55 protein-coding genes and 1 pseudogene (2 of these 56 only partly in view) are annotated in these 57,450 nt (G+C 60.5%); 22 read left to right on the forward strand and 34 right to left on the reverse strand.

The features are described 5' to 3' along the window. The 5 genes from NSND_RS08180 to NSND_RS08200 all read right to left on the reverse strand — a co-directional run. Positions 1–1,382, reverse strand: partial view of a DEAD/DEAH box helicase gene (locus NSND_RS08180; protein ID WP_080878529.1) — the beginning only. 3,055 nt of this gene lie to the left of the window's left edge; only the first 1,382 of its 4,437 coding nucleotides appear in the window; its start codon is at positions 1,380–1,382; the stop codon falls past the left edge of the window. Between the two features lie 217 nt (positions 1,383–1,599). After that, the gene (locus NSND_RS08185; RefSeq protein ID WP_080878530.1) at positions 1,600–1,800 is read right to left on the reverse strand and encodes a hypothetical protein; all 201 of its coding nucleotides are present in this window, start codon (positions 1,798–1,800) and stop codon (positions 1,600–1,602) included. A gap of 49 nt (positions 1,801–1,849) precedes the next feature. Continuing rightward, positions 1,850–2,269, reverse strand: a complete 420-nt coding sequence (locus tag NSND_RS08190; RefSeq protein ID WP_159450699.1) for a response regulator — start codon at positions 2,267–2,269, stop codon at positions 1,850–1,852. 166 nt (positions 2,270–2,435) lie between these two features. Beyond that, entirely contained in the window at positions 2,436–3,080 is a 645-nt protein-coding gene (locus NSND_RS08195) for a response regulator (protein ID WP_080878533.1), read from the reverse strand. Next, positions 3,077–4,219 carry a sensor histidine kinase gene (locus NSND_RS08200; protein WP_080878535.1) on the reverse strand — a complete coding sequence of 381 codons (1,143 nt, stop codon included), beginning with the start codon at positions 4,217–4,219 and terminating at the stop codon, positions 3,077–3,079. The genes NSND_RS08195 and NSND_RS08200 overlap by 4 nt, the downstream gene beginning before the upstream one ends. A 101-nt stretch (positions 4,220–4,320) precedes the next feature. On the opposite strand from NSND_RS08200, the gene NSND_RS08205 reads away from it, so the two are divergent. Next, on the forward strand, positions 4,321–5,139 hold the full coding sequence (locus tag NSND_RS08205) for a Rossmann-fold NAD(P)-binding domain-containing protein (RefSeq protein WP_080878537.1): 819 nt from the start codon (positions 4,321–4,323) through the stop codon (positions 5,137–5,139). Positions 5,140–5,158: 19 nt separating this feature from the next. Here NSND_RS08205 and NSND_RS08210 read toward each other — a convergent pair whose 3' ends face one another. After that, positions 5,159–6,652: a CPBP family intramembrane glutamic endopeptidase gene (locus NSND_RS08210; RefSeq protein ID WP_080878538.1), complete on the reverse strand. Its 1,494-nt coding sequence runs from the start codon at positions 6,650–6,652 to the stop codon at positions 5,159–5,161. 209 nt (positions 6,653–6,861) lie between these two features. On the opposite strand from NSND_RS08210, the gene NSND_RS08215 reads away from it, so the two are divergent. Genes NSND_RS08215 through NSND_RS08225 form a run of 3 tightly spaced genes read left to right on the forward strand, consistent with a single transcriptional unit; the run spans position 6,862 to position 9,883 of the window. After that, the gene (locus NSND_RS08215) at positions 6,862–8,079 is read left to right on the forward strand and encodes a pyridoxal-phosphate-dependent aminotransferase family protein (protein WP_080878539.1); all 1,218 of its coding nucleotides are present in this window, start codon (positions 6,862–6,864) and stop codon (positions 8,077–8,079) included. Then, the gene (locus NSND_RS08220) at positions 8,076–8,678 is read left to right on the forward strand and encodes a Tll0287-like domain-containing protein (RefSeq protein WP_080878541.1); all 603 of its coding nucleotides are present in this window, start codon (positions 8,076–8,078) and stop codon (positions 8,676–8,678) included. The genes NSND_RS08215 and NSND_RS08220 overlap by 4 nt, the downstream gene beginning before the upstream one ends. Then, positions 8,675–9,883, forward strand: a complete 1,209-nt coding sequence (locus NSND_RS08225) for a metal-dependent hydrolase family protein (RefSeq protein ID WP_080878542.1) — start codon at positions 8,675–8,677, stop codon at positions 9,881–9,883. The genes NSND_RS08220 and NSND_RS08225 overlap by 4 nt, the downstream gene beginning before the upstream one ends. A gap of 460 nt (positions 9,884–10,343) precedes the next feature. Here NSND_RS08225 and NSND_RS22095 read toward each other — a convergent pair. Continuing rightward, positions 10,344–10,547, reverse strand: a pseudogene (locus tag NSND_RS22095) (DnaJ domain-containing protein); the annotation flags it as partial. A 108-nt stretch (positions 10,548–10,655) separates the two neighbouring features. Between NSND_RS22095 and NSND_RS08235 the strand changes: the two are divergent. The 5 genes from NSND_RS08235 (at position 10,656) to NSND_RS08255 (ending at position 14,731) form a co-directional block, all read left to right on the forward strand. Then, on the forward strand, positions 10,656–11,936 hold the full coding sequence (locus tag NSND_RS08235; RefSeq protein ID WP_080878546.1) for an MFS transporter: 1,281 nt from the start codon (positions 10,656–10,658) through the stop codon (positions 11,934–11,936). A gap of 28 nt (positions 11,937–11,964) precedes the next feature. Further along, on the forward strand, positions 11,965–12,669 hold the full coding sequence (gene pxpB / locus NSND_RS08240; protein WP_080880841.1) for a 5-oxoprolinase subunit PxpB: 705 nt from the start codon (positions 11,965–11,967) through the stop codon (positions 12,667–12,669). After that, the gene (locus tag NSND_RS08245) at positions 12,666–13,442 is read left to right on the forward strand and encodes a 5-oxoprolinase subunit PxpA (RefSeq protein WP_080878547.1); all 777 of its coding nucleotides are present in this window, start codon (positions 12,666–12,668) and stop codon (positions 13,440–13,442) included. Before pxpB ends, NSND_RS08245 begins: the two co-directional genes overlap by 4 nt. Beyond that, positions 13,432–14,397, forward strand: a complete 966-nt coding sequence (locus NSND_RS08250; RefSeq protein ID WP_235000202.1) for a 5-oxoprolinase subunit C family protein — start codon at positions 13,432–13,434, stop codon at positions 14,395–14,397. Before NSND_RS08245 ends, NSND_RS08250 begins: the two co-directional genes overlap by 11 nt. Positions 14,398–14,530: 133 nt before the next feature. Next, entirely contained in the window at positions 14,531–14,731 is a 201-nt protein-coding gene (locus NSND_RS08255; RefSeq protein WP_013247735.1) for a hypothetical protein, read from the forward strand. A gap of 111 nt (positions 14,732–14,842) precedes the next feature. Here NSND_RS08255 and NSND_RS08260 read toward each other — a convergent pair whose 3' ends face one another. The 6 genes from NSND_RS08260 to NSND_RS08285 form a co-directional block, all read right to left on the reverse strand. Further along, positions 14,843–17,512, reverse strand: a complete 2,670-nt coding sequence (locus tag NSND_RS08260; RefSeq protein ID WP_080878551.1) for a CBS domain-containing protein — start codon at positions 17,510–17,512, stop codon at positions 14,843–14,845. 222 nt (positions 17,513–17,734) lie between these two features. Then, a complete protein-coding gene (locus NSND_RS08265; protein ID WP_080878553.1) occupies positions 17,735–18,052 on the reverse strand; it encodes a hypothetical protein in 318 nt (105 codons plus the stop codon). 140 nt (positions 18,053–18,192) lie between these two features. Beyond that, positions 18,193–18,891, reverse strand: a complete 699-nt coding sequence (locus tag NSND_RS08270) for a TIGR04283 family arsenosugar biosynthesis glycosyltransferase (RefSeq protein WP_159450701.1) — start codon at positions 18,889–18,891, stop codon at positions 18,193–18,195. Further along, on the reverse strand, positions 18,888–19,523 hold the full coding sequence (locus NSND_RS08275) for a ferritin-like domain-containing protein (RefSeq protein ID WP_080878558.1): 636 nt from the start codon (positions 19,521–19,523) through the stop codon (positions 18,888–18,890). The genes NSND_RS08270 and NSND_RS08275 overlap by 4 nt, the downstream gene beginning before the upstream one ends. A gap of 11 nt (positions 19,524–19,534) precedes the next feature. After that, a complete protein-coding gene (locus tag NSND_RS08280; RefSeq protein WP_080878560.1) occupies positions 19,535–20,308 on the reverse strand; it encodes a DUF547 domain-containing protein in 774 nt (257 codons plus the stop codon). Positions 20,309–20,324: 16 nt separating this feature from the next. Continuing rightward, on the reverse strand, positions 20,325–21,323 hold the full coding sequence (locus tag NSND_RS08285) for a radical SAM protein (RefSeq protein WP_159450702.1): 999 nt from the start codon (positions 21,321–21,323) through the stop codon (positions 20,325–20,327). Positions 21,324–21,523: 200 nt separating this feature from the next. Here NSND_RS08285 and NSND_RS08290 point away from each other — a divergent pair, with 200 nt between their 5' ends. After that, positions 21,524–21,937, forward strand: coding sequence for a hypothetical protein (locus NSND_RS08290; protein WP_080878565.1), 414 nt, complete (start codon positions 21,524–21,526; stop codon positions 21,935–21,937). A gap of 107 nt (positions 21,938–22,044) precedes the next feature. Here NSND_RS08290 and NSND_RS08295 read toward each other — a convergent pair whose 3' ends face one another. Genes NSND_RS08295 through NSND_RS08305 form a run of 3 tightly spaced genes read right to left on the reverse strand, consistent with a single transcriptional unit; the run spans position 22,045 to position 25,148 of the window. Further along, positions 22,045–22,782 carry a DUF3047 domain-containing protein gene (locus NSND_RS08295; protein WP_235000203.1) on the reverse strand — a complete coding sequence of 246 codons (738 nt, stop codon included), beginning with the start codon at positions 22,780–22,782 and terminating at the stop codon, positions 22,045–22,047. A gap of 8 nt (positions 22,783–22,790) precedes the next feature. Then, entirely contained in the window at positions 22,791–24,344 is a 1,554-nt protein-coding gene (locus tag NSND_RS08300) for a mercuric reductase (protein ID WP_080878568.1), read from the reverse strand. 57 nt (positions 24,345–24,401) lie between these two features. Further along, positions 24,402–25,148, reverse strand: a complete 747-nt coding sequence (locus tag NSND_RS08305) for a TVP38/TMEM64 family protein (RefSeq protein WP_235000204.1) — start codon at positions 25,146–25,148, stop codon at positions 24,402–24,404. A 513-nt stretch (positions 25,149–25,661) separates the two neighbouring features. Between NSND_RS08305 and NSND_RS21235 the strand changes: the two genes are divergently transcribed. The 4 genes from NSND_RS21235 (at position 25,662) to NSND_RS08320 (ending at position 28,818) form a co-directional block, all read left to right on the forward strand. After that, positions 25,662–25,811 carry a hypothetical protein gene (locus tag NSND_RS21235; RefSeq protein WP_159450703.1) on the forward strand — a complete coding sequence of 50 codons (150 nt, stop codon included), beginning with the start codon at positions 25,662–25,664 and terminating at the stop codon, positions 25,809–25,811. Positions 25,812–26,060: 249 nt separating this feature from the next. After that, entirely contained in the window at positions 26,061–26,705 is a 645-nt protein-coding gene (locus NSND_RS08310) for a sulfite oxidase-like oxidoreductase (protein WP_080878571.1), read from the forward strand. Then, complete coding sequence (locus NSND_RS08315) at positions 26,702–27,823, forward strand: dipeptide epimerase (RefSeq protein WP_080878573.1); 1,122 nt, start codon at positions 26,702–26,704, stop codon at positions 27,821–27,823. Before NSND_RS08310 ends, NSND_RS08315 begins: the two co-directional genes overlap by 4 nt. 191 nt (positions 27,824–28,014) lie before the next feature. Further along, positions 28,015–28,818, forward strand: a complete 804-nt coding sequence (locus NSND_RS08320) for a hypothetical protein (protein WP_080878574.1) — start codon at positions 28,015–28,017, stop codon at positions 28,816–28,818. A gap of 74 nt (positions 28,819–28,892) precedes the next feature. On the opposite strand, the gene NSND_RS08325 is transcribed toward NSND_RS08320, so the two are convergent. After that, positions 28,893–29,114 (reverse strand): DUF3565 domain-containing protein, encoded by a 222-nt coding sequence (locus tag NSND_RS08325; RefSeq protein WP_041186406.1) that lies wholly within the window; start codon positions 29,112–29,114, stop codon positions 28,893–28,895. A gap of 141 nt (positions 29,115–29,255) precedes the next feature. On the opposite strand from NSND_RS08325, the gene NSND_RS08330 reads away from it, so the two are divergent. After that, complete coding sequence (locus NSND_RS08330; protein WP_080878576.1) at positions 29,256–30,155, forward strand: NAD(P)-dependent oxidoreductase; 900 nt, start codon at positions 29,256–29,258, stop codon at positions 30,153–30,155. A gap of 109 nt (positions 30,156–30,264) precedes the next feature. Here the strand turns inward: NSND_RS08330 and NSND_RS08335 are convergent, their stop codons facing one another. From NSND_RS08335 to NSND_RS08370, 8 genes are all read right to left on the reverse strand, one after another. Next, on the reverse strand, positions 30,265–30,729 hold the full coding sequence (locus tag NSND_RS08335; RefSeq protein WP_080878577.1) for a hypothetical protein: 465 nt from the start codon (positions 30,727–30,729) through the stop codon (positions 30,265–30,267). After that, on the reverse strand, positions 30,726–31,277 hold the full coding sequence (locus tag NSND_RS08340) for a GlcG/HbpS family heme-binding protein (RefSeq protein WP_080878579.1): 552 nt from the start codon (positions 31,275–31,277) through the stop codon (positions 30,726–30,728). Before NSND_RS08340 ends, NSND_RS08335 begins: the two co-directional genes overlap by 4 nt. A gap of 143 nt (positions 31,278–31,420) precedes the next feature. Next, on the reverse strand, positions 31,421–32,407 hold the full coding sequence (locus NSND_RS08345; protein WP_143833471.1) for a phytanoyl-CoA dioxygenase family protein: 987 nt from the start codon (positions 32,405–32,407) through the stop codon (positions 31,421–31,423). Between the two features lie 425 nt (positions 32,408–32,832). Then, positions 32,833–33,339, reverse strand: a complete 507-nt coding sequence (locus tag NSND_RS08350; protein ID WP_080878582.1) for a hypothetical protein — start codon at positions 33,337–33,339, stop codon at positions 32,833–32,835. 142 nt (positions 33,340–33,481) lie between these two features. Further along, on the reverse strand, positions 33,482–35,467 hold the full coding sequence (locus NSND_RS08355) for an amylo-alpha-1,6-glucosidase (protein WP_080878583.1): 1,986 nt from the start codon (positions 35,465–35,467) through the stop codon (positions 33,482–33,484). 14 nt (positions 35,468–35,481) lie between these two features. Further along, positions 35,482–38,157 carry an MGH1-like glycoside hydrolase domain-containing protein gene (locus NSND_RS08360; protein ID WP_080878584.1) on the reverse strand — a complete coding sequence of 892 codons (2,676 nt, stop codon included), beginning with the start codon at positions 38,155–38,157 and terminating at the stop codon, positions 35,482–35,484. 322 nt (positions 38,158–38,479) lie between these two features. Beyond that, positions 38,480–38,665 (reverse strand): hypothetical protein, encoded by a 186-nt coding sequence (locus tag NSND_RS08365; protein WP_013247715.1) that lies wholly within the window; start codon positions 38,663–38,665, stop codon positions 38,480–38,482. 157 nt (positions 38,666–38,822) lie between these two features. Then, positions 38,823–39,863, reverse strand: a complete 1,041-nt coding sequence (locus tag NSND_RS08370) for a right-handed parallel beta-helix repeat-containing protein (RefSeq protein WP_159450704.1) — start codon at positions 39,861–39,863, stop codon at positions 38,823–38,825. An 84-nt stretch (positions 39,864–39,947) separates the two neighbouring features. Between NSND_RS08370 and coaE the strand changes: the two genes are divergently transcribed. The 3 genes from coaE to thiI all read left to right on the forward strand — a co-directional run bounded on the left by coaE (position 39,948) and on the right by thiI (position 43,033). After that, entirely contained in the window at positions 39,948–40,550 is a 603-nt protein-coding gene (gene coaE / locus NSND_RS08375) for a dephospho-CoA kinase (protein WP_080878586.1), read from the forward strand. Positions 40,551–40,787: 237 nt separating this feature from the next. Further along, complete coding sequence (trxB, locus tag NSND_RS08380) at positions 40,788–41,702, forward strand: thioredoxin-disulfide reductase (RefSeq protein WP_080878587.1); 915 nt, start codon at positions 40,788–40,790, stop codon at positions 41,700–41,702. 152 nt (positions 41,703–41,854) lie between these two features. Next, positions 41,855–43,033, forward strand: a complete 1,179-nt coding sequence (thiI, locus tag NSND_RS08385) for a tRNA uracil 4-sulfurtransferase ThiI (RefSeq protein WP_080878588.1) — start codon at positions 41,855–41,857, stop codon at positions 43,031–43,033. On the opposite strand, the gene NSND_RS08390 is transcribed toward thiI, so the two are convergent. Together NSND_RS08390 and NSND_RS08395 are read right to left on the reverse strand one after the other, a co-directional pair. Continuing rightward, on the reverse strand, positions 43,017–43,598 hold the full coding sequence (locus NSND_RS08390; protein WP_159450705.1) for an SRPBCC family protein: 582 nt from the start codon (positions 43,596–43,598) through the stop codon (positions 43,017–43,019). The two genes, thiI and NSND_RS08390, sit on opposite strands and share 17 nt — an antisense overlap. Positions 43,599–43,891: 293 nt before the next feature. Beyond that, the gene (locus tag NSND_RS08395; RefSeq protein WP_159450706.1) at positions 43,892–44,653 is read right to left on the reverse strand and encodes a response regulator; all 762 of its coding nucleotides are present in this window, start codon (positions 44,651–44,653) and stop codon (positions 43,892–43,894) included. A 319-nt stretch (positions 44,654–44,972) separates the two neighbouring features. Here NSND_RS08395 and NSND_RS21240 point away from each other — a divergent pair, with 319 nt between their 5' ends. From NSND_RS21240 to NSND_RS08415, 4 genes are all read left to right on the forward strand, one after another. Further along, the gene (locus tag NSND_RS21240) at positions 44,973–45,347 is read left to right on the forward strand and encodes a hypothetical protein (RefSeq protein ID WP_080878591.1); all 375 of its coding nucleotides are present in this window, start codon (positions 44,973–44,975) and stop codon (positions 45,345–45,347) included. Then, on the forward strand, positions 45,332–46,378 hold the full coding sequence (gene queG / locus NSND_RS08405) for a tRNA epoxyqueuosine(34) reductase QueG (protein WP_235000205.1): 1,047 nt from the start codon (positions 45,332–45,334) through the stop codon (positions 46,376–46,378). Before NSND_RS21240 ends, queG begins: the two co-directional genes overlap by 16 nt. A gap of 93 nt (positions 46,379–46,471) precedes the next feature. After that, positions 46,472–47,857 (forward strand): sigma-54-dependent transcriptional regulator, encoded by a 1,386-nt coding sequence (locus NSND_RS08410; protein ID WP_080878593.1) that lies wholly within the window; start codon positions 46,472–46,474, stop codon positions 47,855–47,857. After that, positions 47,857–49,797, forward strand: a complete 1,941-nt coding sequence (locus NSND_RS08415) for a sensor histidine kinase (RefSeq protein WP_080878594.1) — start codon at positions 47,857–47,859, stop codon at positions 49,795–49,797. The genes NSND_RS08410 and NSND_RS08415 overlap by 1 nt, the downstream gene beginning before the upstream one ends. A 372-nt stretch (positions 49,798–50,169) precedes the next feature. Here NSND_RS08415 and NSND_RS08425 read toward each other — a convergent pair whose 3' ends face one another. The 7 genes from NSND_RS08425 to NSND_RS08460 all read right to left on the reverse strand — a co-directional run. Then, complete coding sequence (locus NSND_RS08425) at positions 50,170–51,036, reverse strand: M48 family metalloprotease (protein ID WP_080878596.1); 867 nt, start codon at positions 51,034–51,036, stop codon at positions 50,170–50,172. Then, entirely contained in the window at positions 51,026–51,538 is a 513-nt protein-coding gene (locus tag NSND_RS08430; RefSeq protein WP_159450707.1) for an SH3 domain-containing protein, read from the reverse strand. Before NSND_RS08430 ends, NSND_RS08425 begins: the two co-directional genes overlap by 11 nt. Positions 51,539–51,564: 26 nt before the next feature. Next, positions 51,565–53,703, reverse strand: coding sequence for a CHASE2 domain-containing protein (locus tag NSND_RS08435; RefSeq protein WP_080878598.1), 2,139 nt, complete (start codon positions 53,701–53,703; stop codon positions 51,565–51,567). Between the two features lie 279 nt (positions 53,704–53,982). Continuing rightward, entirely contained in the window at positions 53,983–55,596 is a 1,614-nt protein-coding gene (locus NSND_RS08445) for an SUMF1/EgtB/PvdO family nonheme iron enzyme (RefSeq protein ID WP_080878600.1), read from the reverse strand. Then, a complete protein-coding gene (locus NSND_RS08450) occupies positions 55,593–56,372 on the reverse strand; it encodes a Tll0287-like domain-containing protein (RefSeq protein ID WP_159450708.1) in 780 nt (259 codons plus the stop codon). Before NSND_RS08450 ends, NSND_RS08445 begins: the two co-directional genes overlap by 4 nt. Before the next feature lie 142 nt (positions 56,373–56,514). Then, positions 56,515–57,024, reverse strand: a complete 510-nt coding sequence (locus NSND_RS08455; protein ID WP_143833473.1) for a hypothetical protein — start codon at positions 57,022–57,024, stop codon at positions 56,515–56,517. A 40-nt stretch (positions 57,025–57,064) separates the two neighbouring features. Beyond that, positions 57,065–57,450: the 3' portion of a hypothetical protein gene (locus tag NSND_RS08460; protein WP_080878603.1), read on the reverse strand. It continues 10 nt past the right edge of the window; only the last 386 of its 396 coding nucleotides appear in the window; its start codon lies off the right edge, out of view — the gene reads right to left on this strand; the stop codon is at positions 57,065–57,067.

Here is a 57,450-nt window from a genome sequence, read left to right on the forward strand (position 1 = left end):
GGCATGGCGCGCCGGCACAGATCGTAGAGCTCCGCCTCATCCCACGACTGTGTCGCCGCGGCGGCCACGATCTGCTGCGCTAACACATCCAGCGGCGCAGGCGGCACCTCGATGCGGTCCAGCACTCCGGCCCTGATCGCCCGGATCAAGGCGGCACATTCGATCAATTCGTCACGCGTGGTGGCAAAGAGACGGCCCTTGGGAATGGCATGAATCCAATGGCCCGCCCTACCGATCCGCTGGAGTCCGGTGGCGATCGAGCGGGGGGACCCGATCTGGCACACGAGATCGACGGTTCCGACATCGATGCCGAGTTCCAACGATGCCGTGGCCACCACCACACGCACCGCGCCCGTTTTCAATCGATCTTCGGCCGACAGGCGGATCGTTCGCGACAGACTGCCGTGATGCGCCGCCACCACCTCGTCCCCAAGATGCCGCAACCGCTCTTCCAAATAATGCGAGACCCGCTCAGCCAGCCGCCGCGTATTCACAAAGACCAGGGTGGAGCGATGCGCCTCGACCAGCGCGGCGACACGATCATAGATATCGCTCCAGATCGCATTCGTCGCGACGGCCCCGAGTTCATCCTTCGGCACTTCAACGGCCAGATCCATATCGCGGCGATGGCCCACGTCGATGATCGTGCACGGCGCAGAGCTGATGGCTAATGGCTTACGACTGACGGCTTCGCATGACGTGTGACCATTGACGATTGACGGGTTTCTATTTCCCACCAAAAACTTCGCAATGGTTTCGATGGGTCGCTGCGTCGCCGACAGGCCGATGCGTTGTACCTCGACGCCGGTGAGCGATGCCACCCGCTCCAGCGACAGGGCCAGATGCGCCCCTCGTTTATTGGGCGCCACGGCATGAATTTCATCCACGATGACCGTGCGCACGGTCATCAACATCGCCCGGCTTTTTTCCGCCGTCAGCAGGATGAAGAGGGATTCGGGAGTCGTGATCAGAATATGCGGCGGACGCCGAAGCATCTGTTGCCGCTCGGTCATGGGCGTGTCGCCGGTACGCACGACCACCCGCAGTTCCGGTAGCAACATGCCGGAAGCCAACGCGGCCTGCCCGATCTCGCTGAGCGGCTGTTGCAGATTTTTCTGCACATCGTTGCTCAGCGCTTTCAGCGGCGAGACATAGAGCACCTGCGTCTCATCCCGCAGCTCACAGCGTACCGCCTGCTGAAAGAGAGTATCGATGCAGGAGAGAAAGGCCGCGAGGGTCTTCCCCGATCCCGTCGGCGCTGAGATCAGCACGTCACGACCGGATTGAATTGCAGGCCAGGCCTGCATCTGGACATTCGTCGCAGAGGCGAATCGGGTCGTGAACCACTCGGCAACGATGGGATGAAACGGCAGGGCAGACATCAGAGAATCATCGTAGCACAACAGGAAACGACAACACATCGCGCAGGCCGCCACGGATGCGGATTAAGGAAATGGAAGGCGAGGCAGCGGAGATCCCGACAATGGGGATGTTCAGAACAGAGAAACCGGGACGATCAGGACTGGTGGGATACGACGCGACCGATAATGCTCACTAGACGCTTCGGAGGGAATGTTTCGAGCGATGACTTTGCCCCCATTACCCCCCGTAGGTCTTCAAAATATCGTAGGAGAGCCGGCACTCACTGCAGTAGTCCCTTGAAAACCGCACCTGAGAGGGCGGCACGACATGTCGCGCCAGGTAACTGGGAAAATCGACCCAGCTGTTGGTCCCCCAGGTCGAGGCCCCCTCATCACGAACCCGGCGGCACAACTCACACATCGGTACGACTCGAACCATCGTCGGTCTCCTTTTGCGCGAATCCATCGCATGGCCGGACAGCAAGCGGTCAGGTGTCTTTCGTGCGAGCCACCCGCGTGTGAAGACCATCCGGACAGCAGACCCGTTCACCTTGCAGCACCCGGCCGAGATAATGCCCGAGATCGACCGTGAGATGCTTGACGAGATATCCCCTAGCGCCTGCCTCGAACGCGGCCGTGACGTAGACAGGGTCTTCATGCGAAGAGAAAAACACGACTTTGCTGTTCGGCATCGTCTCATACAGCTGCCGGGCAACCCCAAGTCCTTCGAGAAACGAGAGGGAGAAATCCAGAATGACCAACTCCGGTGCGATATTTCTTGCAATCAATACAATGGCTTCTGCCTCAGTTTCAGAAGACACAACCTCGAATTGAGGTTCCAGCAGAATCTCCAGAAAGGCCAGCATAGCCCGCGATGAATCGCCGATGAGGACACGTGGACGTGACATCTTCCTTCTCATATTCCTACGAGTCACTGCTTAGTGAAGGGAGGCGTATACTAGGCAAGTGAAGGAAAAACCACACGCGTAATAACGCTGGTCGTCTCAGCTAAAAAATACCTGGATTCTGACTAGTAACTCAAGAGAGGAAGGGGAGACACCGGTAGGAAGCCAACTATGCCTGGCTGGTTAAGCCCTGGGCTAAGGCATATTTGACGAGTTCGACGGTAGTGTGAAGGTTGAGCTGTTCCATGATCTGGCCTTTATGGAACTCAACGGTGCGCGGGGAGATTTTGAGCGTGCCGGCTATATCCTTCACCGTATGGCCTTCGGCCAGCAATTGCAGCACTTCGCGCTGACGGGTGGTGAGTTCAGGACCGGACGGCGCCCCGCCGTCGATCCCGCGCAACATACTTTCCACCACATCCTTAGTCACCAGAGGGGTCACATAAAAGTTCCCGCTCCGCACAGCCCGGATCGCCTGCCCCAGTTCTTCGCCCACGCAGCGTTTGAGCAGGTAGGCGGAGGCGCCGGCCTCGAAGGCCGCCCGCACATAGGCCGGATCGGCATGCATCGTGATAAAGACTACTTTGACCTGAGGAAACTTGACCTTCAGGACACGGGCCGCATCGATCCCGTTCAGCACCGGCATCGAGATGTCGAGAATCACGATATCCGGCTTCAACTCCGGAATAGCCTCCAGTAGGGCACGCCCGTCCCCGACAGTCCCGACCAGTTCACACTGGTCATCCAGCAGCCGCCGAAACCCTTCCAACACCAGGGTGTGATCATCCGCCAGCAGCACGCGCGGCAGGGTCATGTCGCCACCCGCACCAACGGCACATACATCGACACCGTCGTTCCCCGTCCCGGATTAGATTCCACCTCGCAGGATCCCTGCACCGCCAGCAAACGTTCTCGCATGTTCAACAACCCCAAGCCGCCTTCCGCCCGATCGATCGCCCGCTGATCGAACCCTCTGCCGTCGTCACGCACCACCACGACCAACCCCTCGTCTTCGACCGTCACCTCCACCTCCACCCGGGGGGCCTTGGCATGTCGCGCGATATTCGACAGGCTTTCCTGGATCACCCGGTACACGGCGGTCGATGTGGTTTTGTCGAGTTGGTGATCGAGCGGTTGGTGCACAAACAGCGCCTTCACCCCTGTGCGGCTCGAAAAGTCATCCAGCAACCGCTGCAAGGCCGCTTTCAACCCCAGATCGTCCAGGATGGAGGGATGGAATCGATACGCCATAAACCGCACATCGTCCGACAACTCCTCCAGCCCCTTCAGAGCGTTGCGGATACCATCCTGAGCTTCTGCCGGAGCGGATCCGATCTGCCGGTCGACTGCCTGCAAATCCAACATCAGCAAGGCGAGCCGTTGATTGACGTCATCATGTAAATCCTGCGCGATCCGCCGGCGCTCCTCTTCCTGCGCCGTCAGAATCCGACCGGTCAACGTATGCAGCTGTTCTTCGCTTCGCTCCAAGGCCAGACGGCTCGCGGCCAGGTCCGCTGTGCGCGCCTCCACGCCTTGCTCAAGCCGCTCGTTGACTTCCTTCAGCAATAACTCCGTGCGCCGTCGCTGATAGATAAACATGACCGGAGTCCAGATGCCGAACAGACTGAACAGGTGATTGCCCCACTCAAACCATGCCGGAAGGCCCGGCACACGGGGGCTGAACGGAGCGGCCATGATGGTCAACAGCGAGCAAGTGATGGCTGTGCCGATCGGCAGCCATCGGTACTGACTGGCCGCAGACAGAAAGACGACGGCGCTGTACAGCACCGCGTTCGCCACTCCGAGCGGCAACTGGAGATCCAGAATGAAAAAGAGACACGCCAGCAGGCCCGCCGCCCCAACCATGAGACGTTGTCGCCGATGCGACGGGTCATCGGCCGATTGCCTGCTCGATTCCCTCGTCTCCTCCTGCCTGGCGCTGAAGGGTCCCATAGGGGCAGGATCTTAGCATGCGTCGCTCGCCGGAGACCAGAACCAGAATAAGCCGGAGTCGACCGCAGCAAACCGATCAGCCGTTCAGGTATGATGCGCCGATGACCACGCCGCGCTCTCTCGTCATTCTGGGATCCGGGTATACCGGCCGCTGGATTTACAAGTTGGCCGTGCAACAATCCTTGCCCATCCTGGCCAGCAGCCGTCACCCCGATCGCCATTTGAGTGATGTCGAGCCGGCAAGACGCATTCGATTCGACCTGGCGGAGCCGAGCACCTGGTCCGCACTTCCTCCTGACGCAGACTTAATCTGGACATTTCCCGCCACACCGCTCGAACAGGTCCAGGCATTTGCCCGACACTCTTGTCGCCCTCCCGGAAGGCTGGTGGTGCTGGGCAGCACCTCTGCGTATGACCGGGAAGGCGGCCCCATGGATGACCTTCCTCCTTGGATCGACGAAGCCCATCCCATCAATACCAGCCTTCCCCGCGTGCAGGGCGAGGAATACCTGCGTACGCATCACGGAGCGATGATTCTACGCGTCGCCGGCATCTACGGCCCGAATCGAAACCCCGTGGAATGGATCCGGCAAGGACGCGTCGGTCCGACGAACAAGTTCGTCAACCTCATCCATGTCGAGGATCTGGCGCACCTCTGTCTCCTGACGCTGCAACGAGCACAGGCCGGAGACACCTATAATGTGAGCGATGGACACCCGCGCCGCTGGGCGGACATTTGCGCGGAAGTCTCCGGCAGGTGGGGAGTGGTGAGTGCTCGACAGGCGGATCGCAGCGAATCAGGCAAACGCATCCGGAATCACAAGATCCTGACACACGTGGGTTATACGCTCCGGCACCCGGAATTCTATGACGCGCTCCAGTCGATCGAAGCGGACAGCCGGCCCCCGATCAGGCTGTGAGGCTTAGGACCACCGGTACTCAGGCCCGTAACAAGGCCATCACACTCAGACAAACCAGCAGATTGTTAATGGCATGCCCGATCATCCCCGGCCAGAGACTGCCGGTCCGTTCATAGGCCCAGGCCCAAATCACCCCGCTCCAGAAGACGCTGAGGAATCCGATCAACCCATACCCATGGGCGAGCGCAAACAACGCCGCGCTCAGCATGGCGGCCACCCCCCACTGAAACCGGCGACGGAATACACCGAACAACAAGCCGCGGAAGGCCAGTTCTTCAAAGACGGGCGCAAAGAACACGTATTCCATCAGGCTGACCATGAGGGTCGGTGACGATCCCCACACGAGATCCGCATCGAACCACTCGGTCCAGTGACTGATCAAATTCAACGGTTCCGCAATCCTGCCCAGCACCCATTCGCCCACGAGGCCAGCCGCTACCACCGCCAACACCGCCAGCCCCAATTGTCCCAAGTGTCGCGGTTCGATGCGTAGCCCGAAGCCTCGCCAGAACGTCTGCCGCTGAGGCCGAAGCAGATGGTAGTAGGCCAAGGCCAGCAGGGGCAGATTCGACAACGGCACCGCGACGACCCGCAACGATGGATAATCGCCGGCGACATAGAGAAACGCCACGGTCAACAACGCACCGACGGCACCACCGCGCAGCAACACCCCCGCGCCCAATCGACCGGCCCAGAGGGGCGGAAGCTCCGCGGAGCCCACGCGAAACATCGCCGTGCCTTGCCCCCGCCGGACCCACAACACCAGCACGAACAGCCCCACGATCATGAGCGTCAATTCGAGCAGGGCAAACGCCCTGGAGCGCCACAACAATGCTTCCACCCGCTGCTGCAACGAGGTCTCAATCGTCACCAGCAAGGGCCGGTCTCCTGCTCGTTCGGCAATTCGAGTGGCCAGGCGGCTGTAGAACCAGCCCGACACGGACTGCTCCGCCAGATAAGCCTGCAGCTCGAAGCCCGAGGCGGGAGGCACGCGAGGATCCACGTACCCGGCCTGCAGGAGCCTGGCAAAGGTCGGGTACGGTTCGCCCTGCCGAACCCATCGAGCCATTTTCTGCTGCACAGCCGGAAGGTACCCCGACTCGGCCTCCAGGATCGCCAGGTGCAAATCGACAGAGGGGTCGGATGATTCCTCAGCCAGTTCGCGATACCATTCAATCGCCTGCTCACGATCGTTCGCGTCACTGCCCATCGTAGCTTCATAGAGAAACTGTTCCCAGACCGGCAGGGTCTTGAGCCCGTCTTCCTGATCCATCAAGCGCCCGACCATATGACTGAGCGCTCGCTCGGCATCCGGCACCCGATCCACACGCGGCACATCGAACGATAACCAGGCGACCACCGCAATTGACGCACTGAGAACGACCGCCGACAACCAGGTGATGGCACGGGAAAAGCCGGGATCGTAAGCATGCGGGGGAGGAGGCGCCCCGACGCAGGGCAACGGAGCCGCGGGCGTCTGCGATGTCGGTCCGGTTGATTCGTCTGCGTCCACAGGTCCTCCGGGGCGTGATCGGCGCCGGAGTATACCACCGGCTTTCAAGAGGTGAAACTGGCGCAACGCAGTGTAGATCGCAGGCGGGAGCCGCGGACAATCCCATGGCTGAATCCCCTTCGGTTTCGTTATACTACGCCCCTCTGAGGAACAGACCGTGAACTACACGGTGATACCCCCGAGACCAACAACGACAACCGGCACCGACGATGACTACGGATTCCCAGTATCAGGACTTTGTTCCGCCGCATCGGCTGCTCATGGGCCCGGGCCCGAGCATGGTCCATCCCCGGGTGTTGCAGGCCCTGTCACAGCCGTTGCTCGGACACCTCGACCCGGTCTTTCTCACTCTGATGAACGACATTCAAGCCTTGCTCCGCGCCACCTTCCATACCCAAAACGAGTTTACGATTGCCTTGTCCGGAACCGGATCGGCAGGCATGGAAGCAGTGATCGCCAATCTCATCGAACCCGGCGATCGTGCGATTGTGGGAGTCAACGGCGTGTTCGGCACCAGGCTGGCGACCATGATCGAACGAAGCGGCGGCCTCCCGATCCGCATCGAAGCGCCCTGGGGAGCGACGATTCCCATCGAGGCGCTGGAACAGGAACTGGCGCGGTCTGCTCCGGTCAAAGCCCTGGTCCTGGTCCATGCGGAAACGTCAACCGGCGCCCTCCAACCCCTTGAGGACGTGGGGGCGCTGTGCCGCGCGCACGATGCATTATTGATCGTCGACGCCGTCACCTCCCTGGGAGGCATCCCGGTCGAGGTCGATACCTGGGGAATCGACGCCTGCTACAGCGGCACGCAGAAGTGCTTGAGCTGTCCCCCAGGCCTGGCCCCGCTCACCGTCAGCCCGCGAGGCATGGGCGTCATCCGGCAGCGACGTGCTCCCTGCCACAGCTGGTACCTTGATCTGTCGCTCATCGCCGACTATTGGAACGACCACAGCCGTGCCTATCACCACACCGCCCCGATCTCGATGCTCTACGGGCTTCGGGAAGCCCTGCGGCTGGTGCACGAAGAGGGACTCCCGGCGCGTGCCGCGCGACATCAGGTAAACAGTGATGCATTGATGTCCGGGCTCCGAACTCTGGGCCTGAGTCCCCTGCCTCCGCCGGGCCATCGACTCCCGATGCTCAACTGTGTCACGCTACCCGACGGAATCGACGAAGCGATGATGAGGACGCAACTGCTGCAACAGTACGGCATCGAAATCGGCGGCGGACTGGGACCGTTACGGGGGCGGGTCTGGCGCATCGGCCTCATGGGCGAATCGTGCCGACAGGCGCACGTGCTGACGCTGCTCAACGCCCTGGAAGAAATCTTCGCAGGCCAGGGACGGCTGACGCAGCCGGGCCGCGCCGTCCAGGCAGCGACAGAAACCTATACCCATTCACTAGGATCGGCGAGGAGGGGTGCATGAGTCGAAACGGGTTATGGATCGTGGCGGCAGGAGTGGCCGGTTTCGTGGCAGCCATCACCTACTGGGTCATTGCCCTCGCGGTCGCAGAATCACACAAGACGGAGATGGTCCCCCCCGAGCGTGTGACCAGCTTCATTCATGCGGTCATCGACGCGAATCGTGCCAACTACACACAGAACGTCGTGGACAAGCTCCATAACCAGGGCGTCGTCGAGGCGCTCGAACATTGGAAAGAAGAGAAGGGCCTCCCGCTCCCGGCCCAATTCCTCCTCGAATCCGGGCGCCTGGTGGCGCAAAAGGATATGAAACTCAGTTTCCGTCTGGCCAGCCTCACCCCGATATATGTGTGGAACGGACCGAACAGCGAGTTCGAACGACGCGGGCTTGAGGTCGTGATGAAGGCACCCGAGAAACCCTTCACCGGATTCTACCAACAGGCGGGCGTCCGCTACTTCCAAGGCATCTACGCAGACCGGGCGGTGTCCGAAAGCTGTGTCACCTGCCACAATGCCCACGCGAACAGCCCCCGGCGGGACTACAAACTCAACGACATCATGGGCGGCGTCATCGTCACCATTCCGATCAGTGAGGCGCCATGACCATCGCCATCCGTCAAATCCGCATTCTGGACGGCCTCGGTCACCGGATTGAGCGAGGCACCCTCCTCATCGAGGGCACCCGCATCCAGGCCGTCGGGCCCGAACGGGATGTTCGGCTCCCCAAGGGCGCGCAACGAATCGACGGCCGCGGCCTGACCGTCCTTCCCGGCCTGATCGATTGCCACGTTCACTTTTGTTTGGGAGCGGAGGCGGATGTCGTGGCTGCGGTGGAGGGAGAATCTTCGTCCGTCACCCTGCTCAAAGCCGCCGAGCTGGCGCGCCGCACTCTCCACGCCGGGTTCACCACTGTCCGGGATGTGGGATTCAGGGACCATGCGGTGTTCGCCCTGAAACAGGCCATCGAGTCCGGACTGACGCCGGGGCCACGTATTCTTGCCGCCGGTCTCGCGATCTGCATGCCCGGCGGACATGCGCGCTTCATCGGCCGCGAAGCCGACGGAGTCGAGGCCGTCCGCGCAGCCGTCTTGGATCAACTCAATGCCGGCGCCGAAGTCATCAAAGTCATTGCCTCCGGCGGCGTGCTCACCCCCGGCACCTCTCCGGACGACGCGCAGATGACCGTGGCAGAACTGTCCGCTGCCGTCGAAGTGGCCGTCGCCCACGGGCGACATGTGGCCGCCCATGCCCACGGCGCATCCGGGATGAAGAACGCCCTCCGCGCGGGCGTCCACTCCATCGAACATGCCACCCTCATGGACGACGACGCGGCGGAGATGATGACCCAGCGCCACGTCTATATGGTACCTACGCTGTCGGCCCTCGCCACCACAGCGGCCTGCCCGACCGGCTGCGGCATTCCTGACAGCGCCCGCTCCAAGGCGAGGAACATGGTGAAACAGCACGAGAGAAGTTTCCGCGCCGCCCTCCGCCGGGGTGTTCCGATTGCCATGGGCACGGATGCCGGAACGCCGTTCAACTATCATGGGGACAATGCTCAGGAATTGGAACGGATGGTCGCACTGGGCATGACACCGATGGAAGCGATCATGACCAGCACCTCCGCCGCCGCGCGGTTACTGGGCCTGATTCAAGACATCGGATCCATCGCGGCGGGAAAACAGGCGGACCTGCTGGTCGTGGAAGGCAATCCTCTCAGAAATATCGGAGTACTGCTGAAACGAGAGCGGATTGCGGGAGTGATGCAACGCGGTCGGTTCGTCGCGGGTCCGCTCTCAGGAGCGTGAAACGTGACACAAAAGACGTGGGTCGTTACCGTCTTTCATACAGTAATTCCAAGGCCGTCGCGAAGCCGTTGATCCGGCCCTTGCGGAACATTTCCTCTAACCGGCCGCGAAGCGCACGAATCCCGCCCTCGTCTCCCTTCGCGACCACCGCCTGCGACACCATCATCTGCACCGCGACCTCAAGCAAGCGCTGTTTCCGTTGCTCCATGTCGGGAGTCACGAACTCATCCAGGACTTCCGCCCCGCGCGCTTCCACGATGGACTCCTTGAAGGTGTCATACCCCTGATGCGCCACCGTGCGTTCACGAATGAGGGCCAGTTCCGATTTGATCCGTGGCACCATCTTCATCAGGACGGCGAAGACTTCCTTCCGCCCTTCGTCGAAGAGCTTTTTCTCCATCTCCTCAAGGATCAGGAACGGATCCACCGTCTCGGCCCGCACCTCTTCTCCCCAATGCAGGCGATCGTAGGTTCTCCGGCTCTCGGGATCGCCCAGGACCTCATAGGCGGAGTTGATCTCGCGGATCTTCTCCTCTGCCTGCTTGTTGTGGGGATTGCGGTCGGGATGGTGCTCGAAAACGAGCTTCCGGTAAGCTTTTTTGATGTCGTCGTCGGAAATGTCGCGCGACACACCGAGGACACGATAATAATCCAGGCGAGGCATACAGGCCGAGACTATACCATGCCGCTTCGCCGGCTTCACCTTGACAGCGTCGGAACTCCCCCGTAGCCTGGCGCAGAGGCAGCCTGTTCGCAGGGGAGGGAGTTCGGCATGGCGTGGGCACAAGGCGTCACGAGGTATCAATGGCTGGTCCTGTTCGTCGCCTGGCTGGGTTGGGTATTCGACGCCATGGACGCAACGATCTACGCGATCGTGCTGCATCCTGCCTTACATGAGCTTCTGCAAGCCGGGGCCGCCGGCGGAGCCGTCACGGACGAACAGATCGGGTGGTACGGCGGCATGGTGTTTTCTATTTTCCTGATCGGGTGGGCCATCGGAGGAATCGGCTTCGGGATGGCCGCGGACTATTTCGGCCGGACCAAGACGTTGATCATCACGATTTTGATATATGCCGTCTTCACCGGCCTCGCCGCGTTTGCTCAAGAATGGTGGCATCTGGCCATCTATCGCTTTCTGACCGCGCTTGGCATCGGCGGCGAATGGGCCGCCGGCGCGGCCATTGTGGCCGAGACCTGGTCTGAAGACAAACGTGCCCGGGCAGCCGGGATTCTACAGTCCGCATGGGCCGCCGGATTTTTCCTGGCCGCCGGCTTCAACCTGCTCCTGAGCGACTACGGATGGCGACTCCTCTTCCTCGTGGGCATCCTGCCCGCCTTTGTGGCCTTACTCGTCCGTTGGTGGGTGAAAGAACCGGAGCGATGGGTGCAGGCCCACGAACAGGAGGCACAATCCGTTCGCAACAGCTTCATGCACCTCGCCGAGTTGTTTCAACCGGCATTACGCCGCAACACCTGGGTCGGCTCAACCCTGGCGTTCGTGGCGGTCTTCGGCCTGTGGGGCGCGACCAATTGGGCCCCCACCTTGATCCGGGCCATGCCGGACCTCCAGGGGCAGGATGCCGCCACGCTGACACGGAAGGTCAGTTACGCGATCATGGCGCTCAATGCGGGCTCGTTGTTCGGGTATCTGGGATTCGGGCCGCTGGCCGAACGGTTCGGCCGCCTGCCCGTATTCGGCTTGATGTGCCTCGGCAGCTTCATCATGCTGCCGGCGACCTATTTTGTCCCGCACAGTTATGCAGAAGTGTTGTTATTACTCCCGCTGCTGGGATTCTTCAACAATGGCATTTTCAGCGGCTTTCCGATTTACTTGCCTGAGCTCTATCCGACACGACTCCGTGCAACCGGCTCAGGATTTTGCTTCAACGCAGGCCGCGTGCTCGCCTCGGCCGCGCCCTTCGTCACCGGGTGGCTCGTCACCCTGCTGGGATCGTTCAACAACGCGGCGAGCACCATCGCGCTGATCTATCTGTTGGGATTGGCCGTACTGCCCTTCGCGACCGAGACGAATGGAAAGCCGTTACCGGAGTGACATCTCGCGGACCGACTGCCCGGCCATTATGAAACAACCTGAGACTGCGCTCCCGCGCATCGTGCCACTGAGTGAGTCCGCCCTGACCATTGAATTCGGGGAGACCATTGACCCGCACACGAATGAGTCGGTCCTGGCCTTCGCCACCGCCGTGGAACGGGCCGGGCTCCCGGGCATTCTGGAGGTGGTGCCGACCTACCGTTCCGCCACGGTCTATTTCGATCCGTTCCGTACCGATGTATCCATGATGACCGGGCATTTCCGTGCCTTGATGACGGCAACGAACACACCCCCGCCACGTGCCCCCACGACTCATACCATTCCCGTGTGGTATGGAGGTAGCGCAGGACCCGATCTGGGCGACGTGGCCAAACGAGCGGCACTCATGCCCGAGCAGGTGGCGGCCCTGCATGCTTCCGTGCTGTACCGCGTCTACATGCTGGGATTCAGCCCGGGCTTTCCCTATCTAGGGACCGTGCCGGATCGCATCGCGACGCCGCGACTCCCGACGCCTCGAAAACAAGTCGCAGCAGGATCGGTCGGAATCGCCGGCACACAAACCGGCATCTACCCGCATGCCAGCCCTGGCGGCTGGCGCATTATCGGTCGCACTCCGGTACCGCTGTTCAGCCTGACCAGACCCACGCCATTTTTGCTGGCACCGGGCGACCAGGTGCAATTCGTGCCGATCGAGGAAACAGAATTCCATGCGCTGTTCGAGAACCACACATGAACAAGGAACGTAGCATCGACCTCAATTGCGACCTGGGAGAAGCCGCGACACCGGAGCAACTGGATGTGGAAGCCCGGATCATGCCCTACGTCACATCGGTGAATATCGCGTGCGGGGTGCATGCAGGCGATGCGGCCTTAATGCGAAGCACCGTGCAGCTGGCTCGACAGCATGATCTGGCGATCGGAGCGCACCCCGGATTGCCGGATCGGGACTCCGGCGGCCGCCGTGAACAACCGCTCTCCCGTTCGCTCGTACAGGACTTGATCCTGTCCCAAGTGGGTGAGCTGATGGCCATCAGTCAGGCCGAAGGTCTTCGGCTCTCGCATGTGAAACCACACGGGGCGCTCTACAACATGTCTGCTCGCGACCCCGCGCTGGCCGACGCCATCGCCGAAGCGGTCGCACACATTGATCCGCGATTGATCCTCGTGGGATTGGCCGGATCGGAGCTCCTCGTCGCCGGCAAGGCCCGCGGGCTCCCGGTTGCCGCCGAAGGATTTGCCGATCGAGCCTATCAGGCCGACGGCCGTTTAGTACCTCGAGGGCAGGAAGGCGCGCTCATCCACGATGAATCGACCGTGGTCTCGCGCACACACTCGCTGATTCACGACGACACCATCGCGGCCATCGACGGTTCCTCGCTTCATCTACATATCGACACGCTTTGTGTCCACGCCGACACTCCTGGCGCGGTCCGACTGGCTCATGCGCTACGGACGATGTTCGACGATGGAGGGATTTCCGCAGTCCGTATCGATCATGCCTCTTAAGCAGCCGACCATCCACGTCGTACGTCCCGGACTCTTCACGACCATTCAGGATCTCGGTCGTTTTGGATACCAACGGTTCGGCGTGTCGGTGAGCGGCGCGATGGATCCCTGGGCGCTCACGGTCGGGAACCGTCTCCTCGGCAATCCCGACCGGGCCGCCGGCCTGGAGGTCACCATCCAAGGACCGGAACTGTTGTTCGAGGACGCACTCTCCATCGTCATCACCGGGGCAGACCTCTCTCCCACCAGCAACGGCGTCGCACTGCCCATGTGGACCGTCGTCCGCATACCCGCTGGGAGTCGCCTTGAGTTTGGAATACGCCGACAAGGCACTCGTGCCTACCTCACCGTGGCCGGCGGCATCGACGGGCCTTTGATGCTCGGCAGCCGATCGACCCATGTGCGCAGTGGATTGGGAGGCGTCGCAGGCCGCGCGCTGAGGAAGTGGGATCGACTCGATGTCGGACCGGCACGAGCTGCAGGCAAACCATGCGTAGGACGAGCACTGCCTGAGGCACAACGCCCCCGGTATCAATCCACCGCCACGATACGGGTGATACCGGGGCCACAGGCCGATCGTTTCACGGACGATGCGCTGGAGAGACTCGCGAGCCAACCGTACCGACTCGCCTCCGAATCAGACCGGATGGGCTATCGGTTACAAGGATTGGCGTTGCCGCATCGCACCTCGGCCGACATCGTGTCCGATGCCGTGAGTGCCGGGAACATTCAAGTGCCGGCGGATCGACAGCCGATTCTACTCATGGCCGACTGCCAGACGACGGGGGGGTATGCCAAACTCGCGACGATGATCGCGGCCGATCGCGCTCTCGCGGCTCAACTATCGCCGGGAGACAGACTCTCGTTCGTAGTGGTCACGCACCAGACAGCATCGACACTGCTTCGGTCGGCTCACGCCGAACTTGACCGGCTCTTGCCGCCGCACCGTGCTTGAGGAGATTCCCTTAGTCCGGACGCTTCAGGCCATGCATGCCGCAGCACTCGAAAGCAATGCCCGCTAAACAACGGGGGTTCTGCCATTCCGTTGAGTCCTTGACATTGCCCTGAAGCGATCTATTATTATTCGTATGGACACCACACTGACTCCTCGACAAATTACTCACGATGAGAAAAAGGCGGCCGAAGCCGCTTTCGCTGGTCGCCCATTCAATCCTAAATGGTCGGACGCGGCTCGCATCGTTTATGACGGCCTCCTCGCCGCAATGGGAAAAGATGCTCGGACCGTCGACATGCACGACGAACTCGAGCCGGTTGAGCCGTTGGCTTAACCTCCCCGCGTCGTATCATCGGGCACGGGAGGCGTTCAGCACGACCTCTCGAGGTTGTCCGCGCTCTGCGGCGCCGCCGATGTGGCTTGATACCTCCCCGCATGCGGGAAGCTAGTCTCTCGCTCTCCCCCGGCCTTGATCAGAAAATGTTTTCACGAGCTCCCGCTCCTCCGCTTCAGTCTTCACGTCGCCATCCAACCTTGCCTCGGTCAGACGCTCGAGAATCGTGCGATAGAGTGGACCTGGTCTGAGTCCAAGCGCCTGGAGGGATTTCCCGGTCAGGGCGGGTTTCACGTCGCGATACGTCGTCAGATACAGAGACAGGTGCCGCTTGGCCGATGCCGAGCCGTTCTTCGCCAGCAGAAACACGAGCGTTTCGTCCGCCAGACCGGCCAGCAGAGCCACCGTTTCCGAAGGCCTGAGCGGCACGCGCCGGCTCAGAGCCCGGCACACCGGCTGCGTAAGGAACCGAGCCGCCGTGATAGCCTCTCGTTCCGCTTCCGTGAAGGGAAATCGTTCGATCATCTCGCGTACGGCTTGATCCGGCATCGCCTCGGTAAGTGCCATGGCATACACCAGCCATCCGCTGATCTGCCGATCCAGACAGGACAGTTTGTACCAATCCAGCGCCGCTTCCACTTCGCTCAGCCGACGATCCAGTCGATTCGACCACGTCAGTGTCGGATGAATGAACCGCAGAAGATCCAGGTCCGCCAACCGGCGAACGGCATGGCGTGGGGTGCGCTCAGAAAATAAGTACCGCAGTTCATCCAACAACCGCTGGCCGGACAGTCGATGGAACAACTCCATCTTCACCGCGCCTTTAATCAGCGCCAGCGTCTCCTTGCTCAAATGAAAATCGAAACGCAGCTCGAAGCGAATCGCGCGAAAGACCCTCGTCGGATCCTCCACAAAACTCAAGCTATGTAGTACCCGGATGAGGCGTTCTTTGAGATCGCGTTGTCCGCCGTAAAAATCGATCAGTTGGCCGAACGCGCGGGGATTGAGGCGTACAGCCAACGTGTTGATGGTGAAATCCCGACGGTAGAGGTCCTTCTTAATGGAGCTCTGCTCGACCGTCGGCAACGCCGTCGGATATTCGTAATACTCCGTGCGGGCCGTAGCCACATCCACCTTGAACCCGTCCGGCAGGAGCACAACAGCCGTCCCGAATCGCTCGTGGACCTTCACCCGGCCTGCCCGCTCCTTCGCCAGGGCGCGTGCAAACGCGATCCCGTCGCCCTCCACCACAAAATCGACATCGAGGTTGTCGATGCCGAGCAGCAGGTCACGCACAAATCCACCGACCACATATGCTGAGTAGCCAAGGCGCTCGCCCAAGTCGCCTGCCGTCTGTAGCAGGTCATGCACTTCACGCGGCAAGCGGTCCCGCAGGAGTCCCCCGACATCGCGTCGGCGCACTGCTCCGGAGGACTCCAGGTCCATCAACGATTTGGCTTTCCCTCGCGCAGACGCAATCACGTCTTCATGGAGACTGCGGAGCAGATCGGTTCGGGTAATCACGCCCACCGTTTTGCCGCCGGACAGCACCGGCACAAACCGCTGATTCAATTCGATCATCCGCATTTCGATATCGTGAAAGGGGGTCTCCGGCTCTGCGCTGTACTGATCGTGTCTGGCCAGATCCTCGACTCGTTGCGCTCCGAGTCGATGAAACAATGCTTTCTGAACGACCTCACGTGAAATCGTCCCGACATAGCGGTCCTTCTGATCGACGACCGGGAGAACGTTGACCCCGTAAGTAGTCATGGAGCGTTCGGCCTCCGCCACGGTCGCATCCGCGACGATCGTTTTGACCGGCTGTGTCATGACATCCCGAGCCACCAGGGTCGGGCGATAGCGTTCCGTCAGGAGACGCGTCAGCCGTTCCTGCACTTCGATGAGCGTTCGGCCCTTCACGCTGGCCGCTGCCGCCACGGCATGTCCGCCGCCGCCGAATTCGCGCGCAAGCCACGCCACGTCGATCTCGGGGCGCCGGCTCCGGCCAATCACCTCAACCTTCTCATCCAGTGCAATGGCAACGATGACGGCATCGAATCCCTGTAATTCCGCCAACCGGTGGACGGCCTCCGCGAGATCGCCCTTGTAACGGTCATACGTGCTGGAGGCCACAAGAATTTTGCGGCCCTCCAGATAATAGATTGATCCGGACTGCAACAGATCGTTCAGCAGGGCGATCAGATCGGGATCCAGCGGATGCCGCAAGACCTCCGCCACGACGTTCAAATCCGCGCCGGCGCGCAGCACAACTGCCGCAGCCTCCAGATCGCGCGGAGTCGTCGACGGATAGGCCAATGACCCTGTCTCCTCGTACAGACCAAGCGCCAACACCGTCGCCTCGGCAGCCGTGAGGATAATCTGCTGCGCCTTCAGGCGTTCGACCAGCAGCGTGGTCGTGGCGCCGACCGGTTCGATGTGCCGTTCAGCGAGATGAGGCCACTGAGGTCGAGTCTGCGGCTCATCGTCGGCTCCATGGTGATCGAAAACATGCACCTCCACGTCTGCGCGTGAACTGAGGGTCTTCAATGGACCCAACCGCTCCGGCTCCTGGACGTCCACGAGAATCAACCGTCGCACCCGTTCCAGGGCCACGTCCTTGAGGCGAGAGATGTCCAGATGGTGCGTCGCCAGAAAACCTCGCACCGACTCCTGCGCACCGCCAGGCAATACCAGGACCGCCCCCGGATAGAGCTTCCGGGCGGCCACCATCGAGGCCAGTCCATCGAAGTCTGCATTCAGATGTGTCGTGATCAGATCCATGCCGGCATTCTAACAGGATCGAGCGAATCGATTCAGTCCCGCAGTGGAGACAGAGGAGAAGGAAGATTGTGCACAAAGCGAGAGCATTGGCTGGAGAGGAACCATGCCGTCCACACAAGAAGTGCGGACGGCATGGGGTTACTCGACAGAATGAGCGAGCGCGGATGCCTGGCTGGGTCGAACCGGTCGCTCGACCGCTCACCACGACATCTGTGACACCGTCTACCGCTGCTGGCGGTCGTGCTTCTGGCGAGCAATATGACGCGACGTGCGATCCTGTGCGTGGTTGATCCGGGCCCGCTCTTTCTTCGTCACCACGCCGTCCGATTTCGCCTTGTCCTCCAGCTTGTTGACGTGTTCTTGCTGGTTGTTCAAGCGAGTGGCTTCACGCTCGTTCAACTGACCGCTGGCAATCCCCTGGTCGATCCGTTTCTCCTGATTGGCCTGCCGCTGATCGATCCTCGGCGTCTCCGCCTGCGCAAACACCAACGACGTGGCACAGACCGATAACAACGCTGCGCCCCACATCACCTGCTTCATACATCCTCCTTTGGTTGCCCGCTGTACTGTCATCCGTTCCAACGTACAAGGACGCTGGCTGGTTGACAATCGAAATGACGGTTTGCAAGGAAGCGAGGAGAACCAATGTCACGGACAGACCACGCGAGATGGAGATGAAATCAGCGAATGTCCTGAAAAAAGGCGCGTGGGAGATACGGCAGCTTGAACTCCACATGCAAAATGATCAGCAAGACGCGAAGAAAACTCCGCCAGATTCCCATTTTGAGAAACTTGCGGGCATCCGTGACAACTGGCGGTGAGAGAAGAATCGGCGTCGTGACTTTCAGTAAATTCTCACCGAACGCCACATCTTCCAGAATGGGCCGATCCGGAAATCCACCAAGCCGCTCGAACAACGCCCTCCGCACGAATACGGCTTGATCGCCGTAAATGATATGACTCCTGACACAGCGAAAATTGTCGAGCCATGAGATCATCCGGAGCCGCCAGTCCGACCCTGAGAATCGGTGTCGGAATCCGCCGGCCTGGATAGTAAGATTCCGCTCCAACGCATTGATCCGACTCAGCGCATCGACGGGTAACAGCGTATCGGCATGGAGAAAGAGCAACCACTCGCCCCGCGCCAGCTTCGCGCCGGCATTCATCTGGGACGCTCGTCCTTTTGGCGCCGTCACGAGCGTGAGCGGGGCCGGCAATCGACTATTGATCGGCCAGCGCCGAACGATTTCGCAGGTTCGATCGTGGCTTCCCCCATCAACCACGATCACTTCATACGACCCGGCTTGTTCGAACAACTGTCGGAGTGTGGCTGGCAGCGCTCGCTCTTCATTGTAGGCGGGAATGACGACGGAGATCATGCCGTCAACCACATGGGCAGGAAGGTACGTACATCGGCGGCCCATGCAGACGCGTCCTCGTCGATCGTCTCGAAGAGATCGCAGAGCGTCAACACCATTGAGTCGGTCAAAGCCAGATAGTCCTGCGTGCGCAAACGAAGCGACTCCAACTCCCTGTGCCCATCCACCATCGCTCGCTCCAACACACGCCGCCCGAAGTCATGATGAGCCTCTTCCTGGTGCAGCAGCACTCGGCGCAACCGGCGGAACGGCGCCTGCCGCTTTTCAAGGCCGCCCTCAATCCGGGTCAAAATCGCCTCCCCCAATCCTTCCAGGATCACCTGTTCAGCCAGAATACTCTCCAGCCAATCGCCACGTTCAAGCGCCTCAGTGAGAAGCCGGCGATAGTCTTCGAGTGCCGGCAGAAAGGGCGCGTCACCGAGATGACGCGGTGCAAGCCACGCAATTGCGCCGCGGAAGACCACGGCATGCATCGCCTCCTGCCTGGCTTGGGTCGTCAAGAAACGACGCGCCTTCGGGTCGGGAGCCAGTGTGGCTTGGCGCTGCGCACACCCATGCGCCATTCGTTCGCCATGTTCAAGAAACGTCAGCAGCCGGGCAATGGGAACTCGTTCACTAGGCAATACGACCATGTACAACTCCTTCAGTACTGCGGGGAAGGACCATTCAAATGCCAATCGTAGTCGAGAAACTCCACGGTGTAGTCGCCGGCCAGAAGGTCCTGCTTGAGCGACGGATCTTGTACATACTCCCCGACATACCCCAGGATTGATCCTGAACGAGCCTCGAAATCGTTGGCAAACCATTTAAAAATCATCGACAACGAGGCCACTTTTCTCGATCGGTCGAAACGATTGCGCGAAGGATCGTTCACGAACTGGATCGCGACGTGATTCAGTTGTTCATCTAGCTGGCGCCCATCAAACGCCCAGGACTGGAGTTTCGGGCAGGAGGCGGAAGCGCAGACGATAGCAAAATGTACACGTGGTTCGTGAAACTGGGCGATAAGAATCTCTCGCTCCAGATTGTAGAGATTCACCGGCTGTCCACCAATAGAGTATTCCCGCGCGATGAAGTACCGGTATCGGCCGAACAACGTGTCCGGAGAATACCCATCCAGAATGCCCGTGACGGCGAAGGCATTATACGCATTGATCCAGAACGCCAGACGGTCTCCCGCCGACAAGCGGCCCGGATCTACTCGATTCAACAACGCGACATAGGATGGAAGCCGCCCCTGACGGCGAATGGCCGGGTAATCAACGACGCCATCACGGACATCGGTGCTCAGTAGTTCCTGCCACAACCGATGAGACACTTGCTCCGGCGGGAGCGAGTCTGAGAGGGTGAAAGAGGTCGGTACGGTCGAACAGCCTCCCAGCACGATCATCAGCGCTCCGATCAGGAAATTTCGCATCACAATTTTTCTCCTATTAGAACCGCACCGGAGTTCGCCATGCTGTGATCGGATGTCTCAGGATCGTCCCAACCACGCGCCCATCGAGACGGTTGCAGGAAGACCCATCTGAACAGGCTTGAACCTGGCTCCGGTCGAAGCGACTGAGGATCTCTCGGTAGGGCACCTCGCGCAGGTTCCCCACCGCCGGCATCGCCAAGCAGGCTGAGACCTGGCCAGACGCATCGATGGCAATGCTATACCGGCCCGCGTCACAGGGCTCGAGCCGTTCTCCCCGCAACCAGACGGCGCTGTCCTTGACGAAATGTCGAAAATACCCGGCAGGGATCAGGTCGTCCTTCAACAGCTGTTCGAACACACGGATCGCGGCCGAACGATCGTACATCAACACAGAGTCCTCTTTGCCGTAAAGGCCCACGTTCCAGTGGTAGGCTCCCACCACGGGAATGAAACCGTGCCGTCGTGCGAATCGCACGACCTCCGGCACCTCGTCGCGATTGGCTTCGCTCACAATGCAGGTGAGGAATTTAGGAAAGGGATACCGTGCCAGGAGATTGAGTCCGGACAGGACTTGAGGCAACTGATCGGCCCCGCGTATCTGTCGGTAGCGAGCACGATCGAGCGTGTCCAGACTGATCGATACCGGTAAGCGCAACGAAGCACAGTGCGCAACAAGGTCGGGAGTGAGCCTGGTCCCATTGGTGATCACGGTCACTTGCAACCCCAGCGAGGAGAGGTCCGCCAGGATGTCGACGAGGTCCGTGCGTAGGAGCGGCTCACCCCCCTGAACAAGCACGAACCTGATACCTTCGGTATAGAGCTGTCCAAAGATGCCCCGGATCTCCTCTCGCGTCAGTTCATATCGTCCCTGGTTCAGAGGAAGGTCGCAGTAGCCACAGGCTGAGTTGCAACGCAGGGTCACCTGAAACGTGGCGAGGACCGGCCGCCCCCGTAAGAGATTTGCCACCGGCCGGGCACAGTCGGCAAACATGGCCAGCGAGGACTTCCTCGTCATCGTGGATTCCCCGGTCGGCCTGAGCATATTTGAACACCTGTTGCCATTTCCATCCGGCCCCGCCGCCCCCGGTTCAGCACAACGCGACACAATCGGCACAAATCCAGGTGATTCTGCACTGCAGGCAACCGGTTTCCTGGCATACGGTTTGCTGAATCACTCTCTACACTGCAGCCTGACTCATCCCAGGGAGGATCGTTATGAACACCAAGCTCCAGGCCTCGATACTCACCATCGCCGCGGCTAGCCTTGCAACCGTCGCTTTTGTCGTGGCGCCGGCATCGGCAAAGGACAAGGAGAAGGCCGGCAAACATTCGAACCATGCGACCACCACCTCGGCAGCCGCGGCCTCCTCACTTCTGGGATCAGTCCCTGAGCAACTCCCGGCACCGAAACCCGGACAACATGACTCCAAACCCGGAGTCGCCTGGAAGGCCGTGGGCGGCACCGTCAAAGAAATTCACGGCGAGACGTACACAGTCGAAGACTTCGATGGCAGCCAAATGAAGGTGCATGTCGGACAGGGAACCAAGCACCTCCGGGGCAACAAAAAAGTGGGCGACACCATTCGGGCTGAAATTACCCACGGTGGCTTCGCAAATTCAATTCAATAACCCCCTGACTCTGCGAACCCACATCAGCTCGCCGGTGTCCTGGAGAGGCCGACCCTGCACAGGTCGGCCTCCCCGCCTTTCTCAGTTCCGGCAGTTCCCCAGCCCCGTCACTTCAACGCCCTGACGAAAACGATGTCACCGTAATAGGCCACGGACCGCTCCTTGGTGTTATCCGTATCGCTCATAATCGCGACGCCGCTGATCGCCGGCGGCTCTTCGCCGAAGGCCAGTCGATAATCCTCATACACATTGCGCTCTTCCTCCACCCACGTGCCGATGCGCTGCGGCCCGCTCTCCACCACGATCATCTTCGCAAAGTCGGTAAAGGCATTGTCCACCACCGTCCCGACCGGGCTCTTGCCGTCCCAAATGTAATTCAATGCGCCGATCGGAATATCACCGAACAGCATCCGACCGGCCTGATACTTCAATTTCCGTCCGAAACTCACCTTTGCCGGTTCATAAGCAAAGGTAATATAGAGGCGCGCGGGATAGTCATCACCGTCCTTGCGGTTCACATTGCCCTTCTGCAGCAGATTCTCTACCTTCCATCGCCAGCGCACGATCGGATACTCATGCGGGTCAATCGCCACGGCCTTGGTCAGGCCTGAGGCGGACACCTCGCTCACAGCTTTCACCACGGAAACCGGCCCGTCCTTCACCACCTCGTATGTCGTGTGCCGTTCGATCTTCTTGAACGTCAGCGGTGCCCACCCATCGGGCAATACGGCGCCTTCAGCCGCGACCGAAAAGTGTCCGACCTCCAGCTTCGCAGAGCCCTGCGCATGTGCGACCATCGCAGCACCCGACAAGCACATGAGCAGGACAATCCCGCGCCGCATCATGTGTCCCCTCATCGCCTCAACCAGGCAAAGAGTCTCGTTAACAGCATCTTAGTCCGCGCCGTAAAGTGCGCCTTGCGCCAGAGGTTGACGACCTTCTTGTTGACTTCCACCCGGGTGGGATAAGGATGGATTGTGGCGGCGATCGTTTTCGCACCGGCACCGGCCTTCATCGCCACAGAAAACTCACTGATCAAGTCACCGGCATGCGCCGCCACGATCGTGGCCCCGAGAATTTTGTCGGTGCCTTTCTGAATATGGATGCGGGCAAACCCTTCTTGCTCACCATCCAGGATGGCTCGATCCACCTCACCGAGTTTGTAGGTATAGGTTTCGATCTCCAAGCCTTTCTTTTTGGCATCCGCTTCGTAGAGGCCGACATGAGCGATCTCGGGCTCGGTAAACGTGCACCAGGGCATGATCAGCGACTCCATGCTGGCATACCCCAGCCCGAAGGGATGCGGGAACAATGCATTTTGAATGACGATCTGCGCCATCGCATCCGCGGCATGGGTGAATTTATACCGGGAACAAATGTCGCCGGCGGCGTAGATACGCGAGTTCGTTGTCTGGAGGCGATCGTTCACTTTCACGCCGGTTTTGTCGTACTCAACCCCGATCGTCTCCAACCCCAGCCCCTCGACATTCGGGCTACGCCCGACGCCAACCAGAATTTCGTCCACCGTGACATCGTAGTGCTGGCCGTGGGAATCAACCAGCAACCGCTTCCCGGTGGCCGTTCGTTCCACTCTCAGATCCTTCCCGCAACAGAGCAGCCTGACACCGTCCCGCATTATGGACTGCTGCACCACCTCCGCTGCGTCCCGATCCTCATTCGGCATGATGCCGTGCATCGCTTCAATGAGTGACACCTCGCTCCCGAAGCGAGCGAAGGCCTGCGCCAGTTCGCACCCGATCGGGCCCGCGCCGATCACGGCGAGACGCGCCGGCAACTCCGTCAGCGAAAACACCGTTTCATTGGTGAGATATCCCGCCTCTGCCAACCCCGGGATGGCCGGCGCCGAAGCCCTTGCCCCGGTACAGACTGCCGCGTTGACGAAGGTCAGCGTCCGATTTCCAGATGGGCCCTCCACCGACACTGCATCCCGGCCGGTGAAGCGAGCCTGCCCGATATAGACATCGACCCCCAGCGACTTGTAGCGATGAGCGGAATCCACATGGCTGATCCCGGCACGCAATTTTCGCATCCTGGTCATTACCGCACCGAAGTCACGAGTCACCCCCGGCGGGATATGCAGCCCGAAAGCCGAGGCATCCCGCAACTGCGCCCAAGCATTGGCCGCACGAATCAGCGCCTTGGAGGGCACGCATCCGACGTTCAGACAATCGCCTCCCATCAGATGGCGTTCGATCAACGCGACCTTTGCGCCCAATCCCGCCGCCACCACCGCCGTGATCAGCCCCGCGGTGCCGGCACCGACCACAACCATGTTGTAGCGACCGGCAGGCTCGGGATTCAGCCAGTCCGGCGGATGCACATTTGCGACCAACATCCGGTTGTGTTCGTCATCCGGCAGGACCAAGCTTTGGACAGAAGCGCTCATTGAAGTCGGATTCTCCCTCTGGTGAATAACCATGGACGCGGTCTTTCGCCCTGACCGCTATGGATGTCGACGAGAACCATCCTGCAGTGAGACCGGCTTACCGGCCAGCTTCCTATAGAGAATAGGCACCAGCGCTAACAGACCGAGTAACGTGAATGCGAGCAACACATTGGGCGAGGCGATTTCCTTGAGTGAACTGATCGTGCCGAGTTGGCGGCCGGCATACGCAAAGACAAAACTGCCGGGAATGATGCCCAAGGAGGTCGCCGCCATGTAGGTCCCCACATTGACCCTGGTCAGCCCCGAGACCATATTGACCAGAAAAAACGGGAACAGCGGGATCAACCGCAGCGTCATCAGATAACTGAACGCATTCCTGGCAAATCCCTGCTGAATCGCATCCAACCGGCTGCCGAATTTCTGCTCCACCCATTCCCTGAGCAGATAGCGAGCCACCAAAAACGCCAGCGTCGCACCCACGGTCGCACCGACATTGACGTAGAGCGTGCCCAACAGGCTGCCGAAGAGAAATCCTCCGGCCAACGTCATGATCGCTCCACCGGGCAGCGAGAGCCCGACCACCACACAGTAGCCGAGCACGAACATGGCCACCGCGACCGGATAATTGGCTTCTGTAAACGCGAGCAGACGAGCCCGGTTGGATTTGAGCCCATCCAGCGAGAGGTACTGTCCGAGATCAAAGTAGAAAAATGCGGCGAGGCTCAGCCCGACAAAAATCCCCAGCATCAGTTTGCCGAGCCCGGCGCGTTTCGAAGATGAGGGCGATGCTACAGATGTGGTCATGGCACCTTGGGGCGGTATCATCCTGCCTCCTCACTCATGTGTCAATCGTGGACTCACCTGCGCGGACAAGACACCGCTCGTGGCTGAAAGAATGTCAGCAACCTTACAGAGGAAGGAACCTGCTTGTCACCACATTGCACTCTATACGGATGGCGAATCTAATTAGATTGCCCGCCTGCACGATGATGACCCACGACGGGACCAGTGGCCCTCAAGTCCCCGCCTTGTCCCTCCGAAAGAACTCTTGAAGACAGGGTGCCAGTGGAGGTAATGTCTCAGATGCATGCGCTGATTGAACTCTTGGACTCGGCTATGCTGACAACACACGCGGTCTCACAGCAGTCCCAGAACTCGCACCCCGTCTATGAGACGACTTCACATGTGTGGATGCGCCCCTGCCCTCACTGCTCCTCGCGCCTAAGAAAGAAATCACCTGAAGAATCATGGCGTTGCGGATGCGGTTGGCACGCAGAGTGAAGTGGTACAATTAGATCATTGTAAGGGGGTGACGTCATGGGACCGCTCTCGGTGCACGACATGAAAAGTGGATTTTTCCTCTTCGCAAGCTTCCTGCTCCTGGCAACGATCTGCGCCATCGCGGCCTTGGGCACGTTGATGCGTCCGCAGCGCTGGTCCGAACGAGAGACCAGACTGCACGTCTGATCCTCGCCAAGAGAACCAACGGCCATGCTATACGCAGGCCGGGGGTGTACCTGCGCCGTCCGATCACTCGAATCACTCTCTCCTGACCATCCGCCTCTTCACACTCAATCCGAAGGCCGAACTCCCCGACAATATTGGGCTCTTCATTTCTTAGTGGGCAGGTCACGAAGCACCCGCACCACCCGATCGAAAGTACCGGCCTTGTAAGATCCTGGCCTCTTGCCCTACTCTGTCTCCAGGAGGCTGGGTATGGATCAGAATGACCGTTTCATCAAGACCAAGGAAAATTGGGCCAAGGCCCGACGCGGCGGGGAAGAACGCGAGGTCTTTTACGAAGGAGATGATCGGCTCCCTCCAGGCCAACATCTCGTGGAAACCTGGCCGGTACTCGACCTGGGCCAAAAGCCCGATATTCCCCTGTCGGAATGGACGTTGACCATCGGAGGTGCGGTGACCACGCCTGCCACTTGGACCTGGGCGGACTTCCTTGCGCAACCGCAATTCAAGAACGTATCGGACTTCCATTGCGTGACGTCCTGGAGTCGTTACGACAATGAGTGGGAAGGGGTCAGCTTCAAACAGCTGATGGCTGTCGTCCAGCCGCTCCCGTCGGCCAAATTCATCCTCTTCAAATCGTACGACGACTACACCACGAATTTACCGCTCGTCGCCTGTCAGGACGACGACGTGCTCCTTACGTACAAATGGAACGGCCGGCCGCTCACCAAAGAACACGGCGGTCCGGTTCGCATGATCATCCCGAAACGGTATGCCTGGAAAGGCGCCAAGTGGATCAAGGAAATCACCTTCTCCGACCACGACGAGAAGGGGTTCTGGGAAGTGCGGGGCTATTCGAACAGCGCCTTCCCCTGGCAGAATGACCGGTACGGATGAACGAACACAATTCTCCGGTGAACGCACCCATCATACAGCGTATCGAAATCTGGCCGGTCGATATTCCGATCACGGATCCGTTCGTGGTCGCCACGGGGGCACGGGTGACGGCGCAAAACCTGTTCATGCGAGTCACCTTGCGGAATGGAACTCAGGGTGTGGGAGAAGCCGCGCCCTTTCCCGAGGTCGGAGGTGAAGATCGGGCAACCTGCTTCGCCGCAGCCACGGAACTGGCGAAGACTATGATCGGCCAATCGGTCGGGGACTACGAGTCCCTGGCAGACCGGCTCAACGAACAGGCCACACTCCACCCTGCCGCTCGTTGCGGCTTGGAAACGGCGATGCTCGACGCCTATTGTCGATCACGGCGCATCCCGCTCTGGCAATTGTGGGGAGCCGCTGACGTCCGCGAGCGGGAAACCGACATCACCATCCCGATCTGCAGTCCGGAAAAGACGCTGGAACTCGCACGTGGCTGGTACGCCAGGGGATTCCGCCTCTTTAAGATGAAAGTCGGGACGGATGTGGAACAGGACATTCGCCGATTACAGGCCGTGCACAACGCGCTCCCCGAGATCGGATTTATCGGCGACGGGAATCAGGGATTCTCCCGTGAGGACTGTCTCCGCTTTGTCCATGGAGTGAAGCAGTTCGGCGGGCGGCTGGTCTTGCTCGAGCAACCGGTCGTGCGCGATGATCTCGAAGGACTACAGGCGATTCGGCACCTGACGGGCATTCCCGTGGCGGCTGATGAGTCCGTCCGGTCGCTGGACGACGCGCGCGAGGTCGTCCGGATGCAGGCCGCCGACTATATCAACATCAAGATCATGAAAACCGGCGTGATAGACGCGTGGCGAATCGCCGCCTTCACCCGCTCCGCCGGCCTGCGTCTCATGGTCGGCGGCATGCTGGAAACCCGTATCGCCATGGGCTGCTCATTCAGTCTCGTGCTGGGCCTCGGCGGCTTCGATGTGCTGGATCTGGACACACCGCTCCTCCTCTCAACCGACCCGGTGACCGGAGGGTATCGATATAGCGGCCCGCGTCTCCAGCCCTGGTCTGAAGGCGGACTCGATATGCAGATCCCTTGTCCCGCAGACCGCATCACCGTCCAGTAGCACGGATCCGGACCTCCTCACGCAACCTGTTTGCTCTCTGATTCTCACCCCCGACAACGCACTGCAGGTTTCCCGAAATATTTTGCCGTTTTTCCACTTTTCTGAAAAATTAACCTCAGGCACAGCGGCTTCGCACAGGCGGAGCACCGATCGCAACGACTGGCACCGTACGTACCCGGGAGGAAGGTCCCATGCAAGTAATCACTCCGCGCCCGATACTCGCGACCGCGTCTCCTCGCAACATCCGTCCCATCGCACTCTTCTGGATGCTTGGAGTCGGTACCTTGATGCTGGGAGGCTGTGTTTCGCAACAAACCTATGAGACAGCCAGGCATGAGGTAAAAACGCGGGCCACTGAACTCGCCCAGACTCAGGCGGACATCCAGAGCCTCGAACAACAACGAGAAGAGACTCACCTCGCCAATCAGCGTGAGGAACGCTCTCTTGCCACTCTCAAGGGCGAACTGAAAAAGATCCAGCTCGCCTACGAGCAGCTTCACAAGAGCAACCAGGCCAAACTCGCGGCCCTCGAGTACAGCATCGTGGCATTACGCGCCCGGCATCAGGCCATGTTGAAGGAAATCAGCGAGACCAAACGGATCGAGAAACGGCTGGAAGCGCTCACGGCCCAACACGAACACACGATGGCGACAACACCATCCGGCCCGGAGGCCCGTGTGACCACGGTGGACGGAAGCCCGCAGGAGCCGCACCTGGTCGCGGTCATCACCCCGCAAACGCCACAGATTGATTCCACGCCGACCGCATCGCAGGCGCCCCCAGCCGCCACCAGTGCCGACACGACACCGGCGGTGCCTCAGCCCGCACCGGTCGTCGCAACCCCGCCTTCACCCAGTACTCCTGCAAAGGCCGCGCAGGCACCCGCTGCGCCACAAGCCCCGCGACCCGCGACCGCAGCAGCCCCTCAGGACGAATCCTGGTTCTCAAGTGTGACGGGATGGTTCACGTCCCTCTTCGACTGGATCTGGGCCTAGAGATCGTCCTCAACGCCTCTCTCCATCAATTCTGATCCAGGCGTGTCATCGCCTTATCAGCCCCACCGGAGCCCTCAAGACTGAGCCCCGGTGGGGTCGAACCCGTCGCCCCCTTCTTCACACTTTTTACAATTCAACTCCGTCCCGAGGAACGCTCGCCGCCCCTCCTCCGTCAATACCCACGGACGACTCGTCATAGGCGGCTGATGTCGCACATGTTGGCCATGACCGCAGCGAAGGTCGGCCACCCAATGGCCTTCGTCGTCCTGGTGATACCCGATAATCGCCTGTTGCATACCGGACTCCCCGTGTTTCGTGCCGCTGTTTTGAATTGACGCACTCCCCTGACAGAACCGGACGCGTGGATACCTGCATCCAAAGGGACTGTGGTAGACTTCCGCGCCCGGCAGAGTAGCATGTTTTCCAGGAGGTTGCGGATGGCACAGTCAGAATTTCGAATCGGCATCGTGGGAATAGGACGGATGGGGGCCAACATGGCTCGGCGGCTACACGACCTCCACTATGCGATCGTGGCGGTCTATGACACCGACACGGAACGCGCGGGGGCGCTCGCGAAGGAACTCGCGTGCACGGCGGTCACGACTCCGGCGCGTGTGGCTGAGTTGGCCGATACGGTGCTGACGGTGGTGTCGGACGATGCCGCCATGCGCCAAATCTATTCACTCGGCGGGCCAGACAGTTTGCTACGCCACGCCGCCAATCGCCTGTTCATCAATTGCGCCACCCTGTCACCTGAGCTCCAAAGAGAAGTCCATGCGTTGGTCGAGCAACAGGGCGGCCGAAGCCTGGAAGCCTGCATGGCCAGCAGCATCACACAAGCGCGCCAGGGCACGCTCTATTTAATGTGCGGCGGACGACCGGAGGTGTTCGAGCGGGCGAAGCCGCTCTTGCAGGATCTGAGCGCACACCTGCGGTATATCGGGCCTGCGGGCGAAGCCGCCAAGGTGAAGGCCCTGGTAAACATGGTCATGAACGCCAACACCGCCGCGCTGGCTGAAGGACTCGGACTGGGGTCGGCCCTCGGCCTGGACCTCACGATGCTTCGAGAAGTCTTTTCACAGACCGGCGCCAACTCCCGCGTGCTCGAAACCGACGGTGAGGACATGCAACAGCGGGCTCACGACTGCTACTTCTCAGCCGCCCACGCGGCAAAAGACTCGGGGATCGCCTGCGCATTGGCCCAACAGGCAGGCTTGGACCTGCCCCTGGCCAAAGCCACCTACGATCAATATCGACGTCTCATCGACCATGGTAAGGGAGAATTAGATAAATCTGCCGTCGCTGAGCTGACCTTCAAAGACCGGCTGAATCATTGACGATCTGACGCCCCACACATTCTACCGATGGAAGCAGCGCCCCGGTCACAGCCGCACCGACCACCCTCGCAGTAGTTCACGAAGCCCGCGCTCGCCGGTCCGCTCCGGGCTAATGCTTTTCGAACGACCGCTCCGGTCGCACGGACGCATCAAGAAATCGCCACCGCTTCTGGGCATCGACATCGAACGCGCCAAGAAATGTGGCCTGGCCGACCAGCGATTGAAACTCCACCAGGCGAAGGCTGCAGTTGGCCGGATCGAACACCCGCGCATCGTACTGCCCCAAGACCGTGATGACGCCCGACGGCTGTTGGTAGACATTCCGCCGCCCGGCATACCCCGTGTCGGGAAACAATTCCGACGTGACTGAGCAGCCGCGCGGCCCTTCAATGCGAAGGGTCAATCGATAGCGGGAGAGAAAGGGGTGCGTGGCGAGGCGAGTCAGATTCAACCGAAGCCCGGCCGAGGGAAGATCGAACTCGGCCGGCTCAGGGCGATCACTATTGCAGGCCGACAGGAGGAGGACCAGACCGATCAGAGCCCAGCCCGGTCCTCTCCCTCGTCCCCTCATCATTTGGCCGTAGGCATCTTCGAGGCCGCTCCGATTGCATCAAGGCCCGCTTCGGCGCAGGCATCGTCCAGATGCGTACCAGGCGCGCCCCCGACACCGATCGCCCCGACCACCTCGCCGGCGATTTCGATGGGTAACCCGCCACCGACCATCAGAATACTCTCATTCATCTCTCGCAATGCTTGCAATGCGGGCTGCTTGGCAATCATGTCGGCCAAGTCGCTCGTCGCGCGCCGCAAGCTGGCAGCGGTATAGGCCTTCTTTCTGCTGCTATCGACGGTATGTGGACCAGCCCCGTCGGCCCGCATCATGGCCCGCAAGACCCCTGCGCGATCTACGACCGACGCACTGACCCGATAGCCGTCCTTCTTGCAGAAATCGAGCGCCGCTTGCGCAGCTTTACCCGCTAATGCCGCCGGCAACACAGCCTCTTTGGGTAATTCATCCGCCGCCGACGCCACCACAGGCCACCCGCCGGCCAGGAACAGAACCCCCGCCATCATGCCGACACGCCCCAGGCCCCGTTTCAACGATTGTATCGTCCCCACCATCACAGGCCTCCTTCGTTCTCTATCCCCTGCGTAGTCAACCGAACACCCCTATCCGTATTCCGACGTGCGAGGGTACGGCCATCAAACCGCTCTGTCAATACTCAGCGCTCAAGCTTTCAGATATGCGAACAGGTACCGGCGTGCTAGGAATACAGGGCGAACTTCGCGGCAGGGGACAACTGTTCGTGGCCGACCGATCGAGGGAGGGAATAACGGGCCGCATCGAGTCCGGCATTGGAGGTGTAGACACCCACCAGGACGATTCGCGGATGCGTAAGCGACCGACCTCCTCGGTGCAGCCCACTCGCATCACACAGGATGACACTGCCCGCCGGCCCGACGCAGGAGACAGACGGCAACGGCGTATCGTTGATGAGTTGGTCGAGCACATCCTGTTTCGGGTACCGACCGGTCGGGGGAATGGCAGGAAAGAGCGATCCGTACTCACCGCCCACCTGAGAACGCTTCACATAAGTGAACGGCCCCATCGTCCCATCGACATCGCTCAACAATACAAAGACCTTGATGATGCGCTTATCTTCATGGTCGCGATGCCAGAGCTCCGCAGAGATCGGCGGCTCACCCTCACACACCGGGATGTTATGCCAGACGTCCATGTAGTTGAGACGGACCTGCAGCCCGAGATAAGTACTGGCGATACTCAGCAACTGCGGATGGAGAAAGAACCGGATGAAAGACGAGGGAATGGGCGGTCGTTTCGCGCGACGTCCGATCGCCCGCACCACGTACCATTTCGCATCGTTCGGATTGTATCGCTGCCTGATCTTCCGTTGGACATCCTGCCCGGCGAGCATCATCCCGGCATCCCGAGCCAGATCCCGGAACAAAGCCGGATCTTGCGCCAGAGTTTCGACGGAGGTGCGAAAGATCCCGTCGGTGTCGAGGGCGCGAACCGCCTCGACACCATGCGGACCAAGCACCTGCGGAATCGAGCGGAACACCCGCCGGGATCGGCGATTGATCGCCCCATAAAGAGGCGGGGACCAGCGAAGTCGATAGAAGAGCCGCCCGAGGATCGACAAGGGCCAGACATAGACCATCAAGCTGCGCACCAGCTGCAGACAGGTTTTTCCACGCCACAGTGTGTGCCACCCTCCGACTCGTTTCACGCCACCCCCGCTTGCCGCTCAAGCACGGACAACAAGAAGGCTTCCGGTCGTCTGCGACAGGAGACCGGTTTTCCAGCATCCCCCTGCAGCTCCGGGACATCGGGGCTCATAAGAGATCCGAGCCGCAATGGCCTGCGCATCAGACAACCACTCCGTGATGATTGAGGGACTCAGTTCAACACTGCTGACTGAGTGAGACACGGGCGAGGTCAACAGCCAGCTAGCAGGTTGTCGGTTCAGCGCCGCCGCTCTTGTATTTTTTTGAATCGGCTGCGATCAGGTATTCCAGGCGCACCGCCTGCAGGCGGTTCAAAAAGGCCGTCCAGCAAGGCCGCAGCGAATGAAGGGCCAAGGCGTACCCTCTGCGGTACGTTGAGACTCTGAATGGAGCGAGAACGCCGGCGGCGGACTTTTTCAACGGCCTGCTAGAAGGTGGAGATGGGATGGATAACAGCATCCAGCGTGCCGGGACGATGCAACTCCTCGATCCAGACCCTTGCTTGCGCGACGTAAAAGGTATAGTCGCTCTCCGGATAACTCAGCACCACGGCGTAGAGCAGCTGCTCGGCTTCCTGCTCACGTCCGGCGCTCAGGCTCGTCCGGGCCGCCTGCAAGGTGCACGAAGCGGCCAGCGCTTTGGGATCAACAGTCGTGCGAACCGGCTGTCGCGTGACAAACCGGTCAAGGCTCTTGGGAACATCCGGAGCGGGAACCACATGCGTATCAGCGGACTGCTGCAGCTGTTTCGCTGCCGACAAGACCGTCTCGACATCGCCGCTCGATTGGCAATGCCGGTACAATTCCCACATCGACATCACGGAAGCCGAGCGAGGTGCCGGCTGACGCGTTGAGGAATCGAAGAGCTGACAGCCGGTCAGGAACAACCCGGCGGACAGGAGTGCGACAATTGTGACGGATGTGTGCTGACGCATCTTCCTTATCCTTACCGGATCGCTTCTTTGGCTGTCAAGATTTCCGGAGCAGAATCTGGAAGGAACGTGACAAGACAGGAGCACTCACGCGCTCATGTCAGCATGGAACCGGCAATTGTTGAAGGAACCGCAACGTCACTGTTCAGCGCAGGCTCGATGATCGCTCATGAACCGCGCCGAGATCTTCAATGAGCGCGCGCAAGGGTTCGGCCACGGACCAGGCCTGCGCCACGCAGCCACGCGCTCGATGCGGGTGTTGACCGTCGAAGATCTCCGACACGTGGCCCAGGCAGGCTTCGTGTAAATGTTCGTGCAACCCGTCGAGAAACATGCGCGCATCCCGCCGCACCGCCGGACTATCGCCATAGGTGTTCACCCACGCTGTCACGAACGGGCCGAGCAGAAACGGCCATACGGTGCCTTGATGGTACGCGCCATCCCGCTCGGAGACCCCGCCCTCGTACGAAGCACAGAATCGGATGTCCTCCGGCGCCAACGTGCGTAAGCCCAGCGGCGTGAGCAATCGCTCTCTCACGAGCTGCAAGATGTGTTTCGCCTGTGCCTCCGTCACCAGCCGATCATCCAACGCCAGGGCATAAATCTGGTTCGGACGGAGCGAGGCGTCGTCTCCCATCGGCCCGTCCACCACATCGAAGAGATAGCCCCCGGTCCGGTACCAGAAGCGGGCCCGGAACGACTCGGTGGCCCTGGCACGATCCTGCCGGCATTGTGCCGCGTACGCCGGTTCCCCGAATTGCGCCGCCAGTTCGGCAGCCGCCGCCAATGCCCGCACCCAGAGCGCTTGAATCTCGACCGGTTTCCCGTGCCGGGGAGTCACCACCCAATCGCCGATTTTGACATCCATCCATGTGAGCTGAACGCCCTCCTCGCCGCCGGTAATCATCCCGTCGTCGTCCATGTGAATGCCGAACCGCGTGCCTCGACGATACCCCTCCACAATCTGTTTGATCGCGGGCCAGGCGGTCCGACGCACTCCGTCGAGGTCGCGGCTATAGTGAAGATAGCGGTCCACGGCATGAATAAACCATAAGGACGCATCGATCGTGTTGTACTCAGGCTGTTCGCCGATGTCGGGAAATCGATTCGGCACCATCCCTTGCGACACATGAGACGCAAACGCCTCGATGACCTGCCGGGCCACGTCGTAACGACCCGTCACGAGGCAGAGCCCCGGCAAGGCGATAAATGTGTCTCGCCCCCAATCGGCAAACCAGGGATACCCGGCGATCACCGTCTGCCCGTTTCCCCGCCGGACAAGATACGCGCCGCTCGCAACCCAGAGTTCCTGCGCCAACGCATCGTCGGTCGGCGCCGATACCGGACACTCTGCGCGCCGCCGCCGCTCCGCCGCTACAACCTGCGCGACATCGACGGACTCAAGCTGTTCGGTCGTGAACAGAAGTTCCGCCACCGATCCCGGAGTGAGCGTGAACTCACATTCGCCCGGCGACCACCAGTCCTCCGTATGGTCCAGGCCGCGTTCGCGCTCGATCCGATAGTGAATGTGGCGGTACCAATCCGGCCCATGGTGGTACTCCCCGTTGTGGAACGCCAGCACGGCAGGTAGCGCATCGTAGGGTTGCCACGTGACACGGCCCTCGTGAACCGTGGCCTGACTGCGCACCCCGGCGTTCTCCTGATGCAGCGCATGGAAGTCGCGACCCGAGAGCATCGGCCTGACCCGCAGCACCACAGCAGACGGTGCGTCGCCAAGCAACCGCCATCGCACGACGACCATATCGCGGCCATCCGGACAGAGCAGTTCACGCTCCAAGCGGATTCCATGGGAGGCGTAACGCCAGGTCGGCCATGGCAGGGCGGAGAACCCGTCGCAATACCGATACCCTTCCGGATGAACCGCGCCGCTATACAGATTTGTCGAGAGCGGAAAGGATTGGCCGCCGACTTCCACCGATTCTTCGAGATGATTCACCAGGACCACACGATCGACCGGCGGGCGTCTGGCCACCAGCAGCAACGCATGGTAGCGTCGCGTATTCGCGCCGGCGACGGTGCCCGAAGCATACCCGCCCCGCCCGTTCGTCTCCAGCCATTCCAGACTGAGTGCCCGGTCAAGGTCCTGACAGCGTCTCGAATCGATGGTCATCCCGTGCCTCCGGCTTACTCGCCCGACTGCTGAATCAACTTGGCCACCAGCCCGGTCCAGCCTGTTTGATGGCTCGCGCCGATCCCGGCGCCGTTGTCGCCATGGAAATATTCATAGAACAAGATGAGATCGCGCCAGTGCGGATCCTGCTGAAACTTTTCCGCACCGCCGTAGACGGGACGCCGACCATCGGGCCCGCGCAGAAAGGTATGCGTGAGCCGTCGGGACAGCTCAGCCGCAACGTCGGCGAGAGTGCGCTTCTGTCCCGACCCCGTCGGGTACTCGACCGTGAAGCCGTCGCCCAAATAATAGTGAAACTTCTGAAGAGATTCGATCAGGAGGTAGTTCACGGGAAACCAGACCGGCCCCCGCCAATTGGAATTTCCCCCGAAGAGACCGTTGGTGGATTCCGCCGGTTGATATTCGACGCTTTGGCTCGTGCCCATCATCGAGAACACGTAGGGATGGTCCTTGTGATAACGGGACAGAGCCCGCACGCCATACGGCGACAAAAACTCCTGCTCATCCAACATGTACCGCAGGACCTTGGGCAGCCGGTGACGGTTGACGAGCGATAAGAACCGGCGCACCTCCCCGTCCTGCGACTGGGTTTCAATGTGCAGACTGAAATCCGGCCGGTTTTCGATGAACCATTGCATCCGGTGCTTAAAACGGGGCAACCGGTCGATGAGCTCGGAATCCAGCGTCTCCACCGCAAACAACGGAATCAAGCCGACCATCGACCGCACCTTCATCGGAAACTTCTTCCCGTCCGGCAGGTGCAGCACGTCGTAGAAGAAGCCGTCGGCCTTGTTCCAGAGTTCGATCTTCGCATCGCCGATGTTGTTCATCGCCCGGCAGATGTAGACAAAATGCTCGAAGAACTTGCTGGCGACATCTTCATAGGCCCGGTCTTCCCGGGCCAATTCCAACGCGATGGACAACATGTTCAGGCAATACATCCCCATCCAGCTGGTTGCGTCGGATTGCTCGATGTGTCCGCCGGTGGGCAACGGCTTGCTGCGATCGAACACCCCGATGTTGTCCAACCCCAGAAATCCGCCCTGAAAAATATTCTTCCCCTCGGCATCCTTCCGATTCACCCACCAGGTAAAATTCAGCAGGAGCTTGTGGAACACCCGCTCCAGAAAGATGCGGTCGCCGACGCCCTTCCGCTTCTTCTCGATCTTATACACCCGCCAAGCCGCCCAGGCATGCACCGGCGGATTCACGTCGCCCAAGGCCCATTCATAGGCGGGAATCTGCCCGTTGGGATGCATGTACCATTCGCGCAACATGAGGACGAGCTGATCCTTGGCAAAACGCGGATCGACAAGCGCGATCGGCAGGCAGTGAAACGCCAAGTCCCAGGCCGCATACCAGGGATATTCCCACTTATCCGGCATGGAAATGACATCGGCATTGTAGAGATGCGTCCAGTCGGCGTTCCTGCCATGCAGCCGCTCTTTAGGAGGTTCCGGTCCCGCCGGGTCGCCCTTCAGCCAGCGATCGACGTCGTAGTGATAAAACTGCTTGCTCCACAAGAGCCCGGCGAAGGCTTGCCGCTGCACCATTCGCGCATCTTCAGACACGTTCGCGGGGGCCAGTGCGGCATAAAACTCATCCGCTTCCTTGAGACGGGCGGCAAAGACCGCATCGAATGCCTGCGGATCGACAGCCCCTTCGGCGGACTCGTTCGTGAACCGCAACCGAATCGTCACAGGCCGATCAGGCAACGCGGTCACCACATAGTGCGCGGACGCCTTCGACCCGATCTGGTCGGGATTGACCGCGCCCTTGTCGCCCTGCACGACGTAGTCATTGATCCCGTCTTTCACATGCCGTGCGCCATCCACATCGCCGTAGAGACGCCGGGTATTGGTTTCGTTTTCGGTGAACAACAGATCCGGCCCACCCTCGCAGAGCAACCGTCGCGGCCCGTAATACTCATGGTCGAACTCCACAATACCGACCGACGACGTCGATTCGCCTTTCCGCATCCGCGGGCGGCGCACATCGAGTCCCCACGACCAGGTGTTGCGGAACCAGATGGTCGGCAGCACTGTCAGCTGCGCCGGATCCGGACCGCGATTGACGATCTGGATCCGCATGAGCAAATCCTCCGGCGAGGCCTTGGCATATTCGACGCCGACATCGAAGTAACGATCGCCGGCGAACACCCCCGTGTCGAGCAGCTCGAATTCCGGATCGGACCGGCCGCGACGACGGTTTTCTTCAATGAGTTGTGCATACGGAAACGCCGCCTGTGGATACTTATAGAGAAACTTCATGTAGGAATGCGTAGGCGTGGAGTCGAGATAGAAATAATATTCTTTGGGATCCTCCCCGTGATTGCCCTCGTTCCCCGTGAGGCCGAACATCCGTTCTTTGAGAATCGGGTCCCGTCCGTTCCAAAGCGCCAGCGCGAGACAGACGAACTGGTGCCGATCACAAATGCCGGCCAATCCGTCTTCATTCCAACGGTAGGCTTTCGAGCGGGCATGGTCGTGGGGAACCGATTCCCAGGCCGTCCCATACGGGCTATAGTCTTCGCGGACCGTTCCCCAAGCCCGTTCGCTGACATAGGGCCCCCAGCGTTTCCAGTGTTTCCTGCGCAGATCGTCCTCATCCAGGCGCTGCTGCTCAGCGGACCCCGGACGAACAGCCTCCTCTCCCGGCGATGTCGACATAGCACGAGGTCTCCTACCAGTGTGTTGACGTACTACATACTCCGAGCAGAAGTGCGGAAACCAGCAGAGCCGTCGACGTTCCCAGAATCCGCTACAGGCTGTTGAGAAAGGCGGTCCAGCAAGGTCGCAGCAGGGGCCAGCATGCGCCGGGCTCGAAAAAGATTCAACCGAGATTCGAGGGCGTCAGGATAGGAAACAAGTCAGCGTCCACCGCGCACGACAGGAGTCGAGTCAGCAAACCGATCTTTGCGAGGTCCGGCGAAAGAAAATATGGGTGGTGACAGGGGACTGGGAAGGAACACTCAGCAGGAAGACACAGGCCCTAGCTCCAAACAACGCCTTCTTGGTTCATGAGGTAGTCGATGACTTCGATGCTGTCCCGTAACTGAAGTTGCGCCTGCTCGGACATCGGCAGTATCGCCCCAAGCAATTTGCCGGATTCCAGTTCCGCCAGGTTGGGAATCCCGTCGGTACTCCGCTTTTCCAGGTCGAATCTGAAACTGGCCACTTGTTACCTCCAATCCCTTGTCGGTCGTAGTGCAGCAATTCTTGAGCCACACCGGAGAAACCTGGATGCCATGCGTACACTGAAGCATAGCACAAGGACTCTTTCGACTGGATCAGAGGGCTAACCTCTTAATTTGTTATCGATTTACTGACGGCAGTCAGTGCGATCCGGCTAGAGGGGGCAAGGCACCAAGGTAGGGAAACTCACCGATTTTCACCAGCGCGGTATCCGCACGAAGCCTGAAATCATCCCGGGCAGTGTCAACGAATCGTGGATCCACCGTCAAATCAGAATCAGGCTTCAGTTCTGGAGCCGGTTGGTTGGGGGTTCCGGACCGAAGATAGTTGGACCCGGAGTTTTGCATGGCATTGTAGGAGAACAGCACCCGGCTGGAGGGGGCTACGACGAACCCATAGGCGTTGAGGCTCACAATATTGCCGGAGGCTTCATTCTGCGAGGTGCCTAAAAACGCCGCCCCGCCACCGTTTTTCACAAAGGTATTGCCGAGTAAGGTCGCCTTCGCTTGATCGTTGACGATGACCGCCTCGAACAGGCTCCTGGTAATGACGTTTCGTTCGAGTCGTACCGTGGATTTGCCTGCGACGCTGACACCATGATCATTGTCATGGATGAAATTGCTCCGCATGACCGCCTGAGAATTTGCGAATTGAACGCCGGTGGTTTCACTGCCGCCGATAATACAGTCCTCGATGCGCACATCTTCCACCTGCTGCGTAAACAACATCCCTTTGACCCGCACATGGTGGAGCACGATGCCGCGGCCGTTGAACATCCCCATCGCGTGCCCGCCATGTTCGTTGATCGTGATGCCGGAGATCTCGATGTTGGTCGCGCCATAGGGCCACTTTCCGACATGGAACACCCCGACCCGCTCACGGCCCAAGATCGTCACCTGATCCATTCCTGCTCCGATCAGGCGAACGTTCTCCTTGCTGTGAATGGTCACATCCTCGGCATAGGCGCCGGGCCTGATGAGCACGGTGTCACCCTTCTTTGCGGCATCCACCGCTTCCTGAATGGATAGGAACTGACCCGAGCCGTCCAACGCCACCACCAGCGGCTGTCGTTCAACGGACGCCGGCTCTTCAGCCTGAGCGATGGGTAGGCTCAAGACCTGGGCCGAGGCCGATAGACACACAAAGAGGACGGCGAATAGACAATTTTTCATGTTCTTCATACAAATGGTCATACCGCCGGGCATGGCGAGAAGTCAATCGAGCGTCATTGCGGGCCCTCGCCCCCCATGGTATCTTCCCGCCCCATGATCCTTGTGGGCCTCACCGGCGGTGTCGCGACCGGCAAGAGCACGGTAGCGAAGATGTTCGAGCGATGCGGGGCGCTCGTCATCGACGCCGATGCGCTGGCCCATCAGGTGGTGGAACCGGGCAAGCCGGCCTGGCGCGCCATCATCAAGACCTTCGGCACGGCCGTTCTCAATCCCGATCGTACCCTCAATCGCCAGGCGCTGGGCGCCGTCGTCTTTCGAAACCGGTCCAAACTGCGCCGCCTGGAACAGATCATCCATCCCCGCGTCGCGCGTGAACAGGCCAGACTGACCAGGCAAGCCGCTCGCAAGGACCCGAACGCCGTCGTCATTTACGACGTTCCACTCCTCTACGAAGCCGGCATCGACAAGCGCGTGGACCGGGTCATTGTCGTCACCGCCGACCGGGAAACCCAAATCACCCGCCTGAACAAACGCAACGGATTCACCCGCGCCGAAGCCATCAGGCGCATTCGCAGCCAAATGCCGATCAAACAGAAAGCCGCCGCGGCGGACTACCTCCTCGACGGCACCACGCCCCGCCCACGCTTGCTGACGCTGGTCAAACGGCTCTACCGCGAGCTTCACACCCTGGCCTAGCCCGCATTACTCATGAGCGCTTCTGCTGCAATCGCGGATTCCCGGCTGCGACAGGCCTGTCGGCGGGCGGGCTCGCCGCTCGGTCGGTCGACATCCTGTTCAAGGATGCCTCCCTTCCTTACGGCTCCACGCGCCCGTCTCGCTTCGCGACTCCGCACTTTCGCGACGAACCGTCATGAATAATGCGGGCTAGATCGCAGCTTTTCCCTCGCAGCGTCGGTGTGTTAGCATCCGCGCATGCACAACGTGGTCATTATCGGGTCCGGTCCAGCCGGCCTCACCGCCGCCATCTATGCAGCCAGAGCCAATCTCTCGCCACTGCTCATAGAAGGCTGGCAGTCCGGCGGGCAACTGACGACGACTACCGAAGTCGAAAACTATCCCGGATTTTCCAAGGGCATCATGGGCCCTGAGCTCATGAAGGAGATACGTGCCCAGGCGGAGCGATTTGGCACCGAATTCCTGACCGGAGATGTCTCAGCCGTCGATCTCACACAGCGGCCTTTTCGCCTGACCATCGACGGGGAACAGACGGTGACGGCGGCGACCTTGATCCTGGCCACCGGCGCATCGGCCATTCCGCTCGGCGTACCGAATGAAACCAGGTTGATCGGACACGGCGTCTCGACCTGCGCGACTTGCGACGGCTACTTTTTTCGCGGGAAAGACCTAGTGGTCGTGGGCGGCGGCGACAGCGCGCTGGAAGAGGCCAATTTTCTGACGAAGTTCGCCCGAACCGTCACCGTAGTCCACCGGAGGGACAAGCTGCGGGCCTCGAAAATCATGCAGGACCGCGCCATGAAGAATGAAAAAATTTCCTTCGCATGGAATTCCGTCGTCGAAGACATCCTTGGAACAGACCTGGTCACCGGGGCCCGACTCAAGAACCTCGTGACAGGGGCCTCTTCGGAACTGGCTTGCGACGGCGTCTTCGTCGCCATCGGCCACCGGCCCAATACCGATCTCTTCAAAAGCCAACTCACGATGGATGAGAAGGGCTACATCCTCACCTCGCAAGGCACGACCACCAGCGTCGCCGGCGTGTTTGCCGCAGGTGATGTCCAGGATACGAAGTACCGTCAGGCCATCACCGCTGCCGGCTCCGGCTGCATGGCCGCCATCGACGCCGAACGATTTCTGGAGCACCAATGACCGTTGCGTCTGATCGGCCAGGATGCTCAAAATCGGCATCCAACAAGGCCGCAGCTGAGCGACAACCGGAGGCGTACCCGCAGTGGTACGTCGAGGATTGTCGCGAAGCGAGAACGAAGTTGGTGGCGATTTTCAGCATCCTGTAACCACTTATGCGTTGCGCCATTGTCCACTACCACGAACTCGCCCTCAAAGGCCGCAACCGCGACTTCTTCGAGCAACGGCTCGTCCGCAATCTCAGACTGGCGCTGAAAGATCTGAAGATCCGGCGGATCGAATCGCTGCAGGGGCGCATCCGGGTGACGATTCCCGATGAGGTAACGCCCGACCTGGTGACTGAACGACTCCGCCGCACCTGCGGAGTTTCAAACTTTCTGCTGACCGAATCCGTGCCGTTGGATCTCACGGCGCCGGACCTCACGACCATCAAGCAAGTCGCCGAGCGGCAACTCTCCGAACAGACATTCAACTCGTTCCGGGTGACGGCCAAACGCGCGGATAAACGCCTGCCTCTGACCTCCATGGACGTCGAACGCGAAGTCGGCGGCTATCTCCACGAAGCCACGGGAAAAGCCGTGAAACTGAAACAGCCCGACCTGACTCTCTACATCGAACTCCTCACCAAGGAAGCCCATGTCGCGGCAAGAAAGATCCAAGGCCCGGGCGGCATGCCGGTGGGTACCAGCGGAAAAGTGGCCTGCTTGATTTCCGGCGGCATCGACTCCCCCGTGGCGGCCTACCGGATGATGAAACGTGGCTGCAAGGCAGTGTTCGTGCATTTCTCCGGACGCCCGCTGGTAAGTCGTGATTCCGAAGAGAAGGTCCAGGAACTGGTCCAGCTGCTGACGGCCTATCAATACCATTCGCAGCTCTACATTGTGCCCTTCGGCGAGATTCAACGTGAGATCGTCGCGAACGCCCCGGCGGCGTTTCGTGTCGTCTTGTATCGACGGATCATGGTGCGCATCGCCGAAGAGCTCGCGCGGCGTCATGGCTGTTGGGCGCTGGTCACCGGCGATAGCCTCGGCCAGGTCGCATCGCAAACACCTGAGAATCTGTCGGTGGTGGAAGCAGCCGCGGAACTCCCGCTTCTGCGCCCGTTGATTGGCATGGACAAGATCGAAATTACCGAGCAGGCGCAACAGATCGGGAGCTTCACAACGTCGATCGAGCCGGATCAAGACTGCTGCAAACTCTTCGTGCCGTTACACCCGAGCACCAGAACCAAACCCGACGATATCCTGCGCATCGAACGGGGCCTGGAGATCAGCACGTTCGTCAAGCAGGGCGTCGAAAAGGCCGAGCTGTCGACGTTCACCTTTCCTTCGTAATCCGATCCAGGGCTCGCTCCCGAACCAGTCGAAAGTGGGTATTGAGCTCCCGCTCCATGGCGACGGCGACCAGCCAATCGGGGACAAGCGTCTTCACCTCGACCAACAAGTCGAATTCCGCCCGCGTTTGCGTTCCGTCGCCGGCCGGTTGCAGCCTCCACTCCCGATGGTACCGTGTGAAATCTCCCCCCTTGAGGTGCGTGATGAGCCCCCCGCCCGGCAACGCCTGCGATTCACAGAGCAGCCGTTGTTCGCCGGGTAACAACGCATGTGAAATATAGATGTCGGTGAGGACCCGCCCGTCCTGCTCTTCAACCTGCGCCACCCGCATCCGGGTTTCAAATAGTTCAGGCCAGTTGCGGTACTCGGACAGGATCGACTGAAGCACCGCTGGGCCGCCGGGAAACAGCAGGGTGGCCGTCGCCCGCACACCGCCGTCAGGATCAGGCTGTACCACAAGCGCCCGCAGCAGATGGGTAGAACCAACCTCTCCAGCCGTCGCGCTCCCGACCGGCACGGTCACCAGAGCGAGCAGGCAACCGGATACCAACCAAACCCATCTCACGACGAATCGTAGCCTGTCCATCACAGTATAACGGTGGGGTTCGTGAACCGGACGAAATTGCGCGCCTCAGACGGACGTCGCACCCGGAAAATTGCAGAACCGACACTCATGCGTTCCTCCACACCTTGAAACCGTCTCAATACCCGGGCGACCGGAATCGCTCGCCGGCCTTCAGCGCTGCTCAAGAAGTATACTCATTGAATGCGCCCAGTGCGAGCGCAACGACGGGACGAATACAATTATGCCTGCTGACCGGATGATCACACGGTTGAAAACGGCGGGAACCTGAACGGCTACGCAGAGGCAGGGCGAAACACCAGTACGACTCCTGACGGGTCTCCCCGCTCATCACGGATCATGGCCGCGCTGTCGCTGATCCGATGCTCGTGCCCGTTGCGACTCACGAGAAGAAACGGGCGCCCGCCAAGATCGGCAGACGTTCCCTTACGCAACATCTGTACGGCCGGATGCAGCACGGACCTCCGACTCTCCGGATCTAACACCACCATTACTTCCTGAACTGCCTTCCCCAGGGCATCGGGCTGCGACCAGCCGGTCAATCCCTCAGCCGCCGGATTGAGCATGGTCACCCGTCCCTGCTGGTCGACCGTCACAACGGCATCTTCCATCGACTGAACGACCGCATCCAGCCACCGCCCGCGTTGCTCGGCAATACGCGACACACGCTGCCGGAAGAGCGCGAGTTCCAGCGCGGCGCGCAAATCGCTCCTGACAAACGGCTTAATCAAATAGGCCAACGGCAGGGTTTCCCTCGCGCGCTCCAGTGTCTCCTCATCCGAAAAGGCCGTCAGGTAGATCACCGGTGCGCCATACTGGGTTTGGATGATCCGGGCCGCGTCGATCCCATCCATCGGCCCCTTCAGCTTAATATCCATGAGAACTAAATCCGGCCGATGCTCCCCGGCCAGCCGTACGGCCTCATCCGCGGATGCCACCACACCCACGACCAGATACCCGAGTGCGCGCAGCTGACGTCTGATGTCTTCAGCCACGACCACTTCGTCATCGACGATCAGAATTTTTGCCTGCGCCATAGTACAACCCGATGAAACGAGATCGGAAAATTGGTATCGCCGCTCACACCACACACCGCTCGAGCGCACTACACACGTATCCGCACAGCGCTCGATACCCCACCGCAACGCAACTAACATGCCACCTGGCCTTCCCTGTACTGGCATCATGTTATGCCGGGCGGGATTCTTGCCCCCATACACCAACGGTGGTTTTTGAACAGTCCTTGGACAGAATCGGCAGAAAACAAGGCTTGCGTGGACCAGGCGCTCCGGGAAAGATTCGCTGCGGAAATGACCGCTGTGATACGATGCCGCTCTTTAACGGAGTTGATCCAACATGTCTTGGCTGATTCGTCCGATCCTCCCCCTACTGCTCGGCTGTGTCCTCGCATGGAGCCTTATTCCCGACGAGGGGCAGGCCCAAGCGCCGCCGGAGTCCTCCGCGACGACCGAACAATCCTGCAGTTTCGGCATGGCGAAAGGCGATCCCACTCACCAGTGCCAGGTGCCGATTCCCGCCGGCTGCGTCATCGCCCGCTTCCCGGGAACCGACAAACCGTGGACGACCATCTCCAAAGCCGGTCGCACATTTTGCACCTTCGATCAGAAAGGCACGGACTGGAAGACGCGCATTACCGGCCAATGTACTCGCTGCGATTCCGGCCATTGCACCGGGCAATTCATGGTGCGATTCGAGTGCGCGAAGCCGTAATGTCCGCGTCCCTCACAGTCGCCATCAAACAAGCCGCCCGCGAACTCGGCTTCGACGCCGTCGGTATCAGCCTCCTTCCTACGCAAACGAACCCAGCCGTAAATCTGAATCGTGAGGCCTCGGCAGGTGACCTGCTGGACCGGCTCCAAGAATGGCTCAGGCGCGGATACCACGCGACCATGGCCTGGATGGTCCGTGATCCCGAGCGGCGAGCCGATCCCACCCGAGTACTGCCCGGCTGCCGATCGATCATTTCTGTCGGCATGAACTATTACACAGACTATCGGGCCGACGAACGCCAGGGAAACGGGCGCATTGCCCGCTATGCCTGGGGCCTCGACTACCACAAGATCCTTGGTGACAAGTTGGCCCAACTCGCCGAGCGCATCGGCGCGCTGGCCCCGGCCAGCCTCAACCGGGCCTATGTCGACACGGGGCCGGTCATGGAGAAGGTCTGGGCCCAGCAGGCCGGACTCGGATGGATCGGCAAACATTCGAACCTTGTCTCGACAGACTTCGGCTCCTGGCTACTCCTGGGAGAAATTCTGACGACCCTGGAGCTGGAGCCGGATGAGGCGGGAACCGATCTCTGCGGAAGCTGCACGCTCTGCATCCAGGCCTGTCCGACCGGCGCGATCACCGAGCCATACGTCGTCGATGCCGGACGTTGCATCTCCTACCTGACCATCGAACTTCGCGGCACCGAACCGCCGATCGCCGAGGACCTCAGGCGAGAGCTGGGCAACCGGATTTTCGGCTGCGACGATTGCCTGGACATCTGCCCCTACAACGTCCAGGCCAGACCAACCACCGAACCCGGCTTCCAACCTTCCTCGCTCACCGGTGCCCCGTCGCTGCTGGCTCTGACGAAGATGGACGAGCAGACCTTCGGCACCACGTTCAAACACAGTCCCATCCGCCGCGCAAAATACGCCGGACTCCAACGCAATCTCTCCTGGGCGCTCTCCAATGAACCCGCCCCCACCGATCGGCACAGCCCCACACCTCCGCCGAGCGCCGATCCCCGCTAAGCCCCACCCACTGTTTCTCCCCGGCCGATAGTGGTAGGCTACGGTCTCATGTCCTCCCTCATGTGAGGACCCACCTCAGCCGGTTGCGAGGCCATGCACGCACCCACCCTCCTGATCGTCGAAGATGAAGAACGAATGCGCCGGCTCTTCGAGCTGGTGCTGAAACCCGCCGGGTATCAGCTGCTCCTGGCCCGCTCGGGGGACGAAGCCCTCCGCGTGATCCAGGAACACGAATCCCTCGACATGATCATCACGGATCTCCAATTGGGCGCCGTCTCGGGCATGGATGTGCTGGAAGCAGCCCGGCAACAGGTGCCCGATGTGCCGGTCCTTATCGTGACCGGATACGGCACCGTTAAATCGGCCGTCGAGGCCATGCAGAAAGGCGCCTACGACTACATCTCCAAGCCCGTCGACAATGAAGAGTTGAAGATCGTCATTGCCCGCGCACTGCAGGTCCGCCAGCTCGCCCGGGACAATCGCATCCTGCGCGCAGGGTTGCACGAACAGTTCGGCTTCGACCGCATTGTCAGCGTCTCCAAAGAGATGGAACTGATCAAGAGGCTCGCCCGGGAAGTGGCGCAGACCGACGCCACGGTGCTCATCACAGGCGAAAGTGGAACGGGGAAGGATCTGCTCGCGCGCGCCATCCACCTCGTCAGCCCACGCGCCCAAGGCCCGATGGTGGCTCTGAACTGCGCCGGCATCCCCGAGCACCTGTTGGAATCTGAACTGTTCGGGTATGAAAAGGGAGCGTTTACCGACGCGAAGAAATCCAAACCGGGACGCTTTCAAATGGCGGATCGAGGCACGCTGTTCCTGGACGAAATCGGCGAACTGAGTTTGACGGCACAGGCCAAACTCCTTCGCGTCCTCGAACAGCATGTCGTGGAACCGTTGGGCGGAGTGCGCAGTGTCGCCGTCGATATTCGGGTCATCGCCGCGACCAACCAGGAATTACCCGATCTCATCAAAGCCGGCCGTTTCCGCCTCGATCTCTACTATCGCCTGAACGTCTATCAACTCCGGATGCCGCCCCTTCGCGAACGGCCGGAGGACATCGAGCCGATTCTGACTCAGTTCCTCGGCCAGGCCCGTCGGGAACGCGGCAGCCGCATCAAGGGAATGACCGCCGAGGCGCTCACGATTCTCAAACAGTATCCCTGGCCGGGCAACGTGCGAGAACTGCACAATGTCGTGGAGTGGCTGACCATCACCTGCAAACAGGACGAGATTACGCCCGAGCACCTGCCGGCCTCGTTCAAGACCGCTCCGCCGACAAACGAAGAGAAGCCGGCCGGCACACCGTCGCTCCTCGCGCTGGGACTCTCCGTTGAGGAAGTCGAAAAGACGATGCTCCAAGAGGCGTTGCGCAAAACCGGGGGGAACGTGTCCGAAGCCAGCCGTCTGCTCAAAATCACACGCAACACGTTGCGATATCGAATGGCCAAACACAACCTGTCGCTGCCCCCAGGCTGATGCGTCGCCTAAGACGAACCGGCGGACTCCAGAGAAAATTCTTCGTCGCGCTGCTCATTGTCGGCATCGTGCCCGGCATGGTCGCGCTCTGGGCGACCTACCGCTCCAGCACCGCCACCCTCAAGCAAGCCATCGGTGAAGGGTTCCAGGAGATCGCGCGTTCCACCTCCATTCGACTGGCGACCGCCGTCGACAATGAAATCGAACGCGCCATCCGGCTGGCGCTCGTCCCGCTGCACGTCCGTCAGCCGGTCGTCCTCGCCAACCACCAGGCCGATGCCACAGCCGACAAGACACAACATCAGCCATCACCGGCTCATCCGAAATCCAACAACCCGCCCGCGGTGGACCAGGACACCACAGGCTACCTCGACGAATGGGCGCGCGAGTCCCGGCACTATGTGCGTGTCACCATTGCCGACCGGCAGGGACAGGTCGTCGCCTCGACAGATCCGCGGCTGCCGCCGCAACAGACGGGCGAAGTCTGGTGGCGTGAAGCCATACAGGCCGCACCCGGTACGTCCTACGTCAGCAACGTGACGTTCGATCCTCAGGTGAACGACATGGTCTTCCATGTTGCCGTCCCCATCCTTGACGACACCCGACGAGCCGCCATCGGCGTCGTCGGCCTCGTCATCCGTCGCAATCTGCTGACTCAAATGATCCTCCCCATCCAGATCGGGAATACGGGTCACGCCATGCTGCTCGACACGCAAGGCACGCCGTTGATCTGTCCGGTCCTGCCGCCCACCGCCCATTTGATTCCATCGACCTTGATGGACCGACTGACATTGGATCGCCCCCTGTGGCTGGTCGCAGAAGATGACGCGCATGGCGGCCGCGATGCGATCGTCGGGGCGGCGCCGGTCCGGCTGACTCATCCGCTGACGCCGGGGAGCCTCGACGGCAACCGGTGGTATGCGTTTATCCGGCAGGCGCCCGAGGAAACCTATGCGCCGATCTATTCCCTATTGCTGACGGTCGGCTTGATCGGGTTCGGGCTGGTGATCGTGCTTTCCGCCTTCGGGTTCGTCGTCGGGTATCGCATCGTGAAACCGATCCTGGCGCTCCAGCGCGAAGCGGAGGGCCTTCGCCTCACGCTGGCCTTACCGGAGAACGGCAGCGTGAACCGACCCCTCACTCCGTTGCTTTCGCCGGGCTATCAGACCGGAGATGAAATTGAAGACCTGGCGACAAGCTTCGCCGCCATGCGGAAGGTGCTGGAGGAAAATCTGCGGACGATCCGGTCACAGCAACATGAACTGATCCGGCAGGAAAAGCTGGCGTCGGTGGGACAACTGCTCGCCGCCCTCGCCCATGATCTGCGGAACCCCCTCGGCGTCATCCGGAGCTCCGCACAAGTCGTGCTGGAGGGGCCGCAGGAAGAACCCATCCGCCTGGAAATGGCTCGCTATATCATCGATGAAGTCGACAAACTTTCACTGCGACTCCACGACTTTCTCCGTTATGCCAGACAGAAGCCGCCTGACTTCAAGGTAGAACCTGCGGAAGCCGTCGTCCGCGCTGCGCTGAGGCAGTGGGAAGCGCAGGGTGGCCATGAACGCATCCGGGTCGAAGAGCGATTCGGGAATGCCCTGCCCTCGATTCAGGTCGACCCGGAGCAGGTCAAGGAGGCCCTGATGAACCTCCTCATCAATGCGCGGGAAGCGATGCCGGAAGGAGGAACCCTGACCCTCACGACCAGAGCCGGACAGGACAGCGAGGTGGAAATTGAGGTGGCCGATACCGGAATCGGCATCGCTCCGGAACACCTTTCACGAATCTTCGAGCCCTTCTTCACGACCAAAGCCTATGGAACCGGTCTCGGCCTCACCAACGTCAAACGGCTCGTTGAAGACAACGGCGGAACCCTGGTCGTGAACAGCAACGCAGGAGCGGGAACATCCTTCACCCTGCGCTTTCGTGCGGCGGCAGGTTGAGCAGAATGTAGTCGCTCGTCGTTCGTGAAACGTCGTTCGACCCCCGTCCAAAAACAAGAGCCTATGGGGCGAGTAGAGGAATGGACCTCTTGGCTCCCGGTCCTCGCCCTATGCTCTACCCCTGACGAGATACGTTTCACGATTCACGCTTCACGGCGGTCGCAGGTAAAGCCGGAGGACTTTTTCAGCCTCCTGCTAGCCCGGATTATTCATGAATGCCGTCGCGAGGCGTTCGAGACGGAAGCCCGCCGAGGCTGCTCGCACGTAAGGCCGACGCAGGCGTACTGGCAGTCCGTCGAGGAGGCCGAACGAGAACAGCCTCGCCGGGCGACAGGATCGGACGCCGGAGCAGGGATTCATGAATAGTCCGGGCTAGACGCGTTTGGTCATGCGGAGGAACCGTTCCTGCAACACCAAGCCGTTGGATACAAGACGCTTGGTGCGAATGGTTTTCTGCACGGCCTCGATCCGCACGGAAAAGTTGGGATGGGTCTTAAACAGCGCACGGTCATCGCCCTTGAGATCGCGCAACCGCGTCAGTAGGCCCACATAGGCCTCCGCATCGTATCCGACCCGCGCGGCGAACAATTCACCGACCGTATCGGCCTCTGTTTCTTTCTCCTGATCCAGACCTTCATCGAGCAGCTTCTTGACGGCGCCGTCGATCACGCCCTTGAACGCAGCCGGATTACTCGTCGCATAGGAGAGGCCGGCTTCGGTCACTCCGGCCAGGCGCTTGCTGCGTTGAATCACATCGAGGATATGCTTTTCGCTCACATGCGCAATTTCATGCCCCAGGACGGCGGCGAGCTCCGCCTCATTCTTGATTTGCCTGAGCAGGCCCCGGGTCACAAAAATATATCCGGCGGGCGCGGCAAACGCGTTGATCGACTCGTGATCCAGAATGGCGACATGGTATGGAATATCGGGCCGGTCGGACGTGTTGGCCACCGCCCTCCCTACCAGGTTTACATAGCGAACTAATTCGGGCTGATCCACAACACCGCCGTACCGTGCCACGACTTGCAGGGCTATCGCCTGCCCGATCGACGATTCTTCCTCGTAGCCGATGGGAAACAGACTGCCGACGACATTGCCTGCGCCATGGATCGCACCGGCCAATCGGGGATTGCCGGACTGTCGGGCGACATCCTCGGCAGCCCGCTGCACCTCTGCACAACCAGCCACAGTCATCGAGAGCGCCATCAGGCTCGTCATCCAGATCCTGTTATTTCGCATATTCGCCCAGGCCTCCTTCCCGCATGAACTCTTCGACGTCCTGGTCGGGGATTTGATAGGCCGTCATGCGATCCACTACCTCCCGATCCCGCGCGGACACGCCGGCCCGGTCGGCATAACCCTCGGACGCCTTGTCCAGCCCTCTGGCGCCCGCCGATGCGGTGGTCGCGGACGCGTCTCCGCCCCGCATGCTCTGGCCAAGCCGAGCCAGGGTGTCGTTGCCTCCGGACGGTTTCGATGTCGATGTCTTGTGGGCGAAGATCCATCCACGCGCGCCGGCTGAAGTCTTGACCTCCACCCAGCTTCCATCGCGACCGACCACCTCCAGCGCGTCGCCGAACTTCACGTTCCCGACCACGGCATCCAGCGAGGTTTTTCCTGCGCGAAGTTGCGCCGTCTTGGCTTGCACGTAGACGGTTTCAGCCCAGGCTTCCGTCCCCCAGACGAACAGACCGATCCACAGGGCGATGAGCGGAATCCAAAACGATCGTGGTGGTATCACAGCTTCCTCCCCCTCGGCACTGCCACTTATTTTGAGGTCATTTCATAGACGCCGTCCCACTCTCCAGGCGGGGGCATCTGTCGATAATTCGTGGATCGTTCCAGGTAGACCCGCGAAGGCCCATCCGACGGATCCAGGGCAACGGCTTCTGAAAACCTGGCACAAGCCGTTGAGAAATTCCGCATCTTATAGGCCGCCAGCCCTTCCAAATACACGTCGATCACGTGCCGCTTCCTGTCATCCAGCTGCCCCTTCCGGGCCAACAGTTCGAACACGACGACCGGCTCTTTTTTCCCTTTCACACGTAGCAGATCGATCTCCCGCACTTCAACGTCGTTCTTCGCCAGTTCGGCCGTCCGCTGGCCGATCAGAATCAGCGTGTCGTAATACTTGCTGGCGCCCTCCAGACGCGAAGCCAGGTTCACACTATCCCCGGTCACTGTGTATTCCATTCGCTCCTCGGACCCCATGTTGCCGACGATGCATGGGCCGGAATTGAGGCCGATCCTGGCGCCGATCTCCGGAAGCCCCTCCCGCTTCCAAACCTCCCGCAACCGGGCCAATTCAACCTGACAGTCCAGCGCCGCGTAACAGGCCAGCGACGCATGCTTCGGGTCGTTCAGCGGCGCGCCAAAGAGCGCCATGATCCCGTCACCGAGATACTTGTTCACATTGCCACGATGGGTGGTCTTGATGATGGTCGTCATCGCCGACAAGTAGCGATTGAGCAATGTCACGAGGTCTTCGGGAGACATCTTCTCCGAGATCGTCGTAAAGCCTGCGATGTCGGAAAAAAAGATCGTGATTTCTTTTTTCTCCCCGCCGAGCTTGATGGCCTCGGGATTCCGCATGATCTCCTCGACCACCTCGGACGACATGTACTTGTCGAAGGCCGCCCGCATGAGACGGCGCTGCTTGCCTTCGGTCACATATTCGACGGTCGCGGCCGTGCCGAACGTCAAGGCCAGCGCCGCTTCCGGAAACACCAGTTCCAGCCACCGCTCGTGCCCGGCAAACGCATGTACGACTAATCCATAGTAGGCCACCGCCAATCCAATCGTGACGCCGAACTTGACCGGGTAGGAACGGAACAACATGAACGTGCCGGCAGAAGCCAGACAGAGCAGCAGGAGGGTCGTCAGCGAGAACCACCTCGGAGCTGCTTGCAAGCCCTGCCCGTGCAGGAGATTGTCCAACGCCGCCATATGAATGAGCACACCGGGCGTGGCGGCAGAGAACGGCGTGACACGAAGATCGTAGAGCCCCGCCGCCGTACCGGCGATAAACACCACCTTGTCCTTGAACAACGACGGATCCAGCGACGGCCGTTCGCCCTTCTCCTGCTGCGCGAAGGCCTGCAACACCCGTCCGATCGAATACTTCTTCGCATGGTAGGTCTGCTCCAGGGATCCATGCCAGTCAATCAACAGGCTGCCGTCGGTCTCCAATGGAACGTGGTGGGCGCCGATCTGCAGACGCCCGTCACGCATCGAGAGCCGGTCGGCGCCGAGCAGGTATTGCGCCACCGCTACCGAGAGATGCGGCACGACATTGCCGTTGACCTGCCCCAGCAGCGGAACCCGCCTCGTCGGTCCATCGGCGTCGGCAGACAGGTTGATGACACCCAGCCCGCGCGCCTGTTGTGCCAGCACCGGAATCGGCAGTTTCACTCCGGCATGAGTATCCGGCGCTTGTCTCGCATCCGACGACTCCACCGTGACCGTGGCGCGAGGCTGCGCCTCAGGCGGGATCGCAGCGGGCTCAGCCTGGAACAGCATCGGCAGGAACACGTTGCCTGCCGCCTTCAGGTCATCGGCAAACGACTGGTCGAATTCTTCCGCATTCTCGTCCGCCTCGAAGAACATCACATCGAACACGACGGCTCTGGCGCCGGCTTGCTTGAGATACCGCACGACATAGCCGAATCGATCGCGAGGCCAGGGCCAGCGCCCGAATGCCTCGAGGCTCGATTCATCGATGGCGAGTAACACAAGATTCGAATTGGCTTTGGCAGGATCCGCATAGCGTCGGACCAAATGATCCAGCGCTTTGAGTTCTGCGACCTCGAACCAGCGGGAGGTGCTGAGCCCGGCCACGAGGGCGAACACCGTCAGGCCCACCGCGACCGCCGAAAGAATTTTTCTTTGAAAGGGAGTGGAGGTCATGAAGGCGATTGCACGATCAAAGACACGCTGACCATCGGGCTATCGTACGTGAGAATGAACCGGAGGGAAAGGGGGCTGGAGGGGGCCTTTTTCAGCACCCGGCTGGCCCGGATGATTCCTGAGGGCCGTCGCGAGGCGTTCGAGACCGAAGCCCGCCGGGGCTTCTCGCAAGTGAGGCCGACGCAGGCGTACTTGGAGTCCGTCGAGGAGGCCGAACGAGAAAAGCCCCGCCGGGCGAGAGGATCGGACGGCGGAGCAGGCAGTCAGGAATCTTCCGGGCTAGGGGACGTCGGTCGCGCAACGAAATCCTAACGTCGGCCCCCAGTACGTCATCTCGTCCCAGCCCCGGTAGCTGGCGCGCAACTCGAGAGGCCGCTCCATCCAGCTGCCGCCTCGCAAGACACGAAACGTCCCGCGCAACGGCCCCTGCGGATCCCGGGCCGGCGACGTGCGGTAAAAATCCTCCGCATACCAGTCCTTCACCCATTCCGACACCATCCCGATCATGCCGAACACGCCGTAGGGTGACGCGGAGACTGAGGGCAGGCCCAACGGATCGACGCCATTGGCAGAATTCCCGTCCGTCAGCTTGACCCTGCTTTTCTGAATCACCTCGTCGCTGTTACCCCAGGGATATCGGCGGCCGTCGATTCCCCGCGCCGCCTTCTCCCATTCCGCCTCCGTCGGCAATCGTTTACCGACCCACTGACAGTAGGCCCGGGCTTGAGACCAGGTGACATTGGTCACCGGGAATTGGGCTCGCTGAGTATCATCGAAGGCATCGCGCACTTTCGGAATCAGACATGCGCCTCCCTCCACACAGGCCCGGTACTGCCCGTTCGTCACTCCATGCCGGTCGATCCAATAGGCACTCACATACAACCGATGGATCGGACGGGCATCGGGCAAACCATCCTCCATGCCCATGAGGAACTCGCCGGCGGGAATCAACACCATCTCCCCGGGAGGTGTCAGTCCTTGATCGACGAATCGCTTGAGCTCTTCCTGCTGGCTTGCCAGCAGTTGAGCATTCACGCGATCAATAGATTCGTCTCCGGCCAGGGGAACCGGCTCATGGACAGGAGCGGGCGGCACTGGGACACGGGTGACGGACGGCTGGGCACTGTGCCGGCCATCGGAAGACGGAGGCATCGGTGCGGGGTGAATGACCGTGGCCGGCCCTTCGGACATGCGCACGGTTTCGATCCGCACGGACGTCCGCGTGAGTTCCGTGACCAGATCACCGTTGCCCTTTCCCTTGGGCGACCCCCTTCTCCCCCTGCCGATGGCGGAGAAATCGAAATCCGGGATGTTGGCTAACAGGGGCGTGGCATAACTGATCGGCACGGCAAAGGCCATCCCTTCCGGCACGATCCCGGACGGATGGGTAAACTTCGTAGTGAGGATTCCCACGACTTCGCCCTTCCGGTTAAACACCGGGCCTCCGCTGTTGCCGGGATTCACCGCGGCATCGACCTGAAAGACCCGTTGCACGCCCTTGGTCCTGACGGCAGCCACATGGCCACGAGTGATGGTGATTTCGCGTAACCCGAACTGAAACCCGACGGCAATGACCTCCTGGTCCAGCTTCACAGCGCCGGCATACCCGAGCAACGCCTCGGAGAGCCCCACCGTCTCCACCTTGAGCAAGGCGAGATCGTGTTCCGCATCCACGCTCACCAGCACGGCGGGCGCCCGAAATTCCCCGGACGTCACGATCGTGATCCGCTTCGCATTGGCAACGACATGGTGGGCCGTGAGGACATACCCATCACGATGAACAATGACGCCGCTACCGGCCGGCTTTTCTACCGGCAATGGCGGACGCTCGTTCGCCCGTCCACTTTCGACAGGCGCGAACAACAGGACAAGCAGGACCAGGTAGATCTTCATTTTCCGACCGGCAACAGCACGCTAATGGCACCGGCGTTTTGCCCCAACGTGAGGCCTTCCCGCGGATAGCCCGTGCGATCGAGTCCCCCCTTCGGACCGCCATGGCAATCGAGGCACTGTCTCGTCGCATAGAGCGGAAACATCAGGCGTAGCGACGAACTGTTGGCAGCCATTTCACTGATGACTTTTTCCCGGGGGTAGGCGGAGTCCGCAAAAGCCTCCAATGCGACCCGTTCGTACGAGTCAGGCCGATTGGCAGGATTCCGGGGATCCAAGGCAGTCTGTTTGAGTCGTACGCCCGTCACAGCGGTGAAGCGCGTGGACACGCGCGCTCCGAACACGGCCGGAATAAACCCCTTGAACCCGGCCCCCTGCCGATTGAGTTCCGCTTGAGCATCCGCGATTACCTGCTTGCTCACCGTCACCAGCTCCTGAAGCAGATGGCGGCTCCGCGGGGATAGCGTACCGCCGGCCAACTCATCCAGGTTGATGCCGGCTCGGCCACGGAACATATCGCGTAGTTGTCCTTCAAAAGCCTCCGGCGTGAAGCCTTTGTGTGCCTTGGTCGGGTCATCTAGTAAAGTTTGATTGTCATTCACGACTGCGCGGCCGGAGTCGAGCAGGATGGCCAGCAGACGAGCCGTCTGCTCCAGTTCGAGAATGGTGTGAAAGGGAATAGTCGACCGGTCGGAGGACTCAAGCCCCCAGGCAAACGGCAAGGCCGAGGGCCACCCTGCTGCTACCAGGCACGCCAGCATCCACGGCAGACGTCGCATGAGCCGCCTCTGGTGCATTCGCGTTGCGGACTGCGAGAACCGCGCGCTCCTGCCCCTGATTACCTGGCAGGAGCGCGCGTCAGTAAAAATCGTACGAGCCTCTCACGATGAAGTCAAGGCGACGACACGCACGACAGTCACATTACCGACCAGACTGGATGTCGATCATCACGTTGTCGGAATCCAGCTCGATCGTCACAGGCATCCCCTCCTGAAATACCGACAGCTTGCTTCCCGCCAGCGCGTCGACTTCAAACCGTTCGAATCCCTCAGGAGTCGAGATCTGAATCTCCCCCCAGAAGGGGTCCGCATAGTGAATCCGGCCGGCCACGACCTTGTGATTGGCAAAGTGTTCACCGCCCGGCCTGGCCGCGTCCAGCAACACGTTCCCTGAATCGATCAGTAACCAGACTTCATCGCCGAGCCGAGCATTGTGCAGCCCCACCCGATCGGCCTTGTTCGGACTGATTGTCCGGAATTGCAACCCATAGGGAGTTTTGACAAACAGGAGCCCACTCTCGATTTTGACGATCTGCCCACTCACCGCCGAACGCACACCCATCAGCGGGCTGTCGGTCGAATCAGCCCATCCTGATGCCACCGGGAAGAAAACCCCTATCGCAGCGACGACTAGGCACGACTTCCACCTCATAACGGCCTCCTTTCGCACCAACTCACATCCAGGCATCGACTCAATAGCCCGGCTCGGTGCCTCCGCCGGGCGCCGGTGGAACCGTGATGCCGTATTCCAGGATCGGCGTGACCATCAACGCAAAGTTGAACAACTCGTCGGCAGCGACATCGTGAATGCCCTGCTCACGGGCCCTGAGCATCTTGAACCACTTGCCCATTTCCGACTTGACCGTCCGGGTATCTGCACGATCCACCGCCTCTTTCACGGTCTGCAACCGTTGGCTGTAGGGTTCCCAATTCGAACCGGGATAGCTGGTCTTGTAGAAGTTGAGGGAGTTATTGATTTCATCGACCCAGGACTGCTGGGCAGACACAGACCCTGCCAGCAATGCCAAGCCGACGCACAACCCGAAAACCAACGCACAGATTCCATATCCTCTGTTCT

Source organism: Nitrospira sp. ND1 (assembly GCF_900170025.1).
Taxonomy (GTDB): Bacteria; Nitrospirota; Nitrospiria; order Nitrospirales; family Nitrospiraceae; genus Nitrospira_A.

Bases quoted from the DNA above. Each gene is read 5' to 3' on its own strand.
- NSND_RS08280 (WP_080878560.1), bottom strand. From the start codon at position 20,308: ATGCGAAATTTCCTGATCGGAGCGCTGATGATCGTGCTGGGAGGCTGT.
- NSND_RS21240 (WP_080878591.1), top strand. From the start codon at position 44,973: ATGTCTTGGCTGATTCGTCCGATCCTCCCCCTACTGCTCGGCTGTGTC.
- NSND_RS08260 (WP_080878551.1), bottom strand. From the start codon at position 17,512: ATGGATCTGATCACGACACATCTGAATGCAGACTTCGATGGACTGGCC.
- NSND_RS08265 (WP_080878553.1), bottom strand. From the start codon at position 18,052: ATGAAGCAGGTGATGTGGGGCGCAGCGTTGTTATCGGTCTGTGCCACG.
- NSND_RS08295 (WP_235000203.1), bottom strand. From the start codon at position 22,782: ATGATGCGGCGCGGGATTGTCCTGCTCATGTGCTTGTCGGGTGCTGCG.
- NSND_RS08285 (WP_159450702.1), bottom strand. From the start codon at position 21,323: ATGACGAGGAAGTCCTCGCTGGCCATGTTTGCCGACTGTGCCCGGCCG.
- NSND_RS08275 (WP_080878558.1), bottom strand. From the start codon at position 19,523: ATGGTCGTATTGCCTAGTGAACGAGTTCCCATTGCCCGGCTGCTGACG.
- NSND_RS08415 (WP_080878594.1), top strand. From the start codon at position 47,857: ATGCGTCGCCTAAGACGAACCGGCGGACTCCAGAGAAAATTCTTCGTC.
- NSND_RS08300 (WP_080878568.1), bottom strand. From the start codon at position 24,344: ATGAGCGCTTCTGTCCAAAGCTTGGTCCTGCCGGATGACGAACACAAC.
- NSND_RS08190 (WP_159450699.1), bottom strand. From the start codon at position 2,269: ATGTCACGTCCACGTGTCCTCATCGGCGATTCATCGCGGGCTATGCTG.
- NSND_RS08200 (WP_080878535.1), bottom strand. From the start codon at position 4,219: ATGGGACCCTTCAGCGCCAGGCAGGAGGAGACGAGGGAATCGAGCAGG.
- NSND_RS08205 (WP_080878537.1), top strand. From the start codon at position 4,321: ATGACCACGCCGCGCTCTCTCGTCATTCTGGGATCCGGGTATACCGGC.
- NSND_RS08250 (WP_235000202.1), top strand. From the start codon at position 13,432: ATGCCTCTTAAGCAGCCGACCATCCACGTCGTACGTCCCGGACTCTTC.
- pxpB (WP_080880841.1), top strand. From the start codon at position 11,965: ATGAAACAACCTGAGACTGCGCTCCCGCGCATCGTGCCACTGAGTGAG.
- NSND_RS08225 (WP_080878542.1), top strand. From the start codon at position 8,675: ATGACCATCGCCATCCGTCAAATCCGCATTCTGGACGGCCTCGGTCAC.
- trxB (WP_080878587.1), top strand. From the start codon at position 40,788: ATGCACAACGTGGTCATTATCGGGTCCGGTCCAGCCGGCCTCACCGCC.
- NSND_RS08305 (WP_235000204.1), bottom strand. From the start codon at position 25,148: ATGACCACATCTGTAGCATCGCCCTCATCTTCGAAACGCGCCGGGCTC.
- NSND_RS08330 (WP_080878576.1), top strand. From the start codon at position 29,256: ATGGCACAGTCAGAATTTCGAATCGGCATCGTGGGAATAGGACGGATG.
- NSND_RS08360 (WP_080878584.1), bottom strand. From the start codon at position 38,157: ATGTCGACATCGCCGGGAGAGGAGGCTGTTCGTCCGGGGTCCGCTGAG.
- NSND_RS08290 (WP_080878565.1), top strand. From the start codon at position 21,524: ATGAACACCAAGCTCCAGGCCTCGATACTCACCATCGCCGCGGCTAGC.
- NSND_RS08215 (WP_080878539.1), top strand. From the start codon at position 6,862: ATGACTACGGATTCCCAGTATCAGGACTTTGTTCCGCCGCATCGGCTG.
- NSND_RS08340 (WP_080878579.1), bottom strand. From the start codon at position 31,277: ATGGTGGGGACGATACAATCGTTGAAACGGGGCCTGGGGCGTGTCGGC.
- NSND_RS08220 (WP_080878541.1), top strand. From the start codon at position 8,076: ATGAGTCGAAACGGGTTATGGATCGTGGCGGCAGGAGTGGCCGGTTTC.
- NSND_RS08325 (WP_041186406.1), bottom strand. From the start codon at position 29,114: ATGCAACAGGCGATTATCGGGTATCACCAGGACGACGAAGGCCATTGG.
- NSND_RS08445 (WP_080878600.1), bottom strand. From the start codon at position 55,596: ATGAAGATCTACCTGGTCCTGCTTGTCCTGTTGTTCGCGCCTGTCGAA.
- NSND_RS08310 (WP_080878571.1), top strand. From the start codon at position 26,061: ATGGATCAGAATGACCGTTTCATCAAGACCAAGGAAAATTGGGCCAAG.
- NSND_RS08315 (WP_080878573.1), top strand. From the start codon at position 26,702: ATGAACGAACACAATTCTCCGGTGAACGCACCCATCATACAGCGTATC.
- NSND_RS08195 (WP_080878533.1), bottom strand. From the start codon at position 3,080: ATGACCCTGCCGCGCGTGCTGCTGGCGGATGATCACACCCTGGTGTTG.
- NSND_RS08425 (WP_080878596.1), bottom strand. From the start codon at position 51,036: ATGCGAAATAACAGGATCTGGATGACGAGCCTGATGGCGCTCTCGATG.
- NSND_RS21235 (WP_159450703.1), top strand. From the start codon at position 25,662: ATGGGACCGCTCTCGGTGCACGACATGAAAAGTGGATTTTTCCTCTTC.
- NSND_RS08320 (WP_080878574.1), top strand. From the start codon at position 28,015: ATGCAAGTAATCACTCCGCGCCCGATACTCGCGACCGCGTCTCCTCGC.
- NSND_RS08255 (WP_013247735.1), top strand. From the start codon at position 14,531: ATGGACACCACACTGACTCCTCGACAAATTACTCACGATGAGAAAAAG.
- NSND_RS08335 (WP_080878577.1), bottom strand. From the start codon at position 30,729: ATGATGAGGGGACGAGGGAGAGGACCGGGCTGGGCTCTGATCGGTCTG.
- coaE (WP_080878586.1), top strand. From the start codon at position 39,948: ATGATCCTTGTGGGCCTCACCGGCGGTGTCGCGACCGGCAAGAGCACG.
- NSND_RS08355 (WP_080878583.1), bottom strand. From the start codon at position 35,467: ATGACCATCGATTCGAGACGCTGTCAGGACCTTGACCGGGCACTCAGT.
- NSND_RS08395 (WP_159450706.1), bottom strand. From the start codon at position 44,653: ATGGCGCAGGCAAAAATTCTGATCGTCGATGACGAAGTGGTCGTGGCT.
- NSND_RS08370 (WP_159450704.1), bottom strand. From the start codon at position 39,863: ATGAAGAACATGAAAAATTGTCTATTCGCCGTCCTCTTTGTGTGTCTA.
- NSND_RS08185 (WP_080878530.1), bottom strand. From the start codon at position 1,800: ATGGTTCGAGTCGTACCGATGTGTGAGTTGTGCCGCCGGGTTCGTGAT.
- NSND_RS08245 (WP_080878547.1), top strand. From the start codon at position 12,666: ATGAACAAGGAACGTAGCATCGACCTCAATTGCGACCTGGGAGAAGCC.
- NSND_RS08410 (WP_080878593.1), top strand. From the start codon at position 46,472: ATGCACGCACCCACCCTCCTGATCGTCGAAGATGAAGAACGAATGCGC.
- NSND_RS08450 (WP_159450708.1), bottom strand. From the start codon at position 56,372: ATGCGACGTCTGCCGTGGATGCTGGCGTGCCTGGTAGCAGCAGGGTGG.
- thiI (WP_080878588.1), top strand. From the start codon at position 41,855: ATGCGTTGCGCCATTGTCCACTACCACGAACTCGCCCTCAAAGGCCGC.
- NSND_RS08270 (WP_159450701.1), bottom strand. From the start codon at position 18,891: ATGATCTCCGTCGTCATTCCCGCCTACAATGAAGAGCGAGCGCTGCCA.
- NSND_RS08435 (WP_080878598.1), bottom strand. From the start codon at position 53,703: ATGACCTCCACTCCCTTTCAAAGAAAAATTCTTTCGGCGGTCGCGGTG.
- NSND_RS08350 (WP_080878582.1), bottom strand. From the start codon at position 33,339: ATGCGTCAGCACACATCCGTCACAATTGTCGCACTCCTGTCCGCCGGG.
- NSND_RS08235 (WP_080878546.1), top strand. From the start codon at position 10,656: ATGGCGTGGGCACAAGGCGTCACGAGGTATCAATGGCTGGTCCTGTTC.
- NSND_RS08455 (WP_143833473.1), bottom strand. From the start codon at position 57,024: ATGAGGTGGAAGTCGTGCCTAGTCGTCGCTGCGATAGGGGTTTTCTTC.